The 42,902-nt window shown below is 43.4% G+C and carries 33 protein-coding genes, 1 tRNA gene and 1 pseudogene; 21 read left to right on the top strand and 14 right to left on the bottom strand.

What is annotated here, in order from left to right:
• Window positions 1-202: 202 nt before the first annotated feature.
• Window positions 203-616: a diacylglycerol kinase gene (locus CWC03_RS17895; protein ID WP_138583040.1), complete on the bottom strand. Its 414-nt coding sequence runs from the start codon at window positions 614-616 to the stop codon at window positions 203-205.
• Between the two features lie 239 nt (window positions 617-855).
• Here CWC03_RS17895 and cysE point away from each other — a divergent pair, with 239 nt between their 5' ends.
• The gene (gene cysE / locus CWC03_RS17900; RefSeq protein WP_095729844.1) at window positions 856-1,677 is read left to right on the top strand and encodes a serine O-acetyltransferase; all 822 of its coding nucleotides are present in this window, start codon (window positions 856-858) and stop codon (window positions 1,675-1,677) included.
• A gap of 49 nt (window positions 1,678-1,726) precedes the next feature.
• Here the strand turns inward: cysE and xseA are convergent, their stop codons facing one another.
• Window positions 1,727-3,064: an exodeoxyribonuclease VII large subunit gene (gene xseA, locus CWC03_RS17905; protein WP_138583041.1), complete on the bottom strand. Its 1,338-nt coding sequence runs from the start codon at window positions 3,062-3,064 to the stop codon at window positions 1,727-1,729.
• 131 nt (window positions 3,065-3,195) lie between these two features.
• Between xseA and guaB the strand changes: the two genes are divergently transcribed.
• From guaB to rimI, 8 genes and pseudogenes are all read left to right on the top strand, one after another.
• A complete protein-coding gene (guaB, locus tag CWC03_RS17910) occupies window positions 3,196-4,665 on the top strand; it encodes an IMP dehydrogenase (RefSeq protein ID WP_138583042.1) in 1,470 nt (489 codons plus the stop codon).
• Between the two features lie 105 nt (window positions 4,666-4,770).
• A complete protein-coding gene (gene guaA, locus CWC03_RS17915; protein ID WP_138583043.1) occupies window positions 4,771-6,345 on the top strand; it encodes a glutamine-hydrolyzing GMP synthase in 1,575 nt (524 codons plus the stop codon).
• A 397-nt stretch (window positions 6,346-6,742) separates the two neighbouring features.
• A complete protein-coding gene (locus CWC03_RS17920) occupies window positions 6,743-7,084 on the top strand; it encodes a hypothetical protein (RefSeq protein WP_138583044.1) in 342 nt (113 codons plus the stop codon).
• Window positions 7,065-7,814 (top strand): HEPN domain-containing protein, encoded by a 750-nt coding sequence (locus tag CWC03_RS17925; RefSeq protein ID WP_138583045.1) that lies wholly within the window; start codon window positions 7,065-7,067, stop codon window positions 7,812-7,814. The genes CWC03_RS17920 and CWC03_RS17925 overlap by 20 nt, the downstream gene beginning before the upstream one ends.
• A gap of 131 nt (window positions 7,815-7,945) precedes the next feature.
• Window positions 7,946-8,269: pseudogene (locus CWC03_RS17930) on the top strand (transposase); the annotation flags it as partial.
• 158 nt (window positions 8,270-8,427) lie between these two features.
• Window positions 8,428-8,504, top strand: a tRNA-Trp gene (locus tag CWC03_RS17935).
• 64 nt (window positions 8,505-8,568) lie between these two features.
• Entirely contained in the window at window positions 8,569-8,865 is a 297-nt protein-coding gene (locus CWC03_RS17940; RefSeq protein ID WP_138583046.1) for a hypothetical protein, read from the top strand.
• Window positions 8,855-9,301 carry a ribosomal protein S18-alanine N-acetyltransferase gene (rimI, locus tag CWC03_RS17945; RefSeq protein WP_130163464.1) on the top strand — a complete coding sequence of 149 codons (447 nt, stop codon included), beginning with the start codon at window positions 8,855-8,857 and terminating at the stop codon, window positions 9,299-9,301. Before CWC03_RS17940 ends, rimI begins: the two co-directional genes overlap by 11 nt.
• On the opposite strand, the gene CWC03_RS17950 is transcribed toward rimI, so the two are convergent.
• The 3 genes from CWC03_RS17950 to CWC03_RS17960 form a co-directional block, all read right to left on the bottom strand.
• Window positions 9,293-11,974, bottom strand: coding sequence for an ATP-binding protein (locus CWC03_RS17950; RefSeq protein WP_138583047.1), 2,682 nt, complete (start codon window positions 11,972-11,974; stop codon window positions 9,293-9,295). The two genes, rimI and CWC03_RS17950, sit on opposite strands and share 9 nt — an antisense overlap.
• Window positions 11,975-12,159: 185 nt before the next feature.
• Window positions 12,160-15,084 carry a TonB-dependent receptor domain-containing protein gene (locus CWC03_RS17955; protein ID WP_138583048.1) on the bottom strand — a complete coding sequence of 975 codons (2,925 nt, stop codon included), beginning with the start codon at window positions 15,082-15,084 and terminating at the stop codon, window positions 12,160-12,162.
• A 464-nt stretch (window positions 15,085-15,548) separates the two neighbouring features.
• On the bottom strand, window positions 15,549-16,649 hold the full coding sequence (locus tag CWC03_RS17960) for a tRNA nucleotidyltransferase/poly(A) polymerase-related protein (protein ID WP_138583049.1): 1,101 nt from the start codon (window positions 16,647-16,649) through the stop codon (window positions 15,549-15,551).
• Between the two features lie 90 nt (window positions 16,650-16,739).
• Between CWC03_RS17960 and CWC03_RS17965 the strand changes: the two genes are divergently transcribed.
• Together CWC03_RS17965 and CWC03_RS17970 are read left to right on the top strand one after the other, a co-directional pair.
• Window positions 16,740-17,654 carry an ExeA family protein gene (locus CWC03_RS17965; RefSeq protein WP_138583050.1) on the top strand — a complete coding sequence of 305 codons (915 nt, stop codon included), beginning with the start codon at window positions 16,740-16,742 and terminating at the stop codon, window positions 17,652-17,654.
• An 8-nt stretch (window positions 17,655-17,662) separates the two neighbouring features.
• Complete coding sequence (locus CWC03_RS17970) at window positions 17,663-18,658, top strand: general secretion pathway protein GspB (protein ID WP_138583051.1); 996 nt, start codon at window positions 17,663-17,665, stop codon at window positions 18,656-18,658.
• Window positions 18,659-18,660: 2 nt separating this feature from the next.
• Here the strand turns inward: CWC03_RS17970 and CWC03_RS17975 are convergent, their stop codons facing one another.
• Window positions 18,661-19,872, bottom strand: coding sequence for a cyclic di-GMP phosphodiesterase (locus CWC03_RS17975; protein ID WP_138583052.1), 1,212 nt, complete (start codon window positions 19,870-19,872; stop codon window positions 18,661-18,663).
• Between the two features lie 128 nt (window positions 19,873-20,000).
• Here CWC03_RS17975 and CWC03_RS17980 point away from each other — a divergent pair, with 128 nt between their 5' ends.
• A complete protein-coding gene (locus CWC03_RS17980) occupies window positions 20,001-21,314 on the top strand; it encodes a M20 metallopeptidase family protein (protein WP_138583053.1) in 1,314 nt (437 codons plus the stop codon).
• A 51-nt stretch (window positions 21,315-21,365) separates the two neighbouring features.
• Here the strand turns inward: CWC03_RS17980 and CWC03_RS17985 are convergent, their stop codons facing one another.
• Window positions 21,366-22,706 carry a peptidoglycan DD-metalloendopeptidase family protein gene (locus CWC03_RS17985; protein ID WP_138583054.1) on the bottom strand — a complete coding sequence of 447 codons (1,341 nt, stop codon included), beginning with the start codon at window positions 22,704-22,706 and terminating at the stop codon, window positions 21,366-21,368.
• Window positions 22,707-22,857: 151 nt separating this feature from the next.
• Between CWC03_RS17985 and tyrS the strand changes: the two genes are divergently transcribed.
• Both tyrS and CWC03_RS17995 read left to right on the top strand, forming a co-directional pair.
• Complete coding sequence (gene tyrS, locus CWC03_RS17990) at window positions 22,858-24,057, top strand: tyrosine--tRNA ligase (protein ID WP_017216498.1); 1,200 nt, start codon at window positions 22,858-22,860, stop codon at window positions 24,055-24,057.
• A 307-nt stretch (window positions 24,058-24,364) separates the two neighbouring features.
• Window positions 24,365-24,613, top strand: a complete 249-nt coding sequence (locus tag CWC03_RS17995; protein ID WP_138583055.1) for a DUF1289 domain-containing protein — start codon at window positions 24,365-24,367, stop codon at window positions 24,611-24,613.
• Here CWC03_RS17995 and CWC03_RS18000 read toward each other — a convergent pair.
• Window positions 24,597-25,286 carry a transporter substrate-binding domain-containing protein gene (locus CWC03_RS18000; RefSeq protein WP_249314070.1) on the bottom strand — a complete coding sequence of 230 codons (690 nt, stop codon included), beginning with the start codon at window positions 25,284-25,286 and terminating at the stop codon, window positions 24,597-24,599. The genes CWC03_RS17995 and CWC03_RS18000 overlap by 17 nt on opposite strands.
• A gap of 170 nt (window positions 25,287-25,456) precedes the next feature.
• Between CWC03_RS18000 and CWC03_RS18005 the strand changes: the two genes are divergently transcribed.
• Genes CWC03_RS18005 through CWC03_RS18015 form a run of 3 tightly spaced genes read left to right on the top strand, consistent with a single transcriptional unit; the run spans window position 25,457 to window position 30,571 of the window.
• Window positions 25,457-25,660 carry a DUF3283 family protein gene (locus CWC03_RS18005; protein WP_010374667.1) on the top strand — a complete coding sequence of 68 codons (204 nt, stop codon included), beginning with the start codon at window positions 25,457-25,459 and terminating at the stop codon, window positions 25,658-25,660.
• Complete coding sequence (locus tag CWC03_RS18010; RefSeq protein ID WP_138583056.1) at window positions 25,660-26,085, top strand: GNAT family N-acetyltransferase; 426 nt, start codon at window positions 25,660-25,662, stop codon at window positions 26,083-26,085. Before CWC03_RS18005 ends, CWC03_RS18010 begins: the two co-directional genes overlap by 1 nt.
• 19 nt (window positions 26,086-26,104) lie before the next feature.
• On the top strand, window positions 26,105-30,571 hold the full coding sequence (locus CWC03_RS18015; protein ID WP_502705374.1) for an EAL domain-containing protein: 4,467 nt from the start codon (window positions 26,105-26,107) through the stop codon (window positions 30,569-30,571).
• Window positions 30,572-30,580: 9 nt separating this feature from the next.
• Here the strand turns inward: CWC03_RS18015 and CWC03_RS18020 are convergent, their stop codons facing one another.
• Together CWC03_RS18020 and CWC03_RS18025 are read right to left on the bottom strand one after the other, a co-directional pair.
• Entirely contained in the window at window positions 30,581-31,528 is a 948-nt protein-coding gene (locus CWC03_RS18020; RefSeq protein ID WP_138583057.1) for an ion transporter, read from the bottom strand.
• Between the two features lie 33 nt (window positions 31,529-31,561).
• A complete protein-coding gene (locus tag CWC03_RS18025; RefSeq protein WP_138583058.1) occupies window positions 31,562-34,231 on the bottom strand; it encodes a bifunctional acetate--CoA ligase family protein/GNAT family N-acetyltransferase in 2,670 nt (889 codons plus the stop codon).
• A 144-nt stretch (window positions 34,232-34,375) separates the two neighbouring features.
• On the opposite strand from CWC03_RS18025, the gene CWC03_RS18030 reads away from it, so the two are divergent.
• Window positions 34,376-35,086 (top strand): SIMPL domain-containing protein, encoded by a 711-nt coding sequence (locus CWC03_RS18030; protein ID WP_138583059.1) that lies wholly within the window; start codon window positions 34,376-34,378, stop codon window positions 35,084-35,086.
• An 86-nt stretch (window positions 35,087-35,172) separates the two neighbouring features.
• Here CWC03_RS18030 and CWC03_RS18035 read toward each other — a convergent pair whose 3' ends face one another.
• From CWC03_RS18035 to CWC03_RS18050, 4 genes are all read right to left on the bottom strand, one after another.
• On the bottom strand, window positions 35,173-35,655 hold the full coding sequence (locus CWC03_RS18035; protein WP_128726705.1) for a LabA-like NYN domain-containing protein: 483 nt from the start codon (window positions 35,653-35,655) through the stop codon (window positions 35,173-35,175).
• 40 nt (window positions 35,656-35,695) lie between these two features.
• Window positions 35,696-36,385: a hypothetical protein gene (locus tag CWC03_RS18040; protein ID WP_138583060.1), complete on the bottom strand. Its 690-nt coding sequence runs from the start codon at window positions 36,383-36,385 to the stop codon at window positions 35,696-35,698.
• Window positions 36,386-36,458: 73 nt separating this feature from the next.
• On the bottom strand, window positions 36,459-36,971 hold the full coding sequence (locus CWC03_RS18045; protein WP_138583061.1) for an NUDIX hydrolase: 513 nt from the start codon (window positions 36,969-36,971) through the stop codon (window positions 36,459-36,461).
• A gap of 85 nt (window positions 36,972-37,056) precedes the next feature.
• Window positions 37,057-38,109: an aldo/keto reductase gene (locus CWC03_RS18050; protein ID WP_138583062.1), complete on the bottom strand. Its 1,053-nt coding sequence runs from the start codon at window positions 38,107-38,109 to the stop codon at window positions 37,057-37,059.
• Window positions 38,110-38,332: 223 nt separating this feature from the next.
• On the opposite strand from CWC03_RS18050, the gene dinB reads away from it, so the two are divergent.
• From dinB to CWC03_RS18065, 3 genes are all read left to right on the top strand, one after another.
• Window positions 38,333-39,388, top strand: coding sequence for a DNA polymerase IV (gene dinB / locus CWC03_RS18055; protein WP_138583063.1), 1,056 nt, complete (start codon window positions 38,333-38,335; stop codon window positions 39,386-39,388).
• A 125-nt stretch (window positions 39,389-39,513) separates the two neighbouring features.
• On the top strand, window positions 39,514-41,199 hold the full coding sequence (locus CWC03_RS18060; RefSeq protein WP_128726701.1) for a carbon starvation CstA family protein: 1,686 nt from the start codon (window positions 39,514-39,516) through the stop codon (window positions 41,197-41,199).
• 69 nt (window positions 41,200-41,268) lie between these two features.
• Window positions 41,269-42,801 (top strand): M17 family metallopeptidase, encoded by a 1,533-nt coding sequence (locus CWC03_RS18065; RefSeq protein ID WP_138583064.1) that lies wholly within the window; start codon window positions 41,269-41,271, stop codon window positions 42,799-42,801.
• The last annotated feature ends 101 nt before the right edge of the window (window positions 42,802-42,902 follow it).

Raw genomic sequence — 42,902 nt, forward strand, 5'->3', positions numbered from 1 at the left:
AAATTTGAAGGGTGAAATAGCATATTAGCTTCGTTAAAAATTTCTCATTTAGAACAACTAAATAGCAAAATTTTTGCCTTGCTACTAAAGCTATTTCCCCGCTTCAAGATAGATCATTTACTTAATACAACTGGTATTAATAAAAATGGCGGCTAAAAATTTAGCCGCCATTTTTGTCTTAAACCTATGCTTAATCTTAGCTTTAGCCTACACCTAGGGTGTTGAACCACTCCACTGCGGCAGCTATCCAAATTAACGAGCTAATTAATAATGTCAGTGTAACGGCCGCTGATGCCATATCTTTTGCACGACCAGATAGCAAGTGGTGCTCGGTACTTACTCGATCTGTCAGCGCTTCGATTGCTGAGTTGATAAGTTCTATAACTAATATCAACAGTACGCTACCAACCAATAAGGCCCATTGAGCAATACTTTGTGCCAATATGATTGATAAAGGAAGACTTGCCACCAGTAACCACGTTTCTTGTCTAAATGCCGACTCTTCTTTATATGCTGCTTTCATTCCTTTCGCTGAGCAATGTGTTGCTTTGATTATTCGCGCAAGCCCTGTGCCATTTGGTTTGTTGGTATCCGTTGTCTTGATCTTTATCGACATATTCGCGATCCTGCGTTGGTAGTGTTCAATGGGGCGTTATTATACGAAGATCTGTTCGGTTCGACAGTGCTAAATTGTAAGAATATTTGGTCCAACGGAAGGTATTTAAAACTGTATTAACATGTGTTGGTTATTAGATATAACCAAGAGTTTGAAGCCTGATTTTTTATAATGCATGACACTCAATGACTCTAAGCGTTACACTATGAGAAGTATTAGTATTATCGGAAGTTCGTCACATGAGACATGAGATTTGGAATAAGTTACGCGAAGAAGCCAATGAATTGGTCGCTCGCGAACCATTGCTTGCTAGTCACGTTTACTCGAGTATTTTAAATCACGAGTGTCTTGGTTCTGCATTAAGCTTTATCGTTGCAAACAAGTTGGCGGATGCCGTGGTGTCAGCATTTACAATTCGTGAGTTGTTCGATCAGGCCTTTGTGCATTGCGATACCATGCTGACTCATGTTGCACATGATATAAAAGCCGTTAAAGATCGCGACCCAGCTGCCGATAGTTATCTCAACGTAATCTTAAATCTGAAAGGTTTTCATGCAATCCAAGCACATAGATTGGCATACTGCCTCTGGCGTCAAGACAGAAAGGAGTTGGCTCGCTTTATACAGAGTAGAACCTCTGAAGTATTTGGTGTTGACATCCATCCTGCTTGTAAAGTCGGTCATGGTATTATGTTTGACCATGCGACTGGTATAGTTATTGGTGAAACCGCAGTTATTGAAGACAATGTTTCTATCCTACAATCAGTCACACTGGGTGGTACGGGTAACGAGCAGGGTGACCGTCACCCGAAAATTCGTGCCGGCGTATTGATTGGTGCGGGTGCCAAAGTACTTGGCAACATTGAAGTAGGAGAGGGCGCTCGAATTGGAGCCGGTTCCGTTGTGCTTAGCCCTGTTGCACCGCATACCACTGTGGTGGGCGTTCCAGCTAAGGTGGTTGGTAAGCCGTCGTGCCCATGTCCTGCAGAGAGTATGAACCAAAACTTCTTAGAAGACGATGATAGGCTCGAAAATGAGTCTATCACTTCGGCGATGCTGTAAGGTTATTAGATTAAAAATGGGGAAATCACTTCCCCATTTTTATATCCTCTTATTGGGTTGCTTTTACCGTAGACACCACCTCACCATCAGCAAGTTGTGTGATTATCGGCTTTTCTGGGTCGACATCCGCCACAGACTTAATCACTTTATCTTCCTGCTTGGCAATACTATAACCCCGAGCTAATACCGCCAGTGGGCTGACGCTGTCTAGTTTTGCGCTTGATACCGCGAGTTGATGTCTTTGTGTGTTAAGCTTTTGCTCCATTGCATACTGCAACTTATCACCGAGTTGTGCGACCAATTGCTTGAATTGAGCGATCCTTTGCTCTGGATGTAATCGGTCAAATCTATGCTGCAGTAGATGAAATTGCGATTGCTTTTGACGTAAGTGATGGGCTTGAGCACGAATTAATCGCTGTTCTAATTCATCAACTCGCTGTGTTTGCTGCATTAGTTGATTTTTAGGATGTTGTAGCTGCAGTCGAGCTTCAAAGTTTGCCAAACGCTGTGATGCACCTTCAAGGCGACGTTTAAAAGCTTGATTGAGATATTGTAGTAACTGTGAAGTACGCTGTTTTAGCGCTTCTGAATCTGGGCTCACTAATTCGGCGGCCGCCGATGGGGTTGGCGCTCTGATATCTGCGACATAGTCGGAAATGGTAGTATCTATTTCATGGCCTACTGCGCTTATCACCGGAATTGAGCTGGCAAAAATGGCCCTTGCGACTGGCTCCTCGTTAAAGCTCCATAAATCTTCTAATGAGCCGCCACCTCTACCAACGATCAATACGTCTACCTCGCGCCTAGCATTCGCCTGAGCGATTTGTTTGCAAATCTGCTGCTTGGCTTCATCGCCTTGCACTAGGGCTGGGTAAATAACGACTTGTAACTGTGGGGCGCGACGTTTGAGTACAGTCAAAATATCCTTGATGGCAGCGCCTGTCGCTGAGGTGACGACCCCCACGCGATTAATGACACTTGGCAAAGGCTTTTTGTGACTAGCCGAAAACAGGCCTTCTGCGGCTAGCTGCATTTTAAGGGCGTCAAACTGTTGCTTGAGCAAACCTTCACCGGCAGGGGCCATTTGTTCGACTATCAATTGATAGTCGCCTCGAGGCTCATACACTGACACTCTAGCTTGTACCATTACCTGCTGACCGTTGGCTGGGCGATGGTTACAATAACGATTATTACCTCGCCACATGGCCGCTTTTATCTGTGCTTTGTCATCTTTTAGAGAAAAATACCAATGCCCTGAGGCCGGAGCAACAAAGTTTGAAATTTCTCCGGTGAGTTGTACAGAGGCAAAACCTTGTTCTAAGAGCGCGCGTATTTCTCTGTTAAGTCTTGATACAGAATAGGTTTTATTATTACTGGGGTATCCCATGTTGGCCTCCACAAAAAATTCACAGTCACTTTATCACATTTTTTGCTAAATTTTATTTACTCCCATAAGGAACGCTGATAAAATTCGCACGCAATTCCTTATACTCAGTTCACTTGAGAGAAGCCGCGAACATGCTAAGAATTGCAAAAGAAGCCCTTACCTTTGACGACGTACTTTTAGTACCAGCTCATTCAACTGTTCTTCCTCACACCGCAAACCTGAAAACGCGTTTGACACGTGGGATTGAATTAAACTTACCGCTTGTTTCCGCTTCAATGGATACAGTGACAGAAGCGCGCCTAGCGATCGCTCTGGCACAAGAAGGTGGTATTGGTTTTATCCACAAAAACATGACTATCGAAGAGCAAGCTCGCAACGTACGTAAAGTTAAGACGTATGAAGCGGGTATTATCTCTTTCCCTGTGACGGTTACTTCTGATCTTACCATTGCAGAAGCAATGGAGCTTGCACAGGACAAAGGGTTCTCAGGTTTCCCGGTGGTTGGTGCAAACAACCAACTTGAAGGGATCGTGACTAGCCGTGATATGCGTTTTGAAACTAAGCTAGAAAAAGCGGTTTCAACGGTCATGACCAAGAAAGATGACTTAGTGACAGTAAAAGAAGGGGCATCTCGTGAAGAGATCCTTGGCCTAATGCACGAACATCGTATCGAAAAGATCCTTGTGGTTGATGACGCATTTGCACTAAAAGGCATGATCACCGTTAAGGATTACCAAAAAGCGCAAGATAAACCAAATGCATGTAAAGATGAGCAAGGCCGTCTTCGTGTTGGTGCTGCTGTTGGTGTTGGTGCTGGCACTGATGAGCGTATTGCTGCTTTGGTTGAAGCGGGTGTTGATGTACTACTAATCGATACTTCTCACGGCCATTCTCAAGGTGTTATTGACCGCGTTAAAGCCACGCGCGAAACTTATCCAGAACTACAAATCGTTGCAGGTAACGTAGCAACAGCTGAAGGCGCAATTGCATTGGCTGATGCTGGTGCAGACGCCGTTAAAGTGGGTATTGGCCCAGGCTCTATCTGTACTACTCGTATCGTTACAGGTTGTGGTGTACCACAAATTACTGCGATTTCAGACGCAGTAGAAGGCCTAAAAGGTCGTGATATTCCAGTGATTGCCGACGGCGGTATCCGTTTCTCTGGTGATATCGTAAAAGCGCTGGTTGCTGGTGCTGCATGTGTAATGGTGGGTTCAATGCTGGCGGGTACTGAAGAGTCTCCTGGTGAAGTTGAACTATACCAAGGCCGTTACTACAAGTCTTACCGTGGTATGGGTTCTCTTGGTGCGATGAACCAAAAAGAAGGTTCATCTGACCGTTACTTCCAGAAGAGTGATTCTGCTGACAAACTAGTACCTGAAGGTATCGAAGGTCGCGTAGCATACAAAGGACCAATCGCAACGATTATCCATCAGCAAATCGGTGGTATTCGCAGTGCAATGGGCCTAACAGGTTGTGCAACCATCACTGAATTAAATACTAAGCCGCAGTTTGTACGTGTGACTTCTGCGGGTATGGGTGAGTCTCACGTACATGACGTGCAGATCACCAAAGAGGCGCCTAACTACCGTATGGGTTAAGCCTCAAGGCGTGTTTCTGGGCTAGCAAGTTGCTAGCCCTTATTACTTTTGATAGAGACGCAATGCGGCTTTATCCTGTTTAGTTCCTAACTAACGAGATTATCAATGAGCAAAGATATCCACGATTCCCGAATTTTGATCTTAGACTTTGGTTCGCAATACACTCAGCTAATTGCACGTCGTGTACGTGAAATTGGTGTTTATTGTGAGCTTTGGGCTTGGGATGTGACAGAAGAGCAAATCCGTGAGTTCAATCCTCAAGGTATCATTCTATCAGGTGGCCCAGAGTCAACAACGCTTGAAGGTAGCCCAAAAGCACCAGATTACGTATTCGAAGCCGGTGTGCCTGTACTGGGTATCTGTTATGGTATGCAGACGATGGCAATGCAGCTTGGTGGTCAGGTACATAGCTCAGATAAAAAAGAATTCGGCTACGCAAAAGTAGAGAAAGTAGGTGACTGTAAGCTATTTGAAGCGATTGAAGATCACATCGAAGATGGTGCAGGTTACCTAGACGTATGGATGAGCCATGGCGATAAAGTTGCTAAAATTCCAGACACGTTCAAAACTTCAGCGAGAACGGATACTTGCCCTCATGCGGCAATGTCTTGGGAAGAAAAGCGTTTCTACGGTGTACAGTTCCACCCAGAAGTAACGCATACTCAGCAAGGTTTGCGATTACTAGAGCGTTTTGCAATTGATATCTGTAGTTGTGAAAAACTATGGACGCCTGAGCAAATCATTGAAGATGCAATTGAGCGTATCAAAGAGAAAGTAGGGGATGACGAGGTTATCCTTGGATTATCTGGTGGTGTTGATTCATCAGTGGTTGCAATGCTTATTCACCGTGCGATTGGCGACAAGCTAACCTGTGTATTTGTTGATAATGGCCTACTACGCTTGAATGAAGGCCAGCAAGTAATGGATATGTTCGGTGATAAGTTTGGTCTGAACATCATCAAGGTAGAAGCTGAAGATCGTTTCCTTAACGCGCTTAACGGCTTAAATGATCCTGAAGACAAACGTAAAGCAATTGGTCACACCTTTATTGAAGTATTCGATGAGCAAGCCAGCCAGCGCGTAAACGCGAAATGGTTAGCGCAGGGTACAATTTACCCTGATGTTATCGAATCGGCAGCATCTAAAACAGGTAAAGCGCATGTGATCAAGTCTCACCACAATGTGGGTGGATTACCTGAAGATATGGAGCTTGGTCTGGTTGAGCCACTGCGTGAACTATTTAAAGATGAAGTTCGCAAGATTGGTCTAGAGCTTGGCCTACCGTATGACATGCTTTATCGTCACCCGTTCCCAGGTCCAGGTCTTGGTGTTCGTGTACTTGGCGAAATCAAGAAAGAATACTGTGACTTACTGCGCCGTGCTGACGCTATCTTCATTGAAGAACTACATAAAGCGGATCTATACCACAAAGTATCTCAAGCATTTGCTGTGTTCCTACCAGTACGCTCTGTTGGCGTGATGGGTGATGCACGCAAATACGATTGGGTGATCTCACTACGTTGTGTTGAAACTATCGACTTTATGACGGCACGTTGGTCACATTTACCATACGAGCTACTAGGTCACGTTTCAAATCGTATCATCAATGAAATCGATGGTATTTCTCGCGTGGTTTACGATGTATCAGGTAAGCCGCCAGCGACAATCGAGTGGGAATAGACTTGGTTGTAAAAACCTAACCTAGTTTTCGTTAGATTAATAAAAGGCCAGTCAGTATTTCTGACTGGCTTTTTTATGAATTTTTACTTTTTTAAAAAGCCTTGCTGAGGGTATTTGATGTCTTCGCAGTGATGTTTATTGTGATGCTGACCTGCTATTTTTTGGTCTGCTATTTTTTGGGCTGTGACTGCACAGCACCGCATTTCACATATATCAAACCGATTATGGTGAATCTGTAACTTGTTTCTGGGCAGAAATGAGTTTGGACGAATGCGTGCTTTGTGTCGTTCGGATTAGCTCTCTATGCGTTAACCAACTCACGAAAGTAGACGCTTACTATGCTAGATTAAAGAAGCTTAACAGGATAAGTATACGGTTTACACAAATGGAACAAACAATGAACTCTTTAAAGCCAGATCCTACGGTTCATAAAGCTTTAATTTCAACAACGAGCAGAATGGTTGGAGAATATGAAAATGATTATGTATATATTGGTCATGCATGGCCTCAACTAAACAGCTCTTCAACTTCAAGGTTTGAAGAAAGCCCAGCATCTAGAAATGCGTATGTAGCGGCTTTTAGAACAGAAGCATACGATAAAAAGGCTGGGATTGTGATACCAACTTATGGTTATGTGGGCGACTTACTTTGTTCTCATTTATCCGTTCTTTTTGGGAAAAGGTTTGATTTTCATGGTTTAACAGAAAGTAGTGGAATGTATGCAACCCCCCGAACTTAACCAATACAACACTTTATGTAATCACCGATTGCCGATTAACTCACATAAAGTAAGAAAGTCATTCTGCATTCCATTAAACATTACTCATTTCAATTTGATTGAGCGATTGTTTTCGGATGAAAGCATAGACAAAAAGTTTCATTCAACTTTTCAATCAGGCTGTAAGTTTTACTACCAAGCTCTTCAAGCCTTTGAAAAAGATCCTGAAACCGCGTATTTAAATCTTATAACAGTAGGAGAGTTACTTAGTGGTTACTATCAATACGAAAAGGAAGATTTGATTGATGAAAAAATGCAAGAAACATTAACTCAAATAAGAAACGGGTTAGAAAACGGAGATAAATTAGCAAACCAAGTGCTTAGTAGAATGCTTTCAATAAAGCGAAAGTTTGTAAAAACTATTTATCGACTAATTAATGATGATTTTTATATTTCGTCTGAAAGTGAGCGAGACTTTAGCATTTTTACTAAAGAAAACTTCGAATCAAGCATTGCGGCAGCTTATGACTTAAGAAGTAAATATGTCCATACAGGGGTTTCATTTGGACGATGGATTGAAGCTAGAGCAGACCTAAGTGATTTACAATTTGGAAAACCCGTCGAGGAAGACAAGGAGTATGCAAAAATACTTGCTAAAGCTCCTACATTAGTAGGGCTTGAAAGGACAATGCGTTATTGCCTCTTAAGTTTTCTTAGCGAAATAGAAATCGAAATACCGCATGAGTTGTAATAACATTATATATTGAAGCAACTTATTTTATCGGCTGAAGACAAATCGCTGACACCCACTACTAATTTGTACCTTCCTAAGATACCACCTAAGCTTTAACTCTGCACTCAAAGGATTGAGGAGGCCTAACAATGGCTACTGCCCGTAAAAACAACTCAGTTTAACCGACACCAAATACTACCACTGTATCTCCCGTTGCGTAAGGCGCGCGTTTCTGTGCGGTGAAGATAAATTTACCGGAAAATCTTACGAACACCGCCGTGATTGGGTTGGAGAAAAGCTCCTGATGTTGGGCTCCGTGTTTTGTATTGATATCTGTGCTTATGCCGTGATGAGTAATCATACTCACTGTTGATGATAAAAAAGCTAAGCGTCTGTCGGATAAAGCAGTTGTGATACGGTGGCATAAGCTGTTTAAAGGTAATTGGATAACACGTAAGCTTACCGAGGGTGAGTGGGAATAATGGCTCTAAAATGAGTTAGCACCCAGCTTAAGAAAAGGGCGAATATGATAAATATTCGCCATTTTGCTTGTTTTAGAAGCAGTTGAATCAAAAAAGTGATTTTTTCACTTTACCTTTCAAAAAAGCGCTTTATAATGCGTCGACATTGCAGGGGCGTAGTTCCAATTGGTAGAACAGCGGTCTCCAAAACCGATGGTTGCGGGTTCGAGTCCTGCCGCCCCTGCCACTTCTTATTTTGCACTTCGCATTTTTTCAAAGTAAACTCCCTTAAAAAAGTAAACTGCTTAGCCATGAATCCGATTTACGCAGATATTCTTGATATTGTACCGCTAAAGCTAAATTCTACATTTGCACATCTTGACCCTAACGCTGTTGTTGCTACTGATGTGAATGAGCTTCAGCAAGTCGTTTTACCAGCTGTTTTGTTGCAGGACTTGGAATTGGTCATGGGTAGAAAAATTGAGGTTGTCATGGGCAACACGATTGCACTTGAGAATAACCAGTTAAGTTTGCCGAGTGCACAACTAAGTACGGCTCAAAAGCGTGAGTTGTGGCAATTAATCTGGAGTCAGCAAGATGCAAGTTAAGCAAGGTGGTTTACTGCAGTTTCCACTTAATGAGATTATGCAAGTAGAGCAAGCTTGTCATGCTTTTCCTTGGAGTGAGAAAACCATGCAGTCTTGCCTTCACGGTCGTTACTTTAATACGGCTATTGTCGATGGTAATACGCTGGTGGGCTTTTACGTTGCTGAGCGTGCGGGCCCAGACTTAACCTTGATGGATATTTGTATTCGTCCTAATTACCAAGGGAAGGGCTACGCGAAGCCATTAATGGAAGATTTGTTAGCGCAAGCGGAGAGCTTGCAAGCAGAAAATATCTTCCTTGAAGTTAGAGCGTCAAACACTGCAGCAATCGCGTTATATCATCGTTATGGTTTTGTCGAAATGGGCTTGAGAAAAAACTACTACCCAAGCACTCATGGCCATGAAGATGCAATGCTCATGGCTTTACCATTAGCCTAAGTGACTATTATCCGTTGGCTGGTCTATTGATAGGGTATAGCGCATAGCCTCAGTGAGCTTAAGCAAATAGTAATGGCGGTTACTGTTTTGTGTTTTTTGCAAACTGGTTTCTAGTTCCCCTGCGGCTTCATGAATATTCATAAAACCAAAGCAACCCGCGCTGCCTTTGATACTATGTGCCAGTGCCCTTAAAGATTCCCATTCTTGTTTATCGTAAAGCTTTTGCAGCTCAACTAGCTGTGACGGTAGCTTTTCGACATAATTACGACTTATTTGTAAGAACTTTTCGGTTTGTAACAAGGCATCCCATGAAGAGGACTTGCCATTTTTAAGTTCAAGATACTCTAGTAGCAATTTACCTAGCAATTCTTTATCGATCGGCTTGCCTAGAGTGGCATCACACCCTGCTTTAATATGGTTGTCTATGTCGTGTTTCATTACGTTGGCGGTAAGCGCGATGATTGGCCCATCATAGGCCGCATGTCTGAGCATTTGCGTTGCTTCTTCACCACCCATGACTGGCATTTGCATATCCATCAAGATCAGTTGATAGTCTTCAACCAGCGCCATCTCAACCGCTTCAGCACCGTTATTAGCAATATCAGGAACTATACCCCAATTAGACAGTAGTAGGGTAATAAGCTCTTGGTTATCGGGATTGTCTTCCGCAACAAGCACTTTGGCATCAAGCTCTTTTACTGCCGCAATATGGATTTTACTGTTATCCGGCTGCCTTCGTCGCTCAAGTGCGTTTAGCCAAGAGTAAGAGCGCTCTTTGAAATTACCGGAGACCTCAACAGAAAATAAGCTTCCTGTGCCTTGCTGGCTTTGAACATGTACGTCACCGCCAAGCAGTTGTGCTAAATTTTTTGAAATACAAAGGCCAAGTCCTGTGCCACCGAAGCGTCGAGTTGTTGTTGTGTCAGCTTGTTCAAAAGGCTTAAATGCGCGTTCTAGTTCGTTTTGAGACATGCCAATTCCGGTGTCTTTGATACTAAAGATAAACTTTTCGGACTCTGGCTTAAACTCCACCTTTAAATGAACGCCACCGTACTCAGTAAATTTCACCGCATTTGTTGCGATGTTAAGCAAGATTTGTTTTAAGCGAGTAATGTCGGTGTAAAGCTTGTCAGGCAGCGGTAGAATAAATTCTGTGGAAAAGTTCAGTAGCTTTTCATTCGTCATTGGCTCAATGATGGATTCAATATCATTGATGAGTGGCATTACCAAGACTTCTGATTCCTCCACATCCAGTTTTTCAGCCTCAATTTTAGAGAGATCTAAGATATTATTGATAAGCTCTAAAAGGTGTTTAGAGTTTCTTAAAATTGTGTCTAGGTGCTGTTTTGAGGTTGGAGAATTAGGATGCTGTATAAGCTGCTCAGTAAACCCCATAATCGCGGTAAGCGGGGTACGTATCTCATGACTCATGTTAGCTAAAAAACGACTTTTAAGCTGGTTTGCCTGCTCGGCTTCTACAATAGCAACTTCTAGCTTGCTATTGGTTTCCTCTAATTCTTTCGTTCTGTCTTCAACTTTTTCTTCCAAGTGTTCTTTGTAATCCTCAAGCTCTCGCTGAAAAGTACGAATTTGGCCGATCATATGATTGAAATCTCGGAAAAGGATGCCAACTTCGTCACTGCTATGCTCTGGTAGCGCTACCATTAGATCACCGTCTCCGACTCTATGGCTCGCTTCTCCCAGCAATTCTATGGGGTTGAGCAATAGGTTGCGGACTACGATAAAAATTAAAATTGGCAATGTAACGACAGATAGAATAACGATCAATGCTGTGATCAGACTAATGGTTTTACCTGAGCGATAAAGTAGCGACTTAGGGATCGTTGAAATATAAAAGTAGCCACCGCTTAGTTGCGCGCTGTAGGTCATCCTTTCCACATTATCAATACTATGAATAACGGTAGAGTCTAATTGCCCAAGGTCAGCAATATAACCAATTTCCTCTACTTCACTGGCGCTTAAGTAATGACCGATAAGATTCGTATCTGAGCTGAATAATACTTCACCATCGATGCTCACTAATAGGTTTAGTGTATTATCGTACGGTGCTTCGAGAATACTGGTACTTAAAAGAGAAGGAGATACTTGTACGACGATATAACCTTGTTGTCTAGGTTGTTTGAGTTCGTAATCTACGCTGTAGATTTGCTGGACAAAATACAGCTGTGTACCTGCACTTGAGGCAACCATAAATTGATGTTGCCGCAAGTTGCTTTGCATGATTTGTTTGGCGAAAGGGTAGAGGTTTGGCGCTTCGCCTAAGTTACTGGAATAAAACGCTGAGCTTCTGCCATTGGGAGATAAAAGATTGATGCTGATAATATCAGGGTAGGCTTCACTGTAACTGGCAAAAACATCCATTAGTGCGCCTAAACGCTTGGTTTTTTCCATTCTTTCAAGGTTAGCGGAGTTAAGAAAGTCACTAAGTACTGGAGAGGTTGAGAGCAGTTTTGTTGTTGACTGGTAGATTTCAATATAATTGAACATCTTCTGCTGTTGTTGTTCAACGAAACGACTAACAATGAGCTTGGCTTGTTTTTGCGTTGAGCTAGTTACATTTGTGAGCGTAAATCCGCCAAGAAACAGCAAGGGTAATATCACAAGCGGGGTGATATACCAAAGGAGTCGAATACTTAACTTGCTTGTTTTCATGGATAACTAGCTGCCTTGCTACACGAAATCTTAATGACAAAAAAATTAACAGGAGTATTAAATCATAAGCCGGGAGAGGTGAATACTCAAGTTTGTCCAATTGCGTCGAAAATACGATAAAAGGTGGGGGACTAAATAAAAAAGCCTCCAACAAGGAGGCTTTCGGATTGTAACTTTACAGCAGATTAGAAGTTATACTTCATGCCTAATGATAGACGACGGCCTTTAACATCGAAGAATTCACCTTCATCGTATGTATAAGGTGTACGAGGCGGCTCTCTATCAAATACGTTATTTACACCAACACGTAATTGTAGATCTTCAACCAAATAAGTTTTATACATGAAGTCTACAGTAGTATAAGAAGAAACCTCATTGAAGTTGTTATCTTCAGGTGTCCACTCGTTATCTTCAACAGTGCTGTGGCGGTAGTTTACTGTTACAACGTATGCAGAATCATCATGCGTGTATAGCGCGCTGAAACGACCTTTCCAGCGTGGTGCGTCATCCGTTTCACCCATGTAGTTACGGAAGTCTTCCGCACGACCAGTTGAGTTTTGGTTATCTTCAATCAAATAAGTCGCAGTTAGTTTAAGTGCAAACTCACCGTTTAATGCGTCAAATTTGTATGCAGATTCAAAGTCCATGCCTTTTTTGGTGATTTGTGCTGCGTTAATTGGACGCGCATAGTAGTTCTCAATTTCACCAGTATCTTTGTTACGAACAAAGTTACCACAGAACGGGTTATCTAGAGAAGATGCTTCGTAGCATAGCTTAACACTGTCGCGACCAAAGTACTCAATTGCACCGTCGATTTCAAATGACCAATAATCAACAGTAAGATCCAAGCCTTCAACAAACTCTGGCGTGTAAATTACACCGATAGTGTAGTCATTAGATACTTCGTTTTTCAGCTCAGTATTACCTTGAATGTAACCTGGCAAACTACCACCAGATAACCATTCATCAGAAGGCATCCAACCAGCAGCTAGACCAGCAGCTTGACAGTTGTTAATGATATTATCTCTGTACTTGTAGTCACTGCTTAATTCTGCAATTGAATCTGCACGACAAATGTCTGCACGGCCTGAGCTGTAAGTTTTAGAGTTTGGAGTGAACAGGTCACCTAGGTTTGGCGCACGTACCGATTTAGAACGGTTTACACGTACACGTAGTTCGTCAGTCACGCCCCAGTTTAGTGCTAGTTTCCAAGCATCGTCACCACCTGTTACAGAGTAATCCATGTAACGGTATGCACCTTCAAAAGTAAGGTCAGTAGCTAGGAACTCATCCATCAGTAGCGGTACAGAAACCTCGGCTGAGAATTCTTTAACTTCGATTTCGCCATCCATAGGTAGGCTTGAGTTACCTTTAATAAGGCCCTGCTCCATGTTTTCAGATGGACGGATCTTAGCAACTTCACGACGGTGCTCAGCTGTAAACGCTGCACTTACGTAACCTGCAGGTAATTCAAATAATACACCATCAACCGTTGCACCAAATACAGCTTGGTCGTGTCTTGCAAAACGAGTTGCAGTTGTTGAAATGTAACCTAGTTGTTCCTGAGTTGCGCTTGTCGCACCCATTGGGTTGAATGGTACACAACCTTCACGAGCACCAGTCACATTGCCTTCAGCATCACGGGTAGCACACACAACTTGACCATTGATTAGTACTGAGTCAATCGCATTAGCTAGGTTGTTTTTGTAAACTTCACCAGTCCACAGCGTGTCTTGTTCGATGCGGCCGAATTGGAAGTATGTGCTGTAGCTCCAGTCATCGTTAATGATGCCTTCAGCACCAATTGATGAGCGGAACACTTCACGCTCTTGGTTATACTTACGGTCACCCCATAAGTTTTCATTTGCTTGATAAAGTGTTACAGAGCCTAGGCCTGCGTCATCCATCACTTTACCCATGGCATCATTTACAAATGCACTATCGCGACGGATTGTGTGTGAGAAGAATGCAGGGCTACTTTCAGTCGTTGCTTCCGTCTTAGAATAAGTCGCATCAAACGTTAGCGCATGTTCATCATTCAGCTCATATGTACCGTAAAGAGTACCGATCATTCGCTCAAGAGGTGTGCGGAAATAATCTTTATAACCGTGTCTGAAGATAGCATCACCAGGATTTGCTTCGTCGTAGGTGTAACGGCCAGCAGCACGCTTTGAAATAGCTGGGTTAGGATCATCTATTAGACCAAGACCGTAATCGAATGGACGCATTGTACCGTCTTCATCGAAAGTGAAGTGGTGGTTCTCAAACGCTTCACGTGTCTTTGTACCGGTCCAAGCAAAGAAGTCACCACGCTCTGAGTAATAGCCAAGCGCTGTTGGGTGATTAAACTCGATATCAGCAGGAATACCGTCACTACCACTTGTATTTTCAGGATTAGAGATAGATCTCATGCCGCGCTTGAAGAAGTCACGGTCTAGCTTCGCGTAGCTCTCATTTTTGGTGTAGTTTAAAGAGGTAATGAAAGATAGCTTTTCTAGTTCTTGACCACCTGTAATAGAGAAGAAATACTCCTCGCCACCGCTTTGCTCAGGCTTTACTGTAGACACATCAACTTCTACACCGTCGAATGACTTTTTAGTGATGATGTTTACAACACCAGCTACAGCGTCAGCACCGTATACTGCTGCTGCACCACCTGTTGCGATTTCTACGCGCTCAATGATAGAGGTAGGGATGTTGTTTAAATCTACTGCAGTATCACCAACAGAGCCTGGTACAAAACGACGACCATTAACTAGTACCAATGTACGCTCTGAACCTAAACCACGTAGGTCAGTCGTATTTAAGCCTGATGCATAGATATAGCTAGTTGTATTCTCTGGAGATAGGCCAACTGTTGCTTGAGGCATTTCAGCTAAAAGGTCATTTACGTTTGTAATGCCTTGGTTTTCAAGCTCCACACCACCGATAACGGTAACTGGAGTCGGCGAAGTTAGGTTTACACGTTTAATTCGAGAACCTGTAACTTGAATACGCTCTACTGATTTTGCTTCTGTTTGTTCGTTTGCAACAGCTACTGAACTACTCACGGCACCAGCCACTAAAGCAACTTGGATACCCGCGGTAACTAGATTTAACTTCTTCAACATTTTGACCCTTATTTACTTTGTTTATAACGACGGTCAACTCTTTCCATACATTTGAAAGAGGAGATATCGCAATATAGGTGCAGCGTTTTTACCATAAACAATTGTTAAATATAGCTTTTGATTGAATGTGTATAATGTTTATAAAAGGTGTAATATGTGATTTTACCGTTCCTGTTTTGATTTTTTCTTTATTAATCAGTGTGTTGTAAAGATATCTTGTGTCACCTTTTATTTACGGTTAGTAAGTGTTTACAAGCGCTGTTATTGTTTTGAGAACAATAAATTTAAATTTGATAGAAATGATATAAGTTTTAGCGGTAATTTTGAGCGTTTTTGTAGCTGTAATTGTAACTTTTATGTAGGTTCTGCTGTGCTAAAAATGAGCGTTTGATATTTTTGTATTCATTTTTGTGGGAACTTTTATAGATAGGCTGAAAATCAACCTATCTTTTCATGATAGATGGCTAGTTTTGTATAGCTTTTAGGCGTCTTAGTTTGAGCTGTTCTTGAATATCCTTTCCCTGATAGCCCTTTGCGATGATCTCTTGCACATCTATGTTGCGAGTTGCTATAAAGTTCTGTGTAAGTTTGTCACAAAGCGCGCGGAAATTATCACTTACCTTGCTACAAATATAACAAAAACGCGCCAATTTCTCAGGTCTGCGCCATGCATCAATATTTTGTAATATAATAAGCCAATCATTCGACGTTTTACTTTCCTTGCTCAATAAGTCGAGATTTGTGATGAGCTCTTTGCTGCTTTCTATGTAGCTATTAGGTACTTTGAATCGTTTTGCTTGCGCTAACTGAGTCAAGCTAGTATCCGAAAAGTAACAGGCAAGACTGAATTGTGCTAACCCATCTAACTCATCATTTTTTTCAAGTTTAGAGAGTGTATTTTGGAATTTGTCATAGGCTACTTCATCCCATGTTGGGATATATGGAGCGACATCATCAAGCGCACCAAGCCTCCAAACAGTATCTAGAAAGTGTCCTAAACCTTTATCTTGGATTGTCTTTTCTATTTCTAGCCAAATACGCTCTTTGGTTAAAGTTTTTAATTCACCGTTAGCAACCATGGTTTGCATAAGGTGCCAAGTTTCAGTCGCAATGGTGAAGTTGTATTCTTTATAACGAGCTGCAAACCGAGCTACTCGCAGCACCCGGAGTGGATCTTCACTAAACGCATTGCTCACATGGCGTAAAATTCTGCTTTCAAAATCTTTTTGACCGCCATACGGGTCGATAAGTGAACCATCATCATCTTTAGCAATTGCATTAACGGTAAGATCTCGGCGAAGTAAATCTTCTTCCAGTGTGATCTCAGGGCCGAAGTCACAAATAAATCCGGTATATCCTTGACCGCTTTTACGCTCTGTTCGAGCAAGAGCATGTTCGTCTTTGGTGATAGGATGTAAGAATACGGGAAAGTCGCTACCGACTTGCTGATAGCCAAGCTCGCTCATTTGCTCAGGTGTGCTGCCAACCACCACATAATCTCTTTCTTTTATTGGTCGTCCTAGCAGTTCGTCTCTAACTGCACCGCCGACGAGATAGATTTTCATTTTCTACGTTCCATTTTCTGCGATTCGAGGTTTTATCTTGAACCGGATTTTGCCATTATAGAGCGCATCATAACAATAAAGAGACAAGTCGTGTATTTACGCTATTTTGGGTTAACTGAAAAACCCTTCTCGATTGCGCCAAATCCTGAGTTTTTATTCCTTAGCGAACGTCACAAGGAAGCACTTGCACACTTAACCTATGGGTTGGGTGACGCGGGCGGTTTTGTGCTACTGACAGGTGAAGTGGGAACGGGAAAAACCACAGTAACGCGCAGCATGTTGGCTCAATTACCTGACTCAACGAAGGTTGCTTTTATACTTAATCCATCGCTATCGGAGCTTGAACTGCTTGCGACGATTTGTGATGAGTTGGAAATTGACTATGACAGCAACAACGCCACGTTAAAATCGCTTACCGATGTGATTAAGCATAGGTTATTAGAGAACCATCACAGCGGTGGTCATACTATGTTGATCATTGATGAAGCCCAACACTTAGCGCCAGAAGTGTTAGAACAACTGAGGTTGTTGACTAATCTGGAAACAGATCATAAAAAATTGCTTCAAATTGTATTGGTAGGTCAGCCAGAGCTACAGCATTTGTTACAGCGCAACGAGCTACGTCAATTGGCACAAAGGATCACGGCGCGTTATCACTTGTTACCACTTAGCGAATCACAAGTGTTTGCTTATATACAGCACCGATTGCAAAAAGCCGGTTGTCAGCAAGCTTTGTTTCATCATGATGCGGTAGCCTATGTACATCAAGTGACAGCAGGGATCCCAAGATTAATAAACTTGCTGGCCGACAGGTGTTTATTGGGGGCGTACTCGGCCTCACAAACTCAGGTAACAAAGGCAATTGCTGTTCAAGCTGCAAAGGAGGCGCTACCCACTAATTTAGTACCAGTAGCAAGACAAGAAAAGAGTCGTGTGCCACTATTGTTTACAGCTTGGCTTGGTGTGTTATTTGTTGCAGGCTTTGGCTTGGCAAAATTGGTGTAGAGGGAAACATGTCGTATTTAACAAGTGCAATGAAACAGTCGCAACAAGGCGTAGATGCTGAACAGGACTATTTGAGTCAACGCCAAGACGCCCAACTCGTTTTTTACAAAAGGCTCGTGACCTATGCCGGTGCGGGTCTCTTGTCTTTGTCTTCACTTGGGGCGGGGTACTACCTTGGTAAGATCACGACTCCAGAAAAAGCGCAGTTGCAACTGACTTCAGTAGTGGAGTCTAAAAATGAAAGCAAGGTAGCACTCTCAGCTACAAACACACCGGAACAACCCGTTGTGGAAAACCAGCAAGCGCAAAAAGCCCATATTGCCGGTCAAGAGGTAAGCGCACCTACTATTGATTCAGCGAAAAACGGCAATATTAGTCCTGACCTAAACCCAAATAAAAAAGCAGCTGAGCCTGAGCAGCACTTTCAGTGGGTATCTGTGCAAATTGGCGTTGATAATCAAGGTAAACCTTTATATCAACAACAATTGGTCCCTGTTGGATCTGTTAAGGCGGCTTCAGTCGTGCCAAATCCGGCTCAAAACACAGTGCAAACAACTCAAGTTATTCAAGATTCATCCCCAGGAGAAATTCAAACGGCAGGTGAGTATGCCGGTTATCGCGTATTTGGTGCTAAACCCAAACAGCAAGACGATGAACTTGCCGGGGTATCAGAAGAACTTAAAAAAGCTTTTGCCGAGGCGGTAAAAGAAACCGCACCGCATGAAGAGCCAGAGGTGCTTTCTACGACTAAGGATTCGGCTTCTGCTACGCCCATCGCGCTGCTGCCTGCTCAATTGCAAAATAGTATTCCAAGCTTACGTTATCAAGCGCATATTTATGCTACTGACTCCCATGAGCGGTGGATAAAAATAAACAATAGACCTTTATACGAGGGTGATAGTCTAGGGGCTTTGACCGTTGTAGAAATTACACCAGAACAAACACGTTTTGATTTCGACGGAATTGAATTCAGTCTCGAGGCTATGGAAGACTGGCTGCCTTAATATCAAGGCAGCATTGAGTGTTTAAAAAACCGGATGAGATCAAGCTTGAATTCTTCAGGCTTGATCGCTGACTCTAGCTCATCGCTTACTTTTTTCGTGCTTAAATCGATATCTTGAACTTCAATGTAATGCATGTGCTTAGCGTGATAAAACACTTTCACGATGGGCTTTAAAGGCGTTTTGGGGTTACTTTGGGCAATAACACCGACCTTACCACTAGTGAGTTTTACTAAGGTGCCCACAGGGTATACGCCAATGCAAGCAATAAACCGGCTTAGTAGTTGTTCGTCAAAATGGTGAGGGCAGCCTTCACGCATTAATTTAAAGGCTTTAATTGGTGTCATGCCCTCTTTATAGACGCGCTCGGCGGTCAATGCATCATAAACATCCACAATAGCGGCCATTCTGACATGCTGTGGTAGTTCGTCCGCGGTTTTGCCATAAGGATACCCTGTGCCATCTAGGCGCTCGTGGTGATAACCCGCTATTTCACAAGCAACTCGTCCTAGACCTGCATTGAGTAAAATATCAAAGCTATATTTTGCGTGTGATTTCATAATGCCGTATTCATCTAAGCTCAACTTTCCAGGCTTATGTAAAATATTGTCAGGAATTTCTATCTTACCGATATCATGGAGTAGTGCTCCTGTGGTCATCTCTTCAGTTAGTTCCCTTGAGTAACCAAGGTGCTTACAAAAGATGGCCATTAAGATAGAAACATTAATAGAGTGCTCCAATAAATAGGCGTCTTTTTCTCTGATCCGAGCAATGCAGGAAAGCGCATCTTGATTGCGAAATACGGAGTCAATAAAGCCACTTGCTGTTGCTTTAAAAGCTTCTATTTCTATCGTTTTACCCGCTTTAATATCCGCGAACGCTTTGCTTTGAATTGCTTTTGCTTCGTCGTAAAGTGTCACTGCGTGTTGCATTTCTGCGTCAACACTACACTTGGTTTGCCAAGGATCATGCTCTGGTTTATGCGGCTCTTCTATATTTTCATCATGAGGTGGTTCGTCATGAGGGTCGTGTTCTGAAAGGCGCTTACTAGGGTCGACCGTTACCTCTAACACACCACTCTTTTGTAGCTTTGTAATGCTTGTTTTTGTTCTCACCCAGCCCTTGGTTTTAATCGCAACTGAGCCTGTTTGTTTGGTCACACCGACAACAAACATACCTGGCTCTAACTCACTGATATTAATATTAATCTCTGGCATGGTGATTCCTTTAGTTGTGTCTTTAAGCGTAGCAAAACTTGGTAAAATAGAAAGGATTAAAATATAAATATGATTGATTTTCCCCCAATAAACCCGCATCCTGAAAGAAACAAAAAGGAGTCTATTTTATGCGCTTATCTTCCTTGACATTAGGTCTCATTGCCACTTTGTCTTGGCATGCAAATGCCAATTTTAAACAGCAAGTTGCAGAGTCTATGCCTGAACTTGAATCTTTGTACTTACACCTACATCAAAACCCTGAACTCTCTTATAAAGAAGAAAAAACAGCAGAGCGTTTGGCGGATGAAATGCGCAGACTTGGTTATGACGTGACTGAAAATGTGGGCGGATTTGGTGTTGTTGGCATGATGAAAAATGGTGATGGTCCAACGGTGATGATCCGAGCCGATATGGATGGTTTACCAATTATTGAAGAAACAGGAAAGCCATACGCGTCAAAAGTAAAGGTGAAAGATGATGCGGGGAATGAGGTTGGTGTGATGCATGGCTGTGGTCATGATATTCATATGACCAGCTTAATTGGTACAGCAAAGCAGCTAATGGCTAACAAGGAAAAGTGGCAAGGTACATTAATGCTTGTTGCTCAGCCTGCTGAAGAAGTGGGAGGTGGTGCAAAAGCGATGTTAAAGGAAGGGCTGTATACTCAGTTTGCTAAACCTGATCATGTGCTTGGTTTACATGTAAACGCAGCCGTACCTGCCGGTAAAGTGGCGATTGCACCAGGTTATGCATTGGCTAATGTTGACTCAGTAGACATTATCGTTAAGGGTAAAGGAGGACATGGAGCTTACCCACACACTACCATCGACCCAGTGGTACTAGCATCTCGGATTGTTTTGGGGCTGCAAACAATTACATCACGAGAGATCTCTCCGTTAGAACCGTCAGTGATCACGGTAGGCTCTATTCACGGTGGTTCTAAGCACAACATCATTTCAAATGCAGTCAAGCTACAACTGACGCTACGCTCTTATAATCCAGATGTGCGTGAGCAACAAATTGCGGCGATCAAACGCCTGACTGCAGGTATAGCACAAAGTGCAGGGTTGGAAGACAGTCTTGTACCTGAGGTTATTGTTCATGAAAGCGAAAGCATTCCATCTACGTATAATAATCCTGAGTTGGCTGAGTTTGTAACTAGCGCTATTAAGCAGGAAATTGGTGCAGAAAATGTTGAACAATCTCAGCCGGTGATGGCTGGTGAAGATTTCGGCTTATATGGCCGTACTGATGACAATGTGCCAATTACCATTTTTTGGCTAGGTGGTGTTAATCAAGCGGTATTCGATGCGGCGCAAAAAAGCGGTGAGCCTTTACCTTCATTACACTCTAGTAAATTTGCGCCGGATTATCCTATCGCCATCGCGACAGGAGTAAGAGCAATGACCACTAGCGCACTTGCTTTATTTAATCAAAAATAAACTTTATCTCTAGCATAGTAAAAAGGTAGCCGCGGCTACCTTTTTTAGTTTTTAGTCTTTGTTTGCTGCTGCAAGCATTAACTCTCTATTGCGCTCTAGTTTCACCAGCATCGCATCTGCAATGGGTTTGAACTTAGCCAGCTCAGACTGAGGTAATGGCTCAGACTTTGGCAGTTTTACCGTTTTAGGATTACGGTGTACACCGTTTACTAAAAACTCATAATGAAGATGAGGACCCGTCACACGGCCAGTTGCACCGACGGTACCAATTTTCTGCCCTTGCTTCACTTTTTGACCTGTTTTCACAGCACGTTTATTCAAGTGTAAGTACTTAGTCACATACTTGCTGCCGTGCTGAATAAACACATAGTTACCATTGAGTTTATTGTAACCAGACTTAAGTACCTTACCGTTACCAGAGGAAACCACCGGTGTGCCTATGCGTGCCGCATAGTCTATACCATTGTGAGACGATACTCGGCCAGTCACAGGGTGAAGACGACGCGGATTAAAGCTGGAGCTGATATATTTGAAGTTAACTGGTGCTCTTAAGAAGGCTTTTTTCATGCTACGGCCTTCAGGGGTATAGAACTCATCATCAGTATGACGAACCGCACTGTAGCGCTCGCCCTGATTGATAAACTCGGCTGCAATAATTTTACCATTGCCGATTTCTTCACCGTCTACATAGTGCTTTTCAAACACTAATGCGAAAGAGTCACCCTTGCGAATATCGTTTGCAAAGTCGACATCCCAACCAAAAATATCGGCGAAGTTCATTATTTGACGCTCGCTAAGGCCGGCTGAAATACCTGCGCTCCAGAAGCTGGAGCTGATCTCGCCACCTGCTGATTTCTCGCGAGTTTCGATTTCTTTACTTTCGATTTTAGTTTCGTAGCTACCCTCGTCGTTTAAGGTCACCAATAAGGTGTCCGTTTTTGACAAGATGTATTTTAATTGAGCTAATTCACCACCATCATTGCTAGCAAAGCTAAGCACTTCTCCCGGGTGGATTTTAGTCAGCTTGCGGGTTTCTGCGTTGGTATTGACCAGATTGTGTAACGTTTTGGCAGAATAACCTGCGCGTTTAAAAATCACGGCTAGGCTGTCGCCAGACTTCACTTCGTGGTCTTTAAATTCAAATACAGGTTGTTTAGGAGCAGACTCAGGCGTGATGACTGGCGCTGCATCTAATTCAGTAAGTTGCTCTGTTTTTTCTGATATTTTTACTGGCAACTCATAACGTTTCCCAACTTCTAAAGCTTTTCCGTCATTGTCTTTTGAAGCCGTTGCTTTTTCAGAGGGGATCAGGGCAATTCCGACCATCGCAGATAGGAAGCCGATGATGAGCACTTTGTGCTTTTTGGGGAGCTTATGAACCACATGAACCATAATGCGCCTTTTCTGCTGTCAAGAATTATTGTAGATAATATTGCAGGATATACGTAATAAACCCGTAATACCAGCGTTTTGTGCATTTAAACTCGGATAAATATAGGCTAGAATCGAGCGATTACAAGTTATAGCTGTTGGAGTGAGAATTGTGGATTTAGAAACTGCATTTGCAGAGATTAGCCGTGGTGCAGAAGAAATTCTGTTGCAGGATGAATTAAAAGAAAAGCTGAAGTCAGGTAAAAAACTACGTATTAAAGCGGGTTTCGATCCAACAGCGCCTGATTTGCATTTAGGACACACGGTGCTAATCAATAAAATGAAAACCTTTCAAGACTTAGGTCATGAGGTGATTTTCTTGATTGGTGATTTCACCGGTATGATTGGCGACCCAACGGGCAAAAATGTAACTCGTAAGCCACTCACTCGTGAAGATGTACTGGCAAATGCAGAAACATACAAAGAACAGGTTTTCAAAATCCTTGATCCTGCCAAAACCACAGTTGCATTCAACTCAGAGTGGATGGAAAAGCTAGGCACAGCCGGTATGATCAAGCTTGCTGCACGTCAAACTGTGGCACGTATGCTTGAGCGCGACGACTTTAAAAAGCGTTATGCAAATGGCCAAGCAATCGCAATCCACGAGTTCTTATACCCACTGGTTCAAGGTTGGGACTCGGTTGCATTAGAGGCGGATGTTGAGCTCGGTGGTACCGATCAGCGCTTTAACCTATTAATGGGTCGTGAGCTACAAAAAGACGAAGGGCAAAAGCCGCAAACAGTACTGATGATGCCACTACTTGAAGGCACCGACGGCGTACAGAAAATGTCTAAGTCATTAGGTAACTACATCGGTATTACTGACGCGCCAAACGACATGTTTGGTAAAGTGATGTCGATTTCTGATGATTTAATGTGGCGTTACTACGAATTACTAAGTGCGAAAACACTGGATGATATCGCCGCACTTAAAGAAGAAGTGGCGGGCGGCCGTAATCCTCGTGACATTAAGATTGAATTTGCAAAAGAAATGATTGCTCGATTCCATAGCGAAGCAGACGCTGAAGCGGCACATCAAGACTTTATCAAGCGTTTCCAAAAAAATGCTTTACCTGATGAGATCCCTGAAGTCACTGTAACTATTGAGGGTGAAAGCACGTTTATCACTAATTTGCTCAAAGAAGCTGGCTTAGTGGCAAGTACTTCAGAGGCGATGCGCATGATCAAACAAGGCGCAGTAAAACTTAACGGCGAAGACAAAGTAACGGATACCAAATTAGAAGTTACTAAAGGTTCTTGCGAAATCTACCAAGTAGGTAAGCGTAAGTTTGCGAAAGTAACAGTAAACTAAATTAGTTTACCTACATTTCATCTTAAAAAGGCTAGGCTAGCGAGTGACTAGCCTTTTTAATTTGAGATATAAAAAGAGCGGTTATCGCTCTTTGTCAAGACAAGTCAATTCCCTCTTCAATTTCGCCTATTCCCACGCAAACTTTATTCTTATTTAAGCTGCAAAAACCGCCTTCAAGCGTTGATTGATTTTGATTATGAACGCTATTTGATTGTTTTTGAATGCAAACAAGCTAATCAGAATTACACCTTGGCAGAGTTTACCCTAGCCAGTATGCTTAGGTTAGGGTTAATGGTGTAGCGTATACATGGAACAAATTGAGATATTTGAGATCCCAAGTCCGTGTAAGGGGATCTGTCAGGTCAATAATCGTGGTTATTGTAAAGGTTGCTATCGCAGTCGCGAGGAGCGCTTTGAGTGGAATAATTTGAATAACGAGCAAAAGCGTAAAGTTATCTCGTTGTGCCAGCAACGTTATAAACGATACCTGCAACGAAAGTCAAAGTCAGAGCATATGGATGATCAAAGAGGGGAAAACTTTAAATTTGATATTTAGCTTTGAGCATTTTTATTATTCCTTGTTCCTCAAACTCCTCTAACTTTGCTTTGATAAGTGGGACTAGTTGTTCGTTACGCTTGTGTACAAAGTGGAAGCTTTTAACGACAGCCAAATTTTTTATTTGCAGTGTTTCTTCATTTATATTTTTTAGATGTGGCTTTAAGTGAAAGTCGAGTATCAATGCGCCTTCAACCTGTTTCTGCATGACTAAGTTAAGCTGTGCCACCGCGCTTTTAACGCCAATAACATAGGCTGTGGTATGGTGTTCAGCCAAATAAGTAGTTGCGACGGGGTAGCCGCTGCGGATCGTCAAGGATTGGATTTCGTTAAGCTCACAGTGACCACATAGGGTGAATAACTGTAAGTTAAATTGAAATAAGGGATAGTCAATACGGCGCAGGTTTGGATATTCATTCTCCACACTGGCAACCCGAGCTAGCTGCCCGTCTAGGTTTCCTGCGTTAGCTGCAATTAAAGAGCCTTTATGGTTAAACTCCTCAAGGCGTAACTCTATTCCGAGAGATTGATAAACCATTTCCATCAGCTCTATCACATAGAGTGCTTGCGGAGTTTGCGGTGGTTTATTGAAGCGCATAACTTTTGGCAGTTCATTAGCAGCGTGTGCAACAGTTGAAATAATCATTAGTAAACACAGTAATATGGCTTTCAATCCAACTCCTTCGGTGGGTCACTCAGCGACTTTCATGCATTTAAGTATACATAATTTTTACAATAAAGGGCACGCTATCGCGCTTTAATCAAAACTAGATTTTTCTCCAATAGACAGATTGCCTTGTGGTACACTTGGGCTTTCCTTTGCTTAAAATTGAATGATTCGTAATGAGCTATAACCTGTGTTTGCTACCTAGACAAGAAAAATACCAAATTCAGCTTGAGTATGAAGCGTCGTTTTGGGCTTACCAAATCAAACGAGGCAAAAAAAGTAGAGAAGCGATTTATGACACCATCAATCAAAGGCCGTTGTCTGAACAGGATACTTTAAAACAAAAGTTTGAGTATTACCTGAGTCTAATGCTTGCTTGATGCTAACAATTGAATTGCTCCCAGCCGTAATGACGCCGCTTGTCAATAAGTTTTATACTACACACAAGGCGCGGGGGCGAGCCGCAAAACATGACAAAGTGTGGGTTGCAAAAAATGGTAGTGAAATTATCGCGGCTTGTCGTTTGCAGCCTGTAGACGGATATTGGTTGTTGGTGGGGGTTTATGTTGCATCACAACATAGAAAACAAGGCATTGCGAAGAAATTAATTGAAACTGTGACTGCACAATTTGGTAGTCAGCAGCCACAGCAGGTAATTTATACTTTTGCTTACTGCCATCTCCATGATTTTTACAGCGCTCTTGGGTTTCGAAGTAGTTCACGAGAGCTACCACCCGAACTTGCTTCTCGCTTATCTAGTTATCTTGGACAAAATCGTCAACTCGTGGCAATGTATTACGTCTAGTTAACAACTTCGGCTTTTTATGTTTCGCCTGTGTTTTATATTTTGCATTTGCCTATTTACTGCATTGGTTAATGCTGCACAAATTTCTCGACTTTCACCAGCGGAAGGATTATCACAAAGTTATGTAAATACGTTGCTCATAGATGAGCAGGGCTATTTATGGCTTTCTACCGAAGGTGGACTTAATCGTTACGACGGTTATCAAGTGCTGGACGTGAATGGACCAGATGGCGTGCTTGATAAAGTGCAAGTAAATTATATTTATCAGGATAACCTTGGGGGAATTTGGATCACCACAGGGATTGCAGGACTATTGCGATACGACCCCGTGAAAGACGAGTATCGAAAGTACATAGAGCCCCCCTCCACAGAGGACGAGTTTTATTCCAATTTGGTTAATATCATCTTGACCAAAGATGATGACCACATGTGGGTTGTACGTACCAGTGATGTTGCTATCCTCAATATTCATACAGGCAAACTTGAGAGTGAAGTAACTTTACCGCTAAATGAAGAAAGCGGTTTTATACGCGCAGTTTATCAACATCAAAACATCTTGTTTATCGCCACTTCAGAGCGCTTGTTTGCATATCATTTAACAACGAAAAAACTAAGACCCCTTGAACACCTAGCTCCGATTGAGCATCCCTATCAAACAAATACTAAATCACTATTTATTTTAGACCAAGATACCTTGCTCGTGGGGGCGGTTCAGGGGATGTACGAGCTAGATATTTCTCAATTACTAAAAGATTTTGACGCAGAGGTACCGTTTAAAACGCTGCTTCCTGAGCTAAATATATGGAAAATGCTTAGGCACGATGAACACACCTTGCTGCTTGGTACCGATAAAGGCCTTGTTTATTACACGATTGAAGATGGTAATGCGGTTCGTGATAAACGCTTGTCTACAAGCGTATTTTTGCCATCAAATACCAGTGTTATTGATATTGTCAAAGACAACTATGGCGGATTTTGGGTTGCGACCAAAGAAGATGGTGCATTTTACTTACCAGACAGCACGCTGGCGTTTGATAATGTTAGCGATCTTACCGTTGAAGGTGAGGGGTTTTCTCACAGTAATGTCTGGGCAATGCATGAATCTAATCAGTTCTTGTGGCTGGCAACAAATGACGGCCTAACGCGATACAATCTAAAAACCAGAGAGACCAAACAGTTTCTAAAGGGTTATCTGGGCGACGAAATTCTCTCAGAGTTCATTATCTGGAAGATTGCGGAATATAACAATAAGCTTTGGCTCACGACTGTAAAAGGGTTGTTTGTCTTTGATCCTATTACTCATGAAGTGACAAGACCCAAGGCTAATAATCCAGAAGATAAAGAGATACTAACATCCTTTGTGAAAGGAGGGGAGTTGTTAGCTGATGGTAAGTTTTATTTCGTCAATAGTGACGTTGGAATGTTCGTTTATGATATTAATACAGCAGAGCTGACACACCTGACGAAGTCATTTGAAAACGTCGATCCGTTTCTTACTTATGGCTTCTACCCACCACTTCCAAACGAACCGCTTAAACCCCTTTACTACTATGCTGGCGTATTGCTGCAATATGATCCGCAATCAGAAACGCTAACTGAGATCTATAAAGCACCAAAAGCAAATAAGCATTTAGCGGTCGATATCACGACCTATACCATAGATAAAAATAATATCTTGTGGTTGTCGTTATCATCGTTTGGTTTGATTGGTCTGACGTTAGATGGTTATGAGCCAATTTATAACATTGATCTAAAAGCCCATAAAATAGATACCTTAATGTACGAAATGCGCCAAGACAAAGAAGGAATGATTTGGATGTCATCTCACAAGGGCATTTGGCGTCTAGATCCGGATAATTTGCACTTACAACAATTCACCACCGAGGATGGCATACTTTCTAATGAATTTAACGGTGGTGCTTCGGTGATGTTGGAAGACGGCCGCATTGCGTATGGTATGTTAAAAGGATTTGTGGTGTTTTCTCCCGATGACAATCGGCCTAAAAAACCTTTACTTGATCATGTTAACATCACCAGCGTGGATTTAATTTCTCGGCCAAATCAAAAAGCCGGATTAAAGCAATTTGATCATATCGAACTTGAACATGACGATATAGGACTCGAAGTGTCATTCTCTGCAATGGCATTTAGCTATCAGGATCGGATCATTTATGAGTATCAAATATCCGGTGGTCAGAAGATTTTGAGCCGCAATCAAAATCGTGTGGTATTTCCTAAACTTAATCCTGGTGAATATGCGTTAAAAGTGTGGGCCAAAGACCCATTAACGGGAGATTATACACCGCCTGCAAAATTAACCATTAATGTAAACTATCCCGCATGGCGCTCACCTATTGCGATTGCTGGCTATGTGTTTCTTACGCTCTTACTACTGTCTCTTTGGAGCTATCGAAAGTATCGTGTTGAGCAACTTATTCTTGCCGCTCATAAGGAAACACAAGACCGAGAAGCTAGGTTGAAAATGGCGCTAGAGGGAAGTAACTCCGGCGTATGGGAGTGGCATGCGGGTAGTACCTTAATCTATCAGCCGCGATTAGTTACGGAGCTCGATTACGAGCTCGAGAGCGTTGGCTTGGACGATTACCTGCAAAAGATACATCCCTCGGATAGAGGCATGTTCCGCTTGCAGTGGCTTGAGTTCGTCACAACGAATAAAGGCTTTATCGACTGTACTTATCGATTAAAAGACAGCAAAGGTCAGTGGCGTTGGTATAAGGATTTTGGCAAGGTACTTGAGTGGGATGAAGGTAATCCAATACAAGTAGCAGGCACCTATACCAACTTAACGCGTGAGCGTTTATTTGAAGAGCGAGCCGCATTATTTGGGGCAGCGTTTGAGCAGACCCGTGACTGGGTAATGATCTTAGACAAAAGACTACGGATTCAGGCTTGTAATCGAGCGATGCAAAATGCCTTTAATCTTGAGTCTATACCGTCATCAAGCACTGCGGTGAAACTTGGGATGTCGAGACAAAAGCGGATGATGTATTTACGTCAAACATTGGCGTTGGCAGTACATCAGCACTTGAGTTCTGAGGAAGTCGTTAGTCTGCCTAATGGTGACGAAAGAGACGTATTGATTAAGATTAGTGCAGTGGCAAACGGTGATGGTGAACTATACAGTTATGTCGTGGTGCTAACCGATATTAGCCAGCAAAAGCGTACTGAGAAAGAGCTATATCAGCTGGCTAACTACGATTTACAGACGAAGTTGCCGAATAAAGCGTTATTGATGGATAGAGTGCAGCATGCTATCAAGCAGTCGCAGGCTCAAGAGTCACATTTTGCGCTGTTGGTGATCAAGTTCAATCGCCTACAGAATTTATACGATATTTATGGTGCAGACTTTGTGGCCGAGCTGCTTCCACTGCTTGCAACAAAGTTACGCTGTTGTTTTCGTGAACTCGATAGTTTAGCTACGGGGCATGATAAGTCGTTTTATGTGTTGATGGAGCATCTCGACAACCCTGAAAAGGTGCATCAATATGTAGAGTGTTTAATTCACTCATTTAGCACTCCTTTGGAGGCTGCTGGACATACTGTACTGATGCAACCGGCGATAGGAATTGCAATGTACCCCGATGATGCGTCCGACGCTTTTGAGCTTAATCAAGCGGCAAAGGCGGCACTTGAGCATGTCAATGTGCAACAAATTTCTAGTTATCAGTTTTTCCGCGAAGAGATGAATGGCAAGGTCAGGCGTTCGCGAGAAGTCGAACAAGCACTTATGCGAGCGCTAAAAAATGGTGAATTTAGTAATCACTATCAGCCTATTGTCGATGTACAAAGCGATACCTTGCTTGGCTTTGAAGCGTTATTACGGTGGCCTGAAAATAGTGAGTTTTGCGCTCAGGAGTATGCGCTCGCAGCTGAACATGCTGGTGTAGTGACCGAGCTTACCTTACAAACCCTTTCTCGGGCATTAGTTGAATTGAGACACTGGCAAACCATTGAGCGCGATTTATATATATCTATTAATCTGTCAGCCATTGATTTTGAATCTACAAGCTTAGTCGATAATATTCGGCAAGCTCTGAGTCGCAGTAAAGTGTCAGGTCATTCAGTGGCTTTTGAGATAACGGAAACCGCTTTGCTATCTAACGTTGATAGCGCGGTGAAAGTGATGCAAGAAATTAAAGCTCTGGGCTGTCGTATCTATATGGATGACTTTGGGACGGGGTACGCCTCTTTGACTTATCTGCAACAATTGCCTATTGATGTCATCAAGATAGATAAAAGCTTTGTGCAACAAATTGCAGAAGATCCAGAAAGCTATTTAATTATCCGCTCATGCGTGAATTTAGCCCATGGATTAGGACTAAAATGTGTTGCAGAAGGAGTGGAAAACGACCTCCAGTATCAACGTATCAAAGCCGAGCAAGTTGATTATTATCAAGGTTACCGTTTCAGCTCGGCGATTAGTGGCGAACAAGTAGCGCAATTACTCACTGAAAAATCGCTGTAGCCTCTTTGGTTACAGCTTTTTGCCACAGTGACGACAGTACATATGATGGACACGTTGACTACTCATTAGTTTAATCGCTTGGTTTGCTTCCAATTGACTTAAACCAAGTTCAATTCGTAGCGCTTCTAGATGGGCTCTTTCGCTTTTATCGACATCGCCATCGACTAATGCATGCAGCACAGCCTCGTTGAATGCATCTCGACGTTTGCGCATTTGGTCGGCAAAGCTTGAGGCCAAAAGACCTGTAGGGATTGCGACCATGCCCATACTGAGTAAAGTGATAAGACCACCAAAGAATTGCCCGAGTGGGGTGATTGGCACTACATCGCCGTAACCCACGGTAGTTAGAGTGGCCATCGCCCACCACATAGCTTTAGGAATAGAACCAAATTTATCCGGTTGTACATCGTGTTCAATAAGATAAATCCCGCAAGAGGCCATGATTAGCACCACACTCATAATAAAAAAGGCGGCAAGCAGTGAGCTCGACTCTTCTTTAAATGCTGCGAGCAGCAATTGCATGGCCCGAGAGTAGCGTGTTAGCTTAAAGATCCTAAGTAATCGGATAACACGCAAAAAGCGCAGATCAAAAGTGATAAAGGCCATCAATATGGTAGGCAAAATAGCAATGAGATCAATGATTGCCAGCGGCGATATCAGATACTTTAGGCGTTTTTTCCAATTGGGTATATCCAAGTGACGATAATCAAGCTTATCGACACAGCACCAAAATCTCAGTAAGTATTCGACGGCAAAGATAGCTACACTGACTAGCTCCAGGGTGAGAAAGTAATGATGGTATACCTTTGCTAAATCGCGCTCAGATTCCAACACGATAGCAACGACATTGGTTAAAATCAGGGTAATAAGGAAGATGTCGACTGCGCGACCAAGCTTACGATATTTTCCTGTGGCCTCAAGTACCGCAGCCGTTTTTTCTCTGATGTGAAGTTGCATCAAGTTGCCAACATCCCTTATCTTTTTTTGTATTTAGTTTAAGTTTAACACCATCTGAATGGTGCCTTCCTCAAAATCTCGAGATACGGTAAACCCAAGCTTTTTGGCAAGTCCTATCATACCGCTGTTTTCTGGGAGGGTGATCCCTTCTATACTTTGCACGCCTTGTTTACGACAGTGTTTTATAGCAGCTTCCATGAGTATGCGTCCAAGCCCAAGTCCTTGGCAATCTGAGCGCACCACTACGGCAAATTCAGCCACTTGGTTATCGGGATCCATCAGTACGCGTGATACTCCAAGCGTTTGATAGCTGGACTTGTTAGGGACCGTGACAATAAACGCCATTTCTCTGTCGTAATCAATTTGCGTCATTTTTGCGAGCTGTTCATGATTAAATTGTGGCAGCTCACCAAAAAAACGGCGGTATCTATCTTCTTTACTTAAAGACTGGTCAAACTCTTGGTGTGCTCTTTCATCCTCAGGACGAATAGGTCTTAAGGTTGCAGGGCGACCATCCTTTAATGTCACGGATTTTACCAACTCTCGAGGGTAAGGTCGGATGGCTAAGCGTTTACGTCCAGATACCGGCTCGTATCGCCTTAGCGTAATACTGGCGTCGAGCACTTGGAACTGACCTGAGCAGGCCAAAATAGGATTGAGCTCCATATCAATGATATCGGGTTGGTCGACTACCATTTGAGAGACACGAGTGAGTAGGGCGCACAGGCGGTATTTATCGACCTTTTCAGGTAGTGCTCGCTCTTTGATAAAGCCTTTATCATGGGCGGCTGCAATCAGGTATTTTGCAAGGTTCATATTCAGTGGTGGCAATGCTACCGCAGCTTGCGAGAAATTAAGTCCGGTGCCCGCTTCACCCAGTAAAATAACAGGGCCAACACCAGGTTCGGTTTTTACCGCGATCCGTAATTCTTGTCCTCCTGCGCGTTTTGCCATACGTTGTAAAGAGAAGCCTTCTATTTCAGCTTCAGGGGCCGCCTCACGGATCCGTAGTAACATCGAAAATGCAGTTTGTTCTACCTCTTCGGCATCGTTGAGGTTGAGTACAACCCCACCCACTTCCGATTTAGAAGGAATGTCATGACTTATCAGTTTGAGTGCAATGGGAAAACCAAGCTGCTGAGCTTGTTCTTTTGCTTCTGAGGGGGTGAGTGCGATTTGCGTCTCTATACATTCTATATCGTAATTAGCCAGCACCTGAGATGCTAAATGGGTCGCGAGTTTATTGGCACCAGAGTTTAAAAAGTCATTAATTAAGCGTTTGCTTTGCACGTGTTGCAGCTGGCCTTCGTCACTGTAGGACTCTGGTGTTTGCGTAAGGTGCTTCTGGTTTCGACGGTAGCTCACCAAGTGCATAAACGCGCCAACGGCACCTTCTGGGGTGCGATAAGTTGGGATCTTAGCGTTTGCGCATACGAGCCTTGCGGCGTATGCTGCTTTTTCGCCCATAAAGTTTGTCATCACATAAGGGCGTGCCATTTTTGGAATTTTGGCTAGGGTCTGTGCAATGATCTCAGCATAAGCGGTACTTGGCGCAAGTGCTGAAGGAGTATGAATTATCAATAAGTTTTTGACTTCGTCAGCTTTTAATAAAATCTCTAGTGCTTGTTGGTAACGTTTCGGTGAGGAATCACCATAAATATCTATTGGATTACAAGCATGATCCGTTTGTGGGATCAAGGCGCTGAGCGCTTGTTTGGTTTGCTCGCTTAGTACTGCCAGTTTGCCTGAGTTCTGTAGTAAGGTATCCACTGCCATGATCCCAGGGCCTCCGCCATTGGTTAAAATGGTCAGCTGTTCTACTTGCAGCAGTTTGGGATGTAAAGCAAGGGTTTGAGTGGCAGCAAAGAGCTCCCTAAGATCGCTTACTCTCAGCATGCCAGCTCGCTGGAACATGGCATCATAAACTGCGTCATCGGAGGTATTACCGCCAGTGTGATTCAGCGCAGCGATTGCACCTGCCTTGGTTTTTCCTGTTTTTATGGCGATGACAGGTTTGCTAAAAGCAGCGGCCCGAGCTGCGGAGATAAAGCGCCTAACATCGTCGATATTATCAATGTAAAGCAAAATAGCTTGGGTTTTTGGATCCCGTCCAAGGAAATCAAGTAGTTCGTCGAAATCGATATCAAGGCAATCCCCAACAGAAACAAAGTAAGAGAAGCCGATTTTTTTATGTTGTGCCCAGTCCAGTATGGTTGAACATACCGCCGCCGATTGTGAAATAAATGCAAGCTTACCGGGGGCGGCAACTGTATGAGAAAAACTGGCATTAATACCCAAGTGAGGAATAAGTAAACCGAGGCAATTAGGACCAAGTAAAGTGACCTTAGCTATTTTGGCAGCTTCTTTTAATTGTTGTTTGTGCTGATTATCAAGACCTGCTGCGATGATGATTGCATGTTGACAGCCAATATCACCAAGCTCATTGATGATTTGCACTAAGGTTTGTTTATTGGTACAAATAACGGCGAGATCAGGGACTTTGGGTAACTGTTCGATGGCACTGTAGGCAAGCACCCCATGTACGGCGGTATGTTTTGGACTAACGGGCATAATGGGCCCTTTAAAGCCGCCTTGTAGCAAGTTGCGCATTACGATAAAGCCAGCGCGATCAGGATGATTAGAGGCACCAATCACCGCGATGGATTGGGGGTTAAAAAATTGGCTAATACGCTTTACGCTCATACTGTTTCCTAGTTCAGCCACAGCTCATACGAAACACTCTACCATTTTGCTCGCAGTTTTCGAGTGCAATTAAGGTAGACTTTGATCTATCCCCATTATAATTGTTTGGAAACCATGACTGAGGCGAAACGTTGAGGACAAGATATGTCTACTATGACTAAATATTTGGCTCCTGCGGCTTTGCTATCACTGGCGGTGATAGTAAGTGGCTGGATGGTAAAATCGACCATTCTAGAAGTGAAGGGAATGGAACGGACGGTAAGTGTAAAAGGGTTATCGGAAAAGGAAGTAACAGCAGACACGGTGATTTGGCCCGTATTTTACCGTGATGCAGATAACGATCTGGAAGCTTTGGTAGAGCGCACGGAAAAGAAAAATGCAGCTATACGTGCGTTTTTGACCTTGCAAGGCTTTGATGCATCAGAGCTGTCCATATCAGCGCCTTCTATTACAGATAAGTACGCCCAAGAGTACGGTCAAAACAATCAAGGGTTTCGCTACGTAGCGAAAGCCGGTGTGACTGTGTACTCCAATAATCCAGATAAAGTATCGCAAGCACTTGGGCAGTTAAGTGAACTGGCCAAACAAGGTATTGCGATCACCAAAGACGACTACCAAAATCGGGTTGAATATTTGTTTACTGGTCTTAATGATATTAAGCCTGAAATGGTGCAAGAAGCCACACAAAAAGCACGAGAAGTGGCGGTAAAATTTGCTAAAGATTCTGACTCTGTGCTTGGCAAAATAAAATCGGCAAGGCAAGGACAATTTAGTATTCGCGACAGAGACAGTAATACGCCACAGATAAAAATTGTGCGTGTCGTGACGAGCGTGGAATATTACTTATCGGATTAAAACGCGTTTATTGCGCGGCTAAGCTAGCAAAAATGACAAATTCGTCAAACAAGCAAAGCTCCTTCTATCAAAGGGGCTTTGCTTGTTTATTTCTTGCCAATTAATAACTCGTTTTCGATTGGTATAAACTCACTGGCAGCACGGATCAAAGAAGCAGCGGTAAGCTGCGGCACGCCGTAAACTTCAACTCGGGTATGGTATTTATCTCTGAGTTTACTTGCGAGTAAATCAAAATCACCATCGCCAGTTACTAGAATAATTACATCGGATCCAGACGCACACTCCATGGCATCAATGGTAATGCCAACATCCCAATCACATTTCGCCGAGCCATCGGCACGTTGAATATAAGGCTTTAACTTCACCTCAAAGCCAATTGCTCGCAGGATATTTTGAAACTGTCTTTGTTTATCGTCACCTCGTTCGCTGGAATAGGCAATGGCTTGATATACCTCGCGATTAGCCGTTGCTTTGCGCCAAAACGCATTGTAGTCAAAGCCTGTTTGGTAGGCTTGCTTGGTAGTGTAATAAACATTCTGGGCGTCGACTAAAATGGTGACTTTTTCCATAACGGACTCATAGCTATAAATTTGCTTTATGATAGCAAGATTAGCGTTTGTTTAGCCATTTACTCATCGCGGCATCATAGGCTTTTTTAATGGCACCGCCATCGCAAGGGCGAGGTGGAGTACGCCAGTTATTACTTAATCCTTCCGGTGTAGGAATGCTCGGATCGGGCCTAACTTCAGCGTAACACAGGCCATTTTCACGGTAGACTGTGTATTGAGGCGTAGACTCGAGTTGCTCCCTTTGCATGCTCGCAGCGGTGGTTTGATGCGTTTTAGGCACGGTGAGCCGCTGTGGCTTTTCTTGGTTTTGGCTGAGTACAGCGTCACTCGGAGTGCGTTCTAAAAGTTGCTGACGAAATTGAGAGATTGCTTTGCGATGATCTAGTTTTTTAGGTTGCGTGACGATCGCTGCTTTGGTTATGTGCTTTGTTGTACTTTCAACCGCAGGCTTTTTTGGTTCCGTTTGCGCAGTTTTTAGTACTTCAACCGTATCGTCCGGCAGCGTCGGTTTTAACTCCTCTACTGGCTTATCTTCAGTTATCGCTGGTGTCTCAATACGCTCAATCTTGGGCTTGGCAGGCTCAATAACCAAATAAGTTTTCATTGCCTTAATTTCTAAAGGCTTTGAGGGAATATAAATACTTTGCTGCAGATACCAACCGAGCAGTAGATGCAGCACAATAGAGGCGATAATGGTGAAACTAATCAGGTTGTGTTGGAGCCGCCGCATTATTCTTATTAAATCCTTGAGTCATGCGGAGTTAGAGCTTAATAAAGACTTAATTGTTCCCTCAATAGGCAAATTAATCTGTGACTAATTGCGCGGAAATATGTTTTAGCAAGGTGAGTTCACGTAAAACGGACATCCCTTGGTTACTTGCATCATTGAGTTTTGCTTTGTTATGCGCGATGGCTTGGTTTATGTTGATCCACACCGGCTTCATACCATTGGCGTGTTCATAATCCTCCATCGCTGGCGCATCAAATTCGCCACAGATCTCACAAACGTAGCAATAAGAAATAATATGCACATTGTCATGATCGGGTTTATACCAAGGGCGGTACTCTTCATAGCAGCCAAACGGCGTCAAACCTGTGATGGATACTGCACCCGTTTCTTCTTTTAGCTCGCGCTCCAATGCTGCTTCTAAGCTTTCACCCTCGTCGACGCCGCCACCTGGCAAGGTGTAATCATCATAACGTTTGGTGTAAAGCATAAGAATGTCGTTGCCTCTAAGAACAATAGCGCGAGTGGTTTTTCTGGTAAAGCAGCTGCCTTGAAGCGGAATGACTGGGGTGTTATTTAAGCTTTGCATGGGGGTTTTAACTTCAATTTAGGTGACAAGAATGGGTTTACATGCGATACACCAGCGTAAAAGCGGCGTATCGCGAATGAAGGTATTAAAACGGAGCTGGGTACGCTTTAAATACCGTATCAATCTCGGCTAAAGACTCTGCACATAGTGGCTGTTCAAACGCTTGGATATTTTCTTTAAGCTGCGCCATGGTTGTCGCGCCGATAATAGTTGAAGTCACGCCATCGACTTGATTGCACCAAGCTAGCGCCAGTTGCGCTGCAGTCATATTAAATTCTTTGGCGATTTCTAGATATTTTGCAACGGCTTCTTGTGCCAGTTGTGTGTCCCTAAATAGGCCCTGTCTTTGCACTAAGGTAAAGCGGCTGCCTTCAGGTCTTGCGCCCCCTAAATACTTACCGCTCAGCATTCCCCCAGCTAATGGCGACCAAGGTAAATAGGCAATATCTTCGTTTACACAAGTCTCAATCAAGTAAGGCCAATCTTTGGCATGTAGCAAGCTAAACTCATTTTGAATTGAAACCGGCTTAGGTAGGTTGTGCTGCATCGCCAAATTAAGGTAAGTGTGAATGCCCCAAGGTGTATCATCAGAAAGACCCCAATGGCGAATTTTACCTGCTTGAATACAGCTCGCTAAGCCTTCTAAAATATCTAGCATGCCAGCGCGCTCTTCGTCGCGGTCAAGTGCAGTCAGAGGAACCATGCCAGGCCATTGTTTACCAAAGTGCGGTGAAGTACGGTTTGGCCAATGTAGTTGGTAAAGGTCAATATAGTCGGTATTCAGGCGCGCTAACGAATCGTCCACCGCTTGGATCACTGATTGTCCCGTAATTGGGCCGCCTTCACGGATCCAAGGCAAACCGCTTCCCGCAATCTTTGTGGCAAGTACAAGTTTTTTGCGCTTTTCTTGGTGGCGCTTTAGCCAATTACCAATGATGGCTTCGGTTTTACCGTAGGTTTCAGGTGAGGGAGGGACCGCATACATTTCAGCGGTATCAATGAAGTTAATACCACGGCTTAGTGCATAATTGATTTGCTCGTCGGCATCATGCTGGTTGTTTTGTACGCCCCAAGTCATGCTTCCTAAACAAATGCGCGAAACTTCTAATGGGCTACTACCAAGTCGTGAGTACTTCATGCAGGCTCCTGATTGAAAACTAATGAATTTAGAGTAAAGCAAAGTAGTTAAGCACTTTGAATTACTTTGATATTTTGGTCATTATCTCTGTTTTGCAGCACAAGTTGCAACAGACATCCACACAAGTATAGCCTAGAACACTAAGGCCTATGTTCAAGATTGCAACAGTTGGAAAATTAGCACATAATAAACACTGTTTATTTAGACAGTGCTTTTTTTTAACGTGCGTAAATTTATTCATATTGATATGGACGCGTTCTATGCATCAGTAGAAATGCGCGACAACCCCGAGCTTGCAAAGGTGCCCATGGCGATTGGTGGTCGTAGCCATCGCGGGGTGCTATCCACGGCTAACTATATTGCTCGGCAATATGGCGTGCGCTCGGCCATGTCGAATTATCAAGCGAAAAAACTTTGCCCTCAGCTGGTGATTGTACCTGGGAGAATGGAGGTCTATAAGGCAATATCGCAACAAATTCGCGCTATTTTTGCCCGCTATACTGAGCTAATTGAGCCACTGTCTTTAGATGAAGCTTATCTAGATGTCACTGAGTGCCAGCAATGTAATGGCAGTGCAACGCTTATCGCCGAGCAGATCCGAGCGGATATATTTGCTGAAACGGGCCTTACGGCTTCAGCGGGAATTGCGCCAATCAAGTTTTTAGCCAAAATTGCCAGCGATGAAAACAAGCCTAATGGTCAGTGTGTTATTCCGCCTCACCAAGTGAGCGCTTTTATTGATGTGTTACCTCTTAAAAAAATTCCGGGCGTAGGTAAAGTGACTCAACAACGTTTGCTAGCCATGGGACTTGAGTATGGCCGAGATATTAAGGCACTGTCTGAAACTCAGTTACGCCAGTCATTTGGCAAGTTTGGCGCTGTATTATGGCGGCGTTGTCAAGGTATTGATGAGCGCCGAGTTGAGACCGACAGAGTGCGTAAATCGATAGGGGTTGAAACCACATTTGCAGAAGACACGCTCGACCTTAATACCTTAAAACAAGTCATAAAAGAAAAGTTATTACCTGAACTGACTCGCCGAGCACAGCCTTATTTACAGCGCGGCTTTAATAAGCTTGGTGTTAAAGTGAAGTTTTACGATTTCACCCAAACCACCAAAGAATGCCAATACCAGCATATTGACTTGCCCGTTTTCGAAGAGCTATTGATTGAAGCAATGTCACGGCAAAAGTTTAAACCCGTGCGTCTCGTGGGCTTGCACTTAGGGCTAAATGAAAAATCTAACACACAAGCTCAACTAGGGCTTTTTGATGGCTAATTCAGACCTACCTAGACTAAAAGATAACTGCAATTAGTTTAATTTGTGCTAGCTTCGAAGTTGTCGTGCAACAAACTAATCACGCCAACTGCGTGTAATTAAAACAACAACAAGAGGTAAGCATTATGCAATCCATAATGATCGTACTCTTCGGCATCATAGGGATGTTATTTGGATGGTTTGTCTATTCCAAATTTATTGCTGAAAAAATATTTAAAATGGATGACAACTTTGTCACGCCGGCTCATGAACTTGAGGATGGCGTAGATTATGTTCCCACTAACAAAGTGGTATTGTGGGGGCATCACTTTACTTCAGTCGCAGGTGCTGCGCCCATTGTGGGACCTGCTATCGCTGTTTATTGGGGCTGGGTGCCAGCAGTGCTTTGGGTTGTATTCGGTACCATATTTTTTGCGGGTGTCCATGATATGGGGGCGCTATGGGCAAGTGCTCGCCATAAAGGTAAGTCGATGGGCGCGTTGTCTGAAAGCGTAATTGGCAAGCGCACGCGTTCATTGTTTATGATTGTGGTCTTCCTTGTACTGCTCATGGTGAATGCAGTATTCGGCGTGGTGATCGCAAACTCCTTCGTGGGCAACCCAAATGCGGTATTCCCTGCTTGGTCTGCTATTGTCGTGGCACTTATCATCGGTCAATTGCTTAAACGAAAAGTGCCGCTAGTACCGCTCTGTATTATCGGGGTTATTGTGCTCTACGCGACCATTTATATGGGCAGTAGTATGCCGATTACCTTACCAACCGAAATGTTCGGCCTAAGTGACAAAGCTAATTGGATCATCATTTTGTTTATCTATGCTGCCGTGGCGTCATTGCTGCCAGTTTGGATGCTATTACAACCTCGTGATTTTATTAATGGTATGCAGTTACTGGTTGGTTTGGTTTTATTATACGGTGCGGTATTTGTAGTGATGCCAGATATCACCGCGCCTGCGTTTAATACCCAAACAGTGGAGAATACCCCAAGTATTATCCCGCTATTATTCGTAACGATTGCCTGTGGTGCGGTATCTGGTTTCCACGGTATTGTTTCGTCGGGAACGAGTTCTAAACAACTAGACAAAGAAAAAGACGGCCGTTTTGTCGGTTACTTAGGTGCAGTTGGTGAAGGCTCATTAGCACTTATTACGTTGGTCGCCGTGAGTGGTGTGATGCTCGCAGTATCGCCAGAAGAGTGGCACGAAATTTATAGTCATCTTGGTGCTGGCAGCGTATCAGCCTTTATTAACGGTGGCTCAAATCTTATCAGCACAGGTTGGGGACTACCAGTTGAAATCGCATCAACCTTACTTGCCGTTATGGTTGTACTTTTTGCAGGCACCACTATGGATTCTGGCGTTAGACTTCAGCGTTATATTATTCAAGAGTGGGGTGAAATTTATAATATCAAACTACTCAATAACGGTATTGTTGCAACTTTATTTGCTGTAGGGTGCTGCTTGTTACTTGCATTCGGTGCTGGTGGTGCTTCAGGTAGCGGTGGAATGGTGATCTGGCCCTTGTTTGGCTCTACCAACCAAATCTTGGCAAGCTTAACTTTGTTGGTTATCTCAGTATACCTTATCAAACTAGGTCGTCCTGCTAAGTACACCTTGATCCCTATGGTGTTTGTACTGGTAATGGCGTTTTTTGCTGGTGTGATCAAGCTAGGTGAATACTATCAAAAAGGCAATTGGTTGTTGGTTGTGCTTGACGTTATCGTGCTGGTGGTCAGTATTTTAGTCATGTTAGAAGCTTGGTCTGTGATCAGCAAAACCAAAGCGAAACCAGATGAAGCCCGTGATATGTCGTAGTTCCCTTGGAACTTGACCACAAATCACCTATAGTCGGCCCTAATTCTAATATAGAAAAGGGCCGTTTTTATGTCTTTTCCAATCGCATTACCTTGTAACACCCTATTTGAAAGCGATGCAGATGCTATCGTTGTTGTTACTCATGATATCCAAAACCTCGGCAGTGCACAGCTTGATGAAGTTGCTGCGCCATTTTTAGCTGTGGATGCGCGCATTGCGCAAAAGGCAAGCCTGCTTGTTTCAGACAAAGTACCTGGCAAGCGTTTGGTGATTGCGCCAACCGGACCACTCGATAGAGATTACGATGACGTTCGCCGTTACTTTGAAGCGGCAAAAGCTGGTATTTTAGAAGCGAAAGCGGCTGGTGCGGTAAAACCTGTGCTTGCTGTTGTAAATGTGCCTGCTGATGATCGTTACGAACATGCGCGTGCAGTCAGCTTTTTGGGTGCTTGCCAAGGCTTATGGCAGCCATTAGAAGCACGTGAGTACCGTGGCGAAGTGATTGAACCAATCGAAGCGATTTATGTTTTTGAAGCGTCATCACAATGCTGTGATCAACTAAGCGCAATCGCTGCAGGCCAATATGCTGCGCGTGATCTGTGTGGTACAGAACCAGAGCGCATGGCACCGCCTCGTTTTGCTGACTACTGTGTTGAGCTGTTCCAAGGTTCAGCGGTAAACGTTGAGGTTATCGCGGATCGTAAAATTATGGATGAGCAGTATCCACTTTTAAGCACGGTGGCGCGTGCTTCTTACGCCGTTGAACGCCATCACCCTCGTGTTGTAAAAATGGCATACGAGCCTGAAGGTGATGTTGAGCGTACTCTTATTTTTGTTGGTAAAGGTCTTGTTTACGATACCGGCGGTGCCGACCTTAAAGTGGGTGGTTTTATGGCGGGCATGAGCCGTGATAAAGGTGGTGCGGCTTCAGTGGTTGGGTTTATGGAAGCGGTTGCCAAGTATCAGCCAAAAGGCGTTAAGGTTATTGCTTACCTTGCCGTGGTTCGTAACTCGATTGGTTCTGACTGTTTCGTGCCGGATGAAATCATTGAGAGCAGGGAAGGGGTTCGCGTTCGTATTGGTAACACCGATGCGGAAGGTCGCTTGGCGATGGGGGATTTACTCAGCGAAGCGAAAGACTTAGCTCTGGGTGAGAAAAACCCTGAGATCTTTACGGTTGCAACACTGACAGGTCATGCGGCGCGCGCTATGGGTCCTTACAGTGCTTACGTTGAGAATGGTCCTGCACGAGCAGCGCAAGTATCTCGCAAGATTGCAGATATGGGCGAACTGTGGGCTGATTGCGCGGAAGTATCGCGTAGTCGACGCGAAGACTATGACTTTATAAAACCACGCACCCTTGCGGATGATGTGCTATCGAGCAACAACGCTCCATCGGCGGTTACCGCTCGTGGTCACCAATTCCCAATGGCATTTTTGGCAATTGTTGGTGGTTTAGACAAGCATGGTTGTAATGCAGAGTTGCCAATTCCGTATGTACATATGGATATTGCAGGTAGCGGTGTTGAAGGTGGAGATTGGCAACATGGCAAACCAACCGCTGCAACCGTCGCAAGTTTGTTTGCTCGGTATTGTATTTAATACCAATTGAATTAATTCTCTAATCAATTTGAAGGGTGAAATAGCATATTAGCTTCGTTAAAAATTTCTCATTTAGAACAACTAAATATCAAAATGTTTGC

It is taken from the genome of Pseudoalteromonas sp. S2755, from assembly GCF_005886535.1.
In the GTDB taxonomy this organism is placed as follows: domain Bacteria; phylum Pseudomonadota; class Gammaproteobacteria; order Enterobacterales; family Alteromonadaceae; genus Pseudoalteromonas.

Excerpts from the sequence above, each read along its gene's own strand:
- CWC03_RS17895 (WP_138583040.1), bottom strand. The coding sequence starts at position 616 with ATGTCGATAAAGATCAAGACAACGGATACCAACAAACCAAATGGCACA.
- cysE (WP_095729844.1), top strand. The coding sequence starts at position 856 with ATGAGACATGAGATTTGGAATAAGTTACGCGAAGAAGCCAATGAATTG.
- xseA (WP_138583041.1), bottom strand. The coding sequence starts at position 3,064 with ATGGGATACCCCAGTAATAATAAAACCTATTCTGTATCAAGACTTAAC.
- guaB (WP_138583042.1), top strand. The coding sequence starts at position 3,196 with ATGCTAAGAATTGCAAAAGAAGCCCTTACCTTTGACGACGTACTTTTA.
- guaA (WP_138583043.1), top strand. The coding sequence starts at position 4,771 with ATGAGCAAAGATATCCACGATTCCCGAATTTTGATCTTAGACTTTGGT.
- CWC03_RS17920 (WP_138583044.1), top strand. The coding sequence starts at position 6,743 with ATGAACTCTTTAAAGCCAGATCCTACGGTTCATAAAGCTTTAATTTCA.
- CWC03_RS17925 (WP_138583045.1), top strand. The coding sequence starts at position 7,065 with ATGCAACCCCCCGAACTTAACCAATACAACACTTTATGTAATCACCGA.
- CWC03_RS17940 (WP_138583046.1), top strand. The coding sequence starts at position 8,569 with ATGAATCCGATTTACGCAGATATTCTTGATATTGTACCGCTAAAGCTA.
- rimI (WP_130163464.1), top strand. The coding sequence starts at position 8,855 with ATGCAAGTTAAGCAAGGTGGTTTACTGCAGTTTCCACTTAATGAGATT.
- CWC03_RS17950 (WP_138583047.1), bottom strand. The coding sequence starts at position 11,974 with ATGAAAACAAGCAAGTTAAGTATTCGACTCCTTTGGTATATCACCCCG.
- CWC03_RS17955 (WP_138583048.1), bottom strand. The coding sequence starts at position 15,084 with ATGTTGAAGAAGTTAAATCTAGTTACCGCGGGTATCCAAGTTGCTTTA.
- CWC03_RS17960 (WP_138583049.1), bottom strand. The coding sequence starts at position 16,649 with ATGAAAATCTATCTCGTCGGCGGTGCAGTTAGAGACGAACTGCTAGGA.
- CWC03_RS17970 (WP_138583051.1), top strand. The coding sequence starts at position 17,663 with ATGTCGTATTTAACAAGTGCAATGAAACAGTCGCAACAAGGCGTAGAT.
- CWC03_RS17975 (WP_138583052.1), bottom strand. The coding sequence starts at position 19,872 with ATGCCAGAGATTAATATTAATATCAGTGAGTTAGAGCCAGGTATGTTT.
- CWC03_RS17980 (WP_138583053.1), top strand. The coding sequence starts at position 20,001 with ATGCGCTTATCTTCCTTGACATTAGGTCTCATTGCCACTTTGTCTTGG.
- CWC03_RS17985 (WP_138583054.1), bottom strand. The coding sequence starts at position 22,706 with ATGGTTCATGTGGTTCATAAGCTCCCCAAAAAGCACAAAGTGCTCATC.
- CWC03_RS17995 (WP_138583055.1), top strand. The coding sequence starts at position 24,365 with ATGGAACAAATTGAGATATTTGAGATCCCAAGTCCGTGTAAGGGGATC.
- CWC03_RS18005 (WP_010374667.1), top strand. The coding sequence starts at position 25,457 with ATGAGCTATAACCTGTGTTTGCTACCTAGACAAGAAAAATACCAAATT.
- CWC03_RS18010 (WP_138583056.1), top strand. The coding sequence starts at position 25,660 with ATGCTAACAATTGAATTGCTCCCAGCCGTAATGACGCCGCTTGTCAAT.
- CWC03_RS18015 (WP_502705374.1), top strand. The coding sequence starts at position 26,105 with ATGTTTCGCCTGTGTTTTATATTTTGCATTTGCCTATTTACTGCATTG.
- CWC03_RS18020 (WP_138583057.1), bottom strand. The coding sequence starts at position 31,528 with ATGCAACTTCACATCAGAGAAAAAACGGCTGCGGTACTTGAGGCCACA.
- CWC03_RS18025 (WP_138583058.1), bottom strand. The coding sequence starts at position 34,231 with ATGAGCGTAAAGCGTATTAGCCAATTTTTTAACCCCCAATCCATCGCG.
- CWC03_RS18030 (WP_138583059.1), top strand. The coding sequence starts at position 34,376 with ATGTCTACTATGACTAAATATTTGGCTCCTGCGGCTTTGCTATCACTG.
- CWC03_RS18035 (WP_128726705.1), bottom strand. The coding sequence starts at position 35,655 with ATGGAAAAAGTCACCATTTTAGTCGACGCCCAGAATGTTTATTACACT.
- CWC03_RS18040 (WP_138583060.1), bottom strand. The coding sequence starts at position 36,385 with ATGCGGCGGCTCCAACACAACCTGATTAGTTTCACCATTATCGCCTCT.
- CWC03_RS18045 (WP_138583061.1), bottom strand. The coding sequence starts at position 36,971 with ATGCAAAGCTTAAATAACACCCCAGTCATTCCGCTTCAAGGCAGCTGC.
- CWC03_RS18050 (WP_138583062.1), bottom strand. The coding sequence starts at position 38,109 with ATGAAGTACTCACGACTTGGTAGTAGCCCATTAGAAGTTTCGCGCATT.
- CWC03_RS18060 (WP_128726701.1), top strand. The coding sequence starts at position 39,514 with ATGCAATCCATAATGATCGTACTCTTCGGCATCATAGGGATGTTATTT.
- CWC03_RS18065 (WP_138583064.1), top strand. The coding sequence starts at position 41,269 with ATGTCTTTTCCAATCGCATTACCTTGTAACACCCTATTTGAAAGCGAT.